The sequence below is a fragment of the Cyclobacterium sp. genome (assembly GCF_014762705.1).
Classification (GTDB): domain Bacteria; phylum Bacteroidota; class Bacteroidia; order Cytophagales; family Cyclobacteriaceae; genus Cyclobacterium.
Genome location: NZ_JABURL010000102.1, coordinates 1 through 55173, shown reverse-complemented (window position 1 = coordinate 55173; position 55173 = coordinate 1). Strand labels below are relative to the sequence as shown.

The window sequence follows — 55173 nt, the reverse complement described above, 5'->3', positions numbered from 1 at the left end:
TGCCTTCTAACTGGTTGCTCAACGTGTTTGCCAACCCCATTATCCTGTGGGCAATCTCGATACGCTGTTTTGCGCCTGAAGTGTGTTTGATTCGCACTACATTGGTCATATTGCGAAGCGAAGCATTCAGCGTATTTTGGCATACGATACGGATAGGTGTGAAAGCTGCCGTGATACTTCCGCTACCGTCATGCGAAGTGGTCAGGAAAATGTATTTTTCCGTCACGTCATCGCCATTTCCCACACGGATATAATCGGGCAGTTTGGCTGTGATAAATATGCGCTCCCCATTGCCCAACGCTCCTGCAGTTTCGTACAGGATACCTTCGCCACCGCCTACGATGGCATCAAAGAAATTAAAGGCTTCACGGTTCTGTACAATATGGTAATCTTTGCCCACTACGCCCAATACGACATTGTTGTCGGTGCGGATATTGGCGAAATAGTTGGGGGCTTCCAGTTCATTACTGCCTATCTCTATGCCATTAGCTGTTTCGATTATGCCCGAACCTTTGGTGAACAGGGGGGATTTTACTACCTCGTAATCTAACCCTGCATATTTGATAGCTTCCTCGCTTGTCGGGTACTGCTCCACGATTTGTCCCAAACCGTGCCACGCTTTCTGCTGTACGCTAAAGAATGAATAACGTCCTGTACGCTCGTTGAAATTCAGATTATGTGCCATGATATTTGAAATTTTGATGTTTGAAAATGAAATGAATACTGTTGTTAAAATGGAAGGTCGTCCTCCGTTCCCTGCACCGTTACCTTGTTGTTTTCGGGTTGCTGGGTAGCCTGTGTGGTTTCCGCTCTCTTACCGCCTCCATGCAATTTAATTTGTGAAGTATGGAAGTTCAGTCCTGCACGGGTTTCACCGTCTTTGCCCGTCCACGCCCTGGCGCTTACCCTGCCTGATAATTCTACCAATGTACCTTTGGTCAGTAGCCTTGCTACGCTTGAGGAAATCCAATAGGCGCAATCGAAATATGCGGTCTGTTCTACTCGCTCACCCTGTTTGTTTCGGTAGCTGTCGTTTACCGCTACCGAAAAGTTTACTACCTGCTTTTCGTTTGACAGGGTACGTACTTCCGCATCCCTTGTCAGTCTTCCGATGATGTTCATAATCGTACTGTTTTTAGAGTTTGACATTTTGTTACGTTCGCTTTTCCTCGTTCCCTGTTTCCTGTTGTGGTCTGCTCCGCTTCGCTTCGCATAAATTTTTCCAAAAGAAAAACCGGAAAAAAGAAAGCAGGTAACCGGAGTGGGCATGGCGCAAAACCAAAAGGAAACGGAATAATTGGAGGGGACCCCCCCGGGGAGGAAACCGTTTATGCCGTAGTCTTTTGGTTGGGCTTGCGCGGTGGCTGCCCACTACATCTTAGCTGCCTTTTTACCGGTTTCGTATTGGAAAATATTATTCTGACAATTTCCTTTTGGGTACTAATGATAGGGCTGTGAAAGCCCGGTGAACAGGGATTGGAAAAACGCAAACGGAAGACTGCGGCGGGGTTACGGTTTTCTATTTCCTGTTTCAGAGGTAGCCAGCAAGCTCTTTTGCAGTAGAGGGAATGTGCAGGGAAGCAAATGTGCTTGGGCTACAAAAAAGCTAAAACGAATGTGGAAATCTATTTAGCCAAATACTTCCTTTAATCGCCAATCACTGCATCATTCCAACGTCCGGGCTCCTTTGCCTATAACTTTCAGGATGAATGGCAATTGGAGGATAGCTTATGGAAGCAATAGCACAAAATATAAAAGTAACACCGGATAAAATCGTCAGTATGTTAAGGCAGCAGCAGATTGAAGTCAGCAAGGAAGAAGCTGCTAAGCTTCTGGCGTTCTTGAAGAAACTGGCAAAGATAACGGTAACAAAATACCTGGAATCGGATGAGCGTTGAAAGAGGAAAGAGAGCTGATCTATACGTCCGCGTAAGTACCGATGAACAGGCAGACAAGGGTTATTCACAGCGTAACCAGGAGGAAATGCTGCGAAAATACTGTGACAATCATTGGATTGAAATACGGAATATTGTCTATGAGGATCATTCTGCTAAATCCTTCAATAGACCTGAATGGAAAAAACTGCTTTCCTACCTTAAAAAACACCGGGGCAAAATCGATCTTGTCCTGTTCACCAAATGGGATCGGTTCAGCAGGAACGCAGGTGACGCTTATCAGATGATAAATGTTCTCCGTGATTTCGGGGTTGAACCACAGGCCATCGAACAACCGTTGGATCTATCCATTCCGGAGAACAAGATGATGCTTGCCTTTTATCTTGCCGCACCCGAGGTAGAAAATGACCGTCGCGCGCTCAACGTATTCTACGGCATGCGAAGGGCGAAGAAGGAAGGTCGTTATATGGGACTCGCTCCCGTAGGTTACAAAAACAAGATAGACCAGGGTGGACATAAGTACATTGCTCCCAAAGAACCGGATGCCACCATACTCTATTGGGCATTCGAAGAGTTGTCAAAGGGTGTATTCAATACCGAACAGGTCTGGAAAAATGCAAGGGAAAAAGGTTTGCAATGTAGTAAAAATGCGTTTTGGCAATTGATTCGAAATCCCGTGTACTGCGGAAAGATATTCCTGCCAAAGTTCAAGGATGAAGAAAGCCGGTTTATCCAGGGACAGCATCAGGCCATCATATCAGAAGAGTTGTTTGATAAGGTACAGGAGATATTGGACGGAAGAGGCAGGAAATATAGACCCAAGATCAATACCCGAAATGATTTTCCATTAAGAGGTTTCCTGATATGCCCGGTCTGCGGTAGCCTTCTCACCGCCAGTAGATCAAAGGGAAGGACAAATCATTACAGTTACTATCACTGCCGTAAGGGATGCCCTTACCGGATAAGGGTTGAAGAACTCCACCAGGTGTTTGAGGGGGAGTTGCGAAAGTTCATCCCCAGAAAAGAGATGTCGGCTATCTACCGAAAAATCATCGCGGAAGCGTACTATGAGCTTACCCAAAATGAGCAGAAAATAAAAAAGCAATTGTTACATCAGCTAAAGGATTACGAGAACAGGGTATCGCATATCCGTAACCTGCTGGCCATGCAGAAAATTGAACCAACCGATTATCTCGAAATCAAGCGGCAATACGACTCGGTCTTAACCGGATTGAAAGAAAAACTGGATAATATTTGCCGAAGCCTGCCCAAAATAGAATCCTTATTGGAAAAAGACATCATGGAATTAATGGCGTTGGACAGCATCTTTGAAGAAAGCAAAACAGAGGACAAAAGATCCCTTATACACACGATATACCCGCAAAAGCTGTTGTTTTACGGCACATTAGCCGAAGAGGTTAAACCCGATGACATCCTAACGCTTGCCTATCACTATAACACGGAAAAAACGAAATAAGGACAGGCTGATTTTTCCCGTTTTAAAACTACCGCAATCCATTTTCTATTCCAGGTCACTCATCTACAGGCAGCCCTAATTTTACTATTTAACAGTCTTTTACTTCGATTTTAATCGTTAAATTAGTAGCCATCGAGAGCCAAATGCAACCAATGAAGGACAAAGAACTTCATTGCACTCCGAAAGACTGGCTCTTCTTGCACTAAATTCGATTAGAGGTATGGGATATTTAGCGGATCTATATATTCGGGTAAGCACCGACGAACAGGCGGACAAAGGGTACTCTCAGCGGAACCAAGAGGAGATGTTGAGGAAATACTGCATCAACAACAAGATAGAAATCCGCAATGTGGTCTATGAGGACCATTCGGCGAAATCTTTCAACCGCCCAAGGTGGAAGGAATTGATACAAAGCTTAAAGAAGCGGAAGAATAGCGTTAATCTGGTACTGTTTACCAAATGGGATCGTTTCAGCCGTAATGCTGGGGATGCCTACCAGATGATTAATGTCCTTCGTCGCTTAGGCGTGGAACCGCAGGCAATTGAACAACCTTTGGATCTGGAGATTCCGGAAAACAAAATGATGCTGGCGTTTTATCTGGCTGCCCCGGAAGTGGAAAACGACCGCAGGGCATTGAACGTATTTTACGGCATGCGCCGGGCAAAGAAAGAAGGACGGTACATGGGACTGGCACCGGTGGCATACGTAAATAAATCGGATGAGTACGGCAAAAAATATATAGCACCTAAAGAACCGGATGCCGAAATCCTGAAATGGGCTTTTAACGAAGTTAACAAGGGAGTCTTTAACACGGAACAAGTCTGGAAGCAAGCGAGGACGAAAGGGCTTAAATGCAGCAAAAATGCTTTTTGGCAGGTGCTGAGGAATCCGCTTTATTGCGGAAAGCTATTCGTGCCGCCGTTTAAAGATGAGGAAGGATATTTTGTTAAGGCGCAGCACAAGCCAATCATCTCTGAGAGTTTGTTTAATGAGGTTCAGGATACATTGGACGGTAGAGGCAGAAATTACCGGACGAAGGTCGAGACAGTAGATGAATTCCCTTTTAGGGGATTTCTGGTATGCCCGGAATGTGAAAAGCTCCTGACGGCCAGCAAATCAAAAGGGAGATATCGTTATTACGCATATTACCACTGCAAGGGAGGCTGTAAACATCGTACAAATGCCGGAAAAGTGAACGATGCCATCCAAGCAGATTTGCTACGGTTTATCCCCGAAATTCAGGACAAGAAATTATATCAGGAGATAGTCACCAAGGATTACCTTGAACAGACAAGGGAAGTACAAACCGAAAAGAAAGAAATCCTCAATCAGATCAAAGACTATGAAAGTCGGCTTTCTCATGTAAGGGAGCTATTGGCCACACGGGAAATCGATGCTTCTGATTACCGGGAAATGAAAACAGAATACGGGGCAAAGATATCAGCTCTGGAATTGCAACTGACCAAGTTCAATCATGATATCGACAATGTGCAAACGCTTATTGAGCAGGGGTTGACAAAAATCAAAGCGATAGGCACATCGGTTAAAAATGGGAACCTTTCAGAGGTCAGAAAAGATATTGGTTCGATTTATCCCGAAAAAATCGTTTTTGACGGAAGCAAAGTTCGAACCAGAAGACGCAATGAATTCGTGAGTTATATTCAGTTGATTAATAGCGAATTAGGTAAAAATAAAAACGGGACAAAAATAGATTTTTCTACTTTGTCCCGTCAAGTCGGGGTGGCAGGATTCGAACCTGCGACCTCCTCGTCCCAAACGAGGCGCGATGACCGGGCTACGCTACACCCCGAACTACTCTTAGTTTGTTCCAAAAGCGATGGCAAAAGTAATTCTTTTTTCATCAAAACAAAAAGCAAAATAAGAAAATATGGCATTATTTTCTTATTTAGCCCAGAGCAAAATATACTCCCTTCTCACATATTGGGAAATAGGTTGCTCTTGAATATCTTAATAGCTATGGACAGCAGTATAATTCCGAATATCCTCCGCAACACATCCAGGCCTGTCTGCCCCAATTTTCGTTCCAGCCAGTTGGTGCTTTTGAGTACCACAAAGATAATGATCAGATTCAGGATGATCCCCACAGCAATATTGGCCTGAGAAAATTCCGCCTTGAGGGTCAATATGGTGGTCAGGGTACCAGCCCCGGCAATCAGCGGGAAGGCGATGGGCACTATGGAAGTACTGGTGGAGCCTGCCTCCGGATCTGGTTTGAAAATCTCTATGCCCAGAATCATTTCAGCCCCAAGGGCAAAAATGATCAGGGCCCCTGCAATGGCAAAATCCTCAACGCCAATTCCGAATAAGCTAAGTATAGATTTACCCAACAATAAAAATAAAACCATCAAAACTCCCGCTACAATAGTGGCCTTTCCACTTTGTATGTGACCCACCTTTTTCCGGAGATTGATCACAATGGGCACAGAACCCAAAATATCAATTACGGAAAAAAGAATCAGGGTAACAGAAAGAATTTCTCTGAAATCAAACATTAGGGTTTATCTTCAGTAGCTTTCCAAAAAACGGATCAAATTAGCAAACTCCTCATCAGTGATGGCCGGAAAATTGGCAATTCTAAAACTGGTAGGCTTTAGGGGACCATAACCACTCCCCATCTGCATGCCTTTGCTTTCAGCTGCCAATTTAATGCTTTTGATAAACGGTTCTTCACCTCCTACGCCCAAAACAGTTCGGCTTCTTGCTGCGGGATTGGTTACCAAAAAAGCCAGTTTGGCTGATTGATCCACCAGTTTTTCCAGGGCCTGCATCCTTTTTTCAGTCTTTTCCTGTATCTCCTGAATAAGTGCCATGTCCTGCAATACCCTGTTCAACAGGTAAATGCCCAGCACATTGGGGGTATAATGGGTTTGGTAATTGGCCGCATTTTCCAACATGAAATTCAGGCTGTTGTACCGACCATATTCGCCCTTATTTTTTGCCTTGGCAATGGCTTTGGGAGAGAGTACCAAAAGACCCAGCCCGGCTGGCAGGCCAAAGCATTTCTGTACGGAGGCATACCAGATATCGGCCAGTTTGAAATCAAGATAAATGCCTCCCATGGAGGAAGTGGTATCCACCGCCAGCATCTTATCGGGAAATTTACCAGCCAGGTCTGCGATGATTTTATTGCTTACCTGGGTAGCATTGGAGGTTTCGTTTTGGGTAATAGCAATAAGATCAAAAGCATCGGAAACTGCCAGGTCTGCTACTTCCAACACAGTATTTTTATCCAACTTCAGGGAGGTGGTTTCGGGAATGATATTTTGGGCGAAATCAAACCATTTTTTGCCAAAAGATCCTGAAAAGATATGGAATGAAGCCTGCTCTACCAGGGACTGGGATATGATTTCCCAGTTTTCGGTGGCACTCGAAGTAAACAACAGCCTGTAATCTGCGGGTATTTCCAGCCTTTGTTTCAACAAATTTTCAGTATCCCTGTACAAATCCATAAATACCGCACTGCGGTGGTTGGCACTGAGTATTCCCTGATTATAAGCGTCCTGAAAATATTCAGGTAATTTGTCAAAAACTTTAGATGGTCCCGGAGCAAATGTGAGCATAGCCATTATTGATTTTCTTTCTTTATAAAATATTGCAATCCCAATTCATAGCCCAGCAATCCCAGGCCGGCAATCATCCCCACACATTCTTTTGAGATAATGCTTTTGTGCCTGAATTCTTCTCTCTTATAGATATTGGAAATATGAACTTCCAATACGGGTGTCTGTATACCTGCAATGGCATCGGACAGGGCCACAGAGGTGTGGGTGTAGGCGCCTGCGTTTATTAAAATACCATCGTGATCAAAACCTACCTCATGAAGCCGGTTGACCAGCTCACCCTCCACATTACTCTGGTAATAAGAAAGTTTCAGATCAGGATATTTGCCGGTCAATTTTTCAAAATAATCTTCAAAAGAACTACTTCCATAAATTTCCGGCTCCCGCTTACCTAAAAGGTTGAGGTTGGGGCCGTTGATAATAGCGATTTTCAATTTTCTGTTGATTTTCTTGTCTGTAATTGGAAAGGCAAATGTAAGCAATCGTCAAATAACTAGTGGAGATAATCCATTGTTTTTAAGAAAATGAGGGCAAAATATCCGGGAAGGATTAATTTTACGGTATGACTTGGGAAAAGGAGATCAGAGCCTTTGGCTATTACCTGAAAATCGAGCGTTCGCTTCAAGACAATTCCATTTTGGCCTATCGGCAGGATGTGGAAAAGGTCGCGGCCTATCTGGAAAAAAACTTTCCCGACATTGCCCCTGAACAGGTGCAGCTCTATCACCTGAGGCAATTTGTGAATGCTTTGGCGGGGTTAAATATATCTGAATTTTCCCAGGCAAGAATCATCTCCGGTATCAAGGCTTTTTTCAAATACCTGATGTACGAGGATAAAATCCTGGACAACCCGGCCCTGCTTCTGGAGGCTCCAAAACTAACCCGGACCCTACCAGACACCCTGAGCTATATTGAAATCGAAAAACTGCTGGAAGCCATCCCCATGGGAGAGCCGGAAGGGCATCGCAACAGGGCCATGTTAGAGATGCTTTACAGCAGCGGGCTACGCGTTTCCGAACTGATTCATTTAAAAACCAGCCATTACTACCAGGATATCGGATTTTTGCGGGTAACAGGAAAAGGCAATAAGGAAAGGTTGGTTCCTGTAGGCAAGTCTGCTGCCAAATACCTGCGCCTTTACCTGGAGGAGGTCCGGGTGCATCAAAATATTGCCAAAGGCCATGAAGAGTATATTTTTTTAAACCGCAGAGGAAAAAAACTCTCCAGAGTTATGGTGTTTCTTATCATCAAAAAACTGGTAAAAGAGGCTGGGATACAGAAGAATGTAAGTCCACACACCTTCAGACATAGCTTTGCTACCCACCTGGTGGAGGGTGGTGCGGATCTCAGGGCGGTGCAGGAAATGTTGGGGCACGAAAGCATTACCACCACGGAAATCTATACCCACCTGGACCGGGATTACCTGCGGCAGGTTTTGAACGAATTTCTTCCAGGAAATAAAAATTAAGGTTTTAAAATAAAAGGAAAAGATAGTCAATTGATTTTAGGCATGTTTTTTGAAAACGGAAATTCAACATCAGAATCAGTCATAAAAAATGCCAAATCAGCATGAAAAATAAAGTCTTTTATTTCTTTGGATTACTCATCTGGTTACTAACCCTTCCCATGCCGGCAGATGCCCAGGAAAAACTCAATAAACTGGTACAGGAAAGAAAAATCCTTCACCAGGAATGGCAGGAATCTGAGAACCAGAAATCCGGGATTTTTGGTAATCGAACAAAAAAAGACATGATGGCCACCAATGAATGGATGGGACGCATCATTCACAAGGACAATCAGATCATGCAGGAGCTGGAAATGCTCAAAGACATTCAGACAACTACCATAGGCAACGAAAAAGAGGATTATAAATTCATTGCCCACAAAGCCGAAGCCGATATCGTCAAACTCAAAAGGGCCCTTCGCGAAAAGGATGCAGACATACAGGAGGAAAAAGAAAAAATACGAACCTACGAGTGGACTACCTTGATTTTTTTTCTAAGCAGTATGGTGCTTGGCTTTATGTATTACAGAAAAAAGCAAAAAGCATATTGAATTCCATCATTTTTGTTTTATAATCCGGGGGGTTTTGATAATTTCATTTTTTCAAACCCAACAAAGATATGAGCAAACTGATCATTAATAGTTTTGAAGACTTTCAACAATACATTGGTAAGGAGCTGGGGGTATCGGATTTTCACAAGGTGAATCAAGAACAGATCAACCTGTTTGCTGATGCCACTTTGGACCACCAATGGATCCATACCGATCCCGAAAAGGCCAAAGCGGAAGGTGCGTTTGGGGGCACCATTGCCCACGGATACCTTACCCTCTCCCTGGTACCTTTTTTATGGAACCAGATCGTACAGGTCAATAACCTCAAAATGATGGTCAATTATGGTATAGAGAACCTGAGATTTGCCAATCCTGTAAAAGTCAATGACGAGATCAGGATGAAAGCAAGCCTGGCCAATATCAGTGACCTCAGGGGTACCATCAAAACGGAAATGCAGGTGAAAATCGAGATCAAGGGAGAAAGAAAACCGGCACTTTCCGCTCACCTGATTTTTCTGTACCATTTCCTGTAAACTAAAATTTCCCGGACATTGCGATAAAAGTTTAAATAAAAACAGCACCTATGAGGTGCTGTCTTTATAATTATTAAAAACCTAATCTAAACTTATTCCAGTCTATTTCTTTCTTCAGTACTACCACTTCTTTGGGAAACTTTAAATTGTTCTCCCTGAGCAAATTTCCAGCGTAGGGTAAACCTCACACTTTGCATGCTGTTGTACTGTTGCACATCGGTGTTGATGCGGTGAAAATCAATATTACCCTTAAATCTCATGGTCCTGAAAATATCTGTCCCATTTACGGTAAGGCTTATCTTGTCATCAAGAAATGTTTTGGTTACCCCGGCATCCATCCAGCTCATGGCATCGATTTTTAATTGTCCGTCACGAAAAGGACTCCTGTAAATCCCTATCAACTCCACCTTGAATCCTTTTGGCAAGTTAATGTTGTGCTGGGTCCTGGCCATAAAGGAAAATTGTCTTTCATCCAGAAGCTCATCCCCTAATTGGGATTGAAAGGTATTGCCATTAAACTGCAACATATTGCTGCTGCTGTACCAATCTGCAAACTCAACCGGGAGGATGGCTCTCAGACTTAGGTTCTGCGTGCGGTCCAGGTTTTGCATCTGAATGCTGGTTTTTCTGGTATCATCGTCCTGCACCATGATCTGCCCAAATGCATTCTCTGTCTGAGAAAAAGACAGGGAAACCTGGTAAGCACTTTTGATGATATGATTCATTTCAAAATTATTGGCATATTGCGGCCTCAGTTGGGGATTTCCCTCCTCAGTGGTCAAAGGGTCAATGTAAAAAACGTAGGGGTTCAATTGCCTGTAATGGGGTCTGGTAATTCTGCGGTTAATATTGTAAACAATTTGATAATTGTCATTTACCTGGTGTTGCAGGTACATGCTGGGAAAAAGATTCAGGTACTCCTGGGTGTTTACCTGTGAAGAGGTAACGGAATTACCCTCTATTTCAGCATACTCTGCTCTTAATCCTGCCTGAAAATTCAATTTCTCGCTAATAGGCGCCTTGTAAGAGGTGTATGCTGCCAATACCTGTTCCTTGTAAATAAAATGGTTACTGTTGGGATCCCGGGTAAATTCCCCCTCTTCCACACTTTTGAAAATATCCAGCTGGTTATCAGAATTTACCCAACTTCCTTTAAGACCGGCCTCCAACTCCTTTCCTTCCCCCAGAGGCTTGGTAAAATCGGCCTTGGCAGTATAAATGGTATACAGCATTTCATTCCCTGTCCGGATCCGGTCTGAGGTCCCGGCCTCCGTATTTTCATTCACCCAGTAACTGTTGTTCAGCATACTCAGGCTGCTGGCATCCATTTGGGTATAGTCCAGGTCGGCTGTAATCTTGGTCCCAAGGGTATCCAGCTTGCCAATATAATGCAGGTTACCAAAGACCCTGAAATTGTCAGAATCTGAATCATTGAGTGCATTCAGGAAGTTCCTGTCTGTATTTTCCGGATTCGAAATATTGGTAAGGGAATTGCCATCTTCGGTACCCTTTTGACCGGATGCCTGCAGGTTGATTCCCACACTGTGTTGGTCATTGATACGGTAATCTGTCCCTCCTGAGAAAAACAAGTTGCTTCTTAATAGTTTCAATCTTGCCGTCTGATCAAACACTGACAGACCGTTTTCCAGCTGAAATCTCCTGAGGATATTCAGATCAATGAACCTCCCCCATTCATTATAATTCAGACTGGCATTGGAAGTCCACCTGTTCTTTTTGACATTCAAGGTAGCCCCTGCTGAGGGAGTATGCATGCCGTTGTACTGGCTTCCAATTTGTACATTTCCATTGGTGCCGTTTACATTGTTTTTCTTAAGTACCAGGTTGATCACACCAGCCGCTCCTTCGGCATCGTATTTTGCCGGGGGATTGTTGATCACCTCAATACTCAGAATATTGTCCGCTGGCATGGCCCGAAGAAAATTGGCCAGGTCTGTCGCACTCATATAGGTTTGCCGCTCATCTATCAACACAATAACACCTGTCCGGCCATTCAGGCTAATGTTACCATCGGCGTCTACAAACACTCCCGGAGACCGACCTACCACATCCAAAACCGTGTTTCCTTCAGCCATTACCGTACTTGCCACGTTGACGATGGTTTTGTCTGCCTGAATCAATACATTTGGCCTGGCGGCATTTACCGTCACTTCATCCAGTGCAGACATTTCCGCTGTTAATTGAATTTCAGCAAAGTCCTTTTTTAAACCGGATTTCAATAAGAACGGCTTACTTTTGTAAGGCGCAAAACCCAGGGTAGAAATACTAAGGAGTACCTCTTTTTCAGCATTTGTCTGCAAGTTAAAATGACCCATCTCATCGGAAATAGCAGCTGTAACCAAATCCTCTGACCCGGTCTCCAATAAAACAACATTGGAAAAAGGAAGTGGGTCTCCCCTTTCGTCAAGTACCGTTCCGGAAACGGTAGCCATCATCTCCTGGGCTGCCAGGTGGCTCAGTCCCAGTAAAAAGAAAAAAGAGGTGGCAAAAATAAGCTTTCTAAAGTTCATGGTCATTAACATTCATACGTTCTATGCCATGACATGGGAAAAAGGTGCCAAAATCAAAAAAATAACGTATCTATTTGTATTTCAATATTTTATGAATTTTTAAAAAAATCTGACTGTCTCAATACCGAACACTTTTATTGTTCGCTATCCGAACAAAAAAACCCTCCGGAAATTCCGGAGGGTTAGGTAAAGATGTTAAAGTAGCCTTAAATTATTTGGCTGCGGCATATCTTTTAGCCACTTCATCCCAATTCACCACATTCCAGAAAGCTGAAATGTAATCCGGCCTCCTGTTTTGATAATTCAGGTAATAAGCGTGTTCCCAAACATCTAATCCAAGGATTGGTGTACCTTTGGTTTCTGCGATATCCATCAGGGGGTTGTCCTGATTGGGGGTGGAACTTACCTGCAGTGCTCCATTACTCACGCTTAACCATGCCCAGCCTGAACCGAACCTGGTTGCGGCTGCATTGGAAAATTCCTCTTTAAACTTGTCAAAAGAGCCAAATTTTTTGTCGATGGCTGCTGCCAGTTCACCTGAAGGGGCTCCGCCTCCTTTTGGAGAGAGTACGGTCCAGAAAAGCGAATGGTTGAAATGTCCTCCGCCATTGTTTCTAACTGCTCCTGATGCAGAGGATATATTTTTCATGATTTCCTCAATGCTTTTAGAAGCCAGATCAGATCCTTTGACGGCATCATTAAGCTTGGTTACATAGGCATTGTGGTGCTTGCCATGATGGATTTCCATGGTCTTGGCATCAATATGTGGTTCCAATGCATTTTTTTCGTAAGGTAAACTTGGAAGTTCAAAAGCCATTATCTTAATTTTTTAAAGTTAAACATTAATTTTAGTTGATGGTATTGGGTTCATTCTAAAAACCTACCAATACAAACCAATGAACTTCAAAAATGGTTCTTTTATTCCTTTGAATCTCTAATTTCTGAGATTTTTGAAAAATGCCTGCAACAAATTCTTTGATTTATCCTCGAGAAGTCCCCTCGATGTTTTGGTTTTGGGATGAAGCAGGTTTGAACCCAAACGGGTAAACCCCTTTTTAGGGTCTTCTGCCCCAAAGTGCAATTCTCCCAATTGAGCCCAATAGGCTGCACCTGCGCACATGACACAAGGCTCCAGCGTGACATATAACCTGCATTCAGTAAGGTACTTGGATCCAAGGGTATTTGCGGCGGCGGTTATGGCCAGAATTTCCGCATGGGCGGTCACATCGGTGAGCTTTTCGGTTTGGTTATACGCTTTGGCAATGATCCGGTTCTTTACTACCATTACTGCCCCCACGGGAATTTCTCCCTCTTCGTAGGCAATTTGGGCCTGCTTCAAGGCCTCCTGCATCCAATATTCATGAGAAAAAATCTCCGGTTCAACCATTAAAAAATCATGTCAAAAATTTCTTTCCTTACCCCTTCATTGATAATAAGTGCTAAAATAAGGGAAACAATTAGCCCAATCCCTGCCTTAACCAAATCATTTTTTGCCAAGCGGTAAGCCCTGACCAAACGGGCCTTCCTTTTCTTTAGTTTTTTGGATTTGGCAAGCGCAATCGACAATTCCCTGCCTCCCAAAAGACCAATAAACACCCAGGTGGTACTCATGGGCATATTGCTGTAAGCCTTAAAATAAAAGAGAATAATGGCATAGACAAGATCCACAATAGTAGCTGCCCTGACATCAGTGACCCGTGTCTTCTCATTGACAATGCCCTGGATTTTATCCCCTTTCATGTAAAACAGCACCCCAAGACCCAGAAAAACAAATCCTGTATAGGCCGAAAACTCCCAAACATTGAGTTGTCTGGGAAGAAAAACTGCGATATTGGCAGCATCTTGCATGATCCACACGGCCCACAGGCAGCCGGAAGTGATCCATTGCAGGAAATACCAATAATTCTTGGGCTTGCCTTTGAGGTAATTGGTTACAAACTTTTCCAACACATACCAAACAATAATGGCCATGATAAAGGCCAGGAAATACCCGATAAAACTTTTTTGCATGACCCCCAAAATGGTGCCTGCCTTATAGGTAAATACATTCAGCAAAAGAAAAGTTGTGGAGACAGGCATCCTCAACCTGGTCATTACCAGCAATACGATAGGAGCGGCAATCTGAAGAAATACAAAACTTTGAGGCGCCTGGTCCAGACCATCGACCTGCAGTCGCTCGTAACTCACATCCCCATTATAAGTAAACCAACTGTAAGTAACAGTGCCGACAAAAATCAATCCCATAAACAACCAAAGGAAATACCATTTCCGGTTTTGATTGGAAGCAATGAAGGTACCTATGGTCTGTATGCTGTCATTGGCTATGGCAGAATAAGCGGCCAGCATAAAACCAAACCACATGGCTGCATAGGTATATGGGGTAATGATACCTGCCACCGAAACCAAAATACAGATGATCAGTAAAAAAGATTTTTCCTTTTTGGTGAAGTCAAAAAGTGAATAAGCTGCTTTTGATAAAGCATCCTGGTTTATGTTTTGATCTTTTAGTTTGGCCATATGTTGGTTTTGGCTAGCATTAAGGATGCAAATTAAACAAGAATTTCTAAGGAAGGTGTTACCAAATTGTTAAGTCCATCTCAATAGGTGCAAGAAAAGCATTCCCAATTCGTTTGCGAAAATGTCAACCCAGGCCAAAAATATAAAGATTTTATTTCTTACCCACTCAAACGGGCATTTTTTAAGCGATTCTACCTGAGCAACTTCTGTAATATTAATTTTAACATAAGTTTTACCTGAAAAGCGTGTAATTCTCTTTTCTCTATACGTATTTTGCAGCTTCAATTGGCCTCATCTATTTGCATTTTTAAATGACCATTACTCCCAAAGGCAATACTTATAAAAAAAATGTGATCCTTGCGGGCACGGTAGTCCTGGGTTTGCTGTTTTTTATGTTTTCCATTGACTTTTTGACTTATGCCCTGGCAAGGCTTAACAATGATGTGGCCAACACCCTGTTTATGGCTACCTTCAACCCTTTTGTGGGCCTGTTTATTGGTCTGTTGACGACAGCCCTGATCCAGTCGAGTTCTACGGTTTCTGCCATGGTAGTGGTATTGGTTGCTTCCGGCAACCTGAGCCTGGCACAGGCTGTCCCCTTGATCATGGGGGCAAATATTGGTACTACCCTTACCAGTACCCTGGTGGCTTTCGGATATATCATGAAAAAAAAATCCTTTCGAAAAGCACTCTCCGCCGGAGTTCTACATGATATATTCAATATCATTTCCGTAATTATACTTTTGCCCCTCGAAATCTATTTCGGCATCTTGAGTAAAATGGCTGCCTGGATCACCCATGGCATTGTCGGAGAAAGCCGGCTTTTGGATGGAGACGTGGCCTATCAGGGGTTTTTCCTCAGGCCACTAAGCATTTACCTTTCAGAAATATTACATTGGCCTTTGCTTTCCCTATTGACGGGAGTTTTGATCCTGGCAGGATCCATCCAAATGCTTTCCTCCCTGGCCTATAAATCACTGATTACGCCAAAATTCAAAAAGATTCGAAAACATATTTTCAATTTCCCTTTCCGCTCCTTTGCTTATGGCATGTTTATTACTGCTGCCGTACAGTCCAGTACCATTACCACTTCCCTTATGGTCACCGCTGTGGCAACCGGAAAAGTGGCATTGAGAAAGGTTTTTCCATTTATAATGGGTGCCAATTTAGGGACTACCATTACGGCTGTGATCGCCGCATTTTATAAAACAGAAGCAGCGATCAGCGTGGCCATTGTTCATGTCTTGTTCAATCTGATAGGCACCTTAATATTCCTACCCTTTCCCGGGCTCAGAGACATCCCTGTGAGGCTGGCAAGGAATTTTGGGAAAACAACGGCCAATACCCGGATAGTGGGCTTTGCCTATATACTGCTCACTTTTTTTGTCATCCCTTTCTTTTTGATCTATTTTAATCAAACAGAAACTAAACCAGATCCGGTAAATAAATCCCGACAACCTGTCATAAAAGAAATCACCCAATTTGAGACTGATCCGACAGGTACGCCTCCATTATCTGCGGACCACTACTGGTCCCAATCCGGTCAGCTCCGGCTTTTATCATTTCGAGTGCCTGCTCCAAGGTCTTGATACCACCACTCGCCTTAATGCCTACCTGACTGGGAAGACATTCCCGCATCAGTCTTACAGTGGCCGTCTTTGCCCCCTCAGGAGCAAAACCGGTAGAAGTTTTGACAAAGTCCACTCCTGCATCTCTGCAAATGTCGCATGCGTCTCGCAACTCCGCCTCATCCAGGTAGGCTGTTTCCACGATTACCTTCAGAAACTTCTCTTCATCGTGGCAGCAGTTGGCCAATTGAGCCAGTTCTATTTTAGGCCAGGTCATTCCGGACTTAAAAGCCGTAAGCGACCAGACCAAATCCAACTCATCCGCACCATCCCGAATGGCTTGCTGTGCCTCAAATACCTTGGTCTGTGTCATGCCATATCCAAATGGAAAACCTACAACTGTTACCACCTGAATATCTTCCGTTGCCAATTCCCGCTTGACTTTTTTTACCCAGAAAGGAGGTACACATACTCCCCTGAACTGGTATTTTCTGGCCTGGGCTATCAACCGGGTTATCGTTCGCTCATCCACCGACGGATGAAGGGCCGTGTGCTCAATATATCGATGTAAATTTTTCATTAATCACTCAAATTATAGATATTCGTATCTTTATGGAATATTTTATCCTCAGCCTGGGCTGGTTGTTTTTCTACATTAGCCATACTTTCCTGGCAAGTCTCAATATAAAAAGAAAAGTTAAAGCCTGGATGGGAATGGTATACAAATGGTACAGGTTCTGTTATAGCCTGTTTTCCACAATGGTTTTTTTTGCGCTTCTCCTTCTTGCCGGATCCATTGACCCCATTTGGCTATTGGTTTCCTCACCTTTAACAACCTACCTGGGCTTTATGCTGGCTACCTTTGGAACCATCATCGCCGTGAAAAGCATGAAGCATATTAAAACAAGCAGGTTTCTGGGATTAGAACCACATGATGACCTGAAAGCAAATGAACCACTGATTACTGAGGGTTGGTACAGTTACATGCGCCATCCCCTATATGCAGGTTTAATTCTTGTGTTTCTAGGTTATCTGCTGTACGTACCCAATCTGGCATCCCTCGTCCATTTACTGGCACTTTTGCTCTACCTGCCTTTTGGAATTTACTTTGAAGAAAAAAAACTTCTGGAACAATACGGTGAAGCCTATACCCGCTACCAAAACAAGGTGCCTCCACTTATCCCCCGATTTAAAAAATGAATGAACTTATACTATATTCCGTACTGCTATTGTTGGTATTGACTCACCTGGTATTGGCCAGCCTGTTGTACAGGAAAATCAATAAGAATACCCGGCTCAGCTTTCATGAAAAAAATGACTGGAGGCTTAAAGCCCTGATATTTCCTGCTTACTATTGGTTTCAATATAAAAAACACAAAGCCCGCCATTTATAGCGGGCTTTGATATGAAAACGGGGCTATTTTTAAATGGCCCAGGCTTTGTCTCCTTTTTTGTATTCCATACAAGGGTCATACCTACCAGGTGTCTCTATAAAACGCAAGGCCTGGGTAGCACCTATTTCTGAGGTAAAGTAACCCAGTAATGTCAAATCCTTGATCATCAGGATATATTTTGCCTCTTCGCTATTTTCAGCATTCTGATTCATTGCAGCCTTGTTGAGCTGGTTGAGAAAGGCTGTCCTCTCTTCTACCGAAGCTTCCATAAAGTCCTTTCCTGCTTCTGATTTAAAACTGCTTTTCAGGCTATTGAGCCCATTGATAAAGCTTTTTTGCTGCTCTTCCGTGTAAGTGTCTTTGACCATCATGGCCATGAAACCACCTATTCCCGCAGCCTTGGCCCCCGGAGTATCTGTGGTAGGGATAATGGCTTCTCCGATTTCATCCATATAGGCCAGTTCCTCCTCAGAGAAATCCAATCCCTCTATTTGCTTTTCGGGAGCACATCCGGTAAGGATCACATTGGCTCCTACCATGGTTCCACCCATCATGAGTACTACACTCTTCAAGGCCTCTCTTCTATTCATTACAGTCATCTTGTTTCTTTTTTTGGGTTTTACAAATTGCCTTTCTTCAATTCTTCCACTGCAAAGTTTGCTGCTCTGGCGGTCATGGCCATGTAAGTCAGGGAAGGATTCTGAGCTGCAGCTGATACCATGGCAGCCCCATCTGTAACGAATACATTTTTCGCATCCCAAACCTGGTTGTTGCCATTCAAGACAGAGGATTTGGGATCTCTTCCCATCCTTGCTGTACCCATTTCGTGTATGCCTTGTCCGAAAGTGTAGCCTCTGTCATAGGTAGATACATCTTTCACTCCGGCGGCTTCCAGCATTTCTGCGGCATCATTCATCATGTCTACCCGCATTTTCTTTTCGTTGTCACGGATTTCTGCATCCATTTCCAACACATACATGCCCCATTTGTCCTTCTCGGTTTTGCTGAGCTTTATGGTGTTGTCATGATAGGGAAGAATCTCGCCAAAGGCGGTCATACCCAGGGTCCAGGCTCCTGGTTCGGTCAACTCTGCTTTCAACGGTGCGCCAAAATCCAGTTCTGCAACCGTCCTGCTCCAGCCTTGTCTGCTGGCTCCTCCCTGGTAACCGAAGCCACGGACATAATCCCTGCTTTCACTACCTACATTCCGGTAGCGGGGTACATAAAAGCCTCCCGGCCTTCTGCCGAAATAATATTTATCCTCATAGCCCTCTACGGTGCCATTGGCTCCCAGACGAAAATGGTGATCCATCACATTGTGTCCCAACTCCCCGGAACTGCTGCCCAGCCCTTCTGGCCAGATATCTGTCGCAGACCGCATCAATACAGCCGTAGAATTAAAGGCTGAAGCACAAAGAAACACGATTTTGGCATCAAATTCATACGTTTCATTGGTCTCCCCATCGAGAACTTCTACTCCCGTAGCCTTTTTGTTGTCTTTGTCATACAATACCCTGGTAACAATGGACCATGGCCGGAGTGTGAGATTACCTGTGGCTTCCGCTGCCGGTAGGGTTGAGGACTGGGTGCTAAAGTAGCCTCCAAAGGGACAACCCAGCGAACATTTGTTCCTATACTGACAGCCCGGTCTTCCCGGAAGAGGCTGGGTGATATTGGCCACCCGGGCGTTGGTCATTACCCTGGATCCACCAAAGTGGTTCTTCAATCGCTCTGCCACATCCTTCTCTACACAGTTTAAAGGAATCGCCGGCATAAACTCTCCATCAGGTAAAATGTCCAGACCATCCTTGTTGCCGGAAATACCCGCAAATTTTTCTACATAACTGTACCAGGGTGCCAGGTCTTTGTATCTGATTGGCCAATCGACTGCAATTCCTTGTTTTGCATTGGCCTCAAAGTCTATATCTGCCCAACGGTAAGATTGCCGTCCCCAAAGCAGGGAACGCCCCCCAACCTGGTAGCCCCGGAACCAGGTAAATGGTTTTTTCTCGATGTATGGAGAATCGTCCTCGTGCGCCCACCAGTCCAGATTGAGTTCATTAAGCACATAATCCCTTCTCAGATTGGGATGATTTTCCAACATTTCAACGGTTCTCCTACCCCTGTGTGGTATTTCCCAGGGTGCTTTGGTTGCATTTTTATAATCCTGTACGTGTTTGACATCAGGTCCCCTCTCCAAAAGAAGGACTTTCATACCCTTCTCTGTCAGTTCTTTTGCTGCCCATCCGCCGCTGATTCCGGAACCAACGACAATAGCGTCATAACTTTGATTAGCCATATATATGAATTGTTTATTTTAGGTATTGCAATACTATTGATATTTTTAAAGAATTCGTATGATTTTATCCTTTTACTCTTTTCACTACAGCCTATTTATAAATACTCTAAATTACTTTTTCCCTTAACTATTATGTAGGTAACTCACTGGATTGCTGAATGTTTTTCTTATCCCGCCGCAGCGCATTGGCTTTCTTGAAGTCATTGTCCTTGAAAAAAACCACAAACAAAATGGTGACAAAGAACGCAATCCCAGAAGGGATCAACCAGATATTTTTCCATTGATGAACCCCGTCAGAAAAATACATATCGGACACAAATCCCGCTATCCAAAAGCCTATCAGCATGCCTATACCGTAAGTGGCCAGGGTGATCAGTCCCTGCGCTGCACTTTTATATTTGGGTCCTGCCTTGGAATCGGTATAAATCTGACCCGAAACAAAGAAGAAATCATAACAGATACCATGCAGGGCAATACCAATGATCAGCAAGTAAGTTCCTTCCCCTGCATCACCAAAAGCAAAAAACACATAGCGGACCACCCAGGCCAACATGCCCACCACCAAAGTGGTTTTTAAACCAAATTTCCTGAAAAAGAAGGGCATCAATAAAAGAAACAAAACTTCCGATACCTGTCCAATAGTCATTTTACCTGTAGGATTGGATAGGCCAACTTCTGACAAAAAGGGATTGGCATTCTGGTAATAAAAGGCCAGGGGAATACAAATCAAAACCGAGGATATAAAGAAAATAGCAAAATCCTTATCCTTTAATAGCTTCAGGGCATCCAAGCCCAGCAGTTCTGAAACAGACTGCTTTTCATTATTTTTTGCGGCAGGGGGCGTTGCCGGTAAGGTAAAAGCAAATAACCCCAGAACCAGTGAAGAAATGGAAGACATCAGGAAGGTATTTCGCAAAAGGCCCTCACCAATGGCCGCCGGACTGTCCCAAACAAAGAAAAAGCTGATCATCAAACCGGAAGCAATCCAACCAATGGTGCCCCAAACCCTGATACTGCTGAATTCCCTGGAAGGGTCTTTCATCTGGCTGAATGAAACGGAATTGGCCAAAGCCAGGGTTGGCATATAAATCAACATGTACAGAAAGACATAGGGGTAGAATGCAGCAAAACTGTCTGAAATAAACATCAGGTACATCAACACTGCTCCCAGCAAATGTAAAATACCGAGAATTTTTTCTGCATTGAAGTACCTGTCCGCTATCAGGCCGATGACAAAAGGAGCTATGATGGCCCCAAATGACTGGGTAGAAAAGGCAGCTGCCAGTTGTGCCCCACTAGCCTCCAGATTATTCCCCAGAAAAGTCCCCAAAGTAACATACCAGGATCCCCACACAAAAAACTCCAGAAACATCATCAGGGAAAGCTTAAATCGGTTGTTTGTCGTCATGTTTATTCAGGATTATGGTTTTTGCAGGGGGCAATCAGCCTTCAAACTATTGTGGGATTTATTTAAATTTAAGCCAATTTAATGTAAATTTATCATTTCGGAAAGTGAGAGAGGTATTCTCAGTCTGGCATTCGGGTGTTTTGCTCAAGCTGGAAATCATTGCATTTCTTTCACCCGAAAATAAATATAGAAGTTTAAATCGAACTAAAAAAACCAGTAAACCAAAGATCAGAATAATGAGCAAAAGAAAACTTAAAATGGGTATGATTGGTGGTGGACCCGGCTCTTTTATAGGGGCAGTCCATAGAATTTCCGCTGCCATGGATGGTATTATTGAACTGGCTGCAGGAGCTTTTAGCAGCAGTCCTGAAAAATCTGCCGAGACGGGCAAGGAACTCCTTTTGCCTGCCGAAAGGGTATATGGGTCCTATGATGAAATGTTTGCCAAAGAAAAGCAATTGCCTGAGGAAGAAAGAATCGATTTTGTCGCCATCGTTACTCCCAATCACGTACATTTTGATCCCACCAGAAAAGCCCTTGAGAATGGTTTCCATGTGGTATTGGATAAGCCCATGACTTTTAATTACGAAGAGGCCAAGGAACTCAATAAAATTATTGAAGATACAGGACTTTTATTTTGTCTGACCCATACCTATACTGGTTATCCTATGGTAAAAGAAGCCCGACACCTGATTGCAAGCGGAGTATTGGGAAAAATCAGGAAGGTCTATGTGGAATATCCTCAGGGCTGGCTTTGGACTACTTTGGAAAAGACGGATTACAAGCAGGCGATCTGGAGGACAGACCCCACAAAAAGTGGCATCGCCAATTGCATGGGAGATATTGGTACGCATGCCTTTAACCTGGCTGAATATGTGAGTGGCCTTAAGCTGACAAAGCTTTGCGCTGATTTAAATATAGTGGTGGAAGGCAGGACCCTGGATGATGATGGAGCGGTATTGCTGAAATTCGATAATGGGGCTTCAGGAGTTTTGATGGCAACTCAGATTGCTACCGGAGCAGAAAACAATATCAAAATCAGGGTGTTTGGAGATAAGGCCGGTCTGGAATGGGAACAGGACAATGCCAATTCCCTGATCGTAAGGCACCCGGAAGCTCCCGACCAGATTTACCGCACGGGAGGAAACATTCCTTACCTTTCTTCCTGGGCGATGGAAAATATCCGTACCCCTGGCGGACATCCGGAAGGTTACCTGGAGGCCTTTGCCAACTTGTACCGCAATTTTGCCAGAACATTGTATGCCAGGAAGAATGGAGAACAGCCTTTAAAGGAATGGGAAGACTTTCCGGGAGCCGAAGATGGACTCCGGGGCATGGCTTTTGTAGAACATGTTGTAAAGAGTGGGAAATCTAACGAAAAATGGACTAAATTTGAACTTTAAAAAACAAAGACCCTTATGAAAACCATTAAAGGACCAGCCTTATTTCTGGCGCAATTTGCAGATGATGTAGCACCTTTCAATAACCTGAAGGACATTTGTACCTGGGCAGCAAGTATTGGCTACAAAGCCGTACAGATCCCTACCTGGGATGCCCGGCTTATTGATCTGCAAAAAGCGGCTGAGGACATGAACTATGTCAAAGAAATCCAGGCTACCGTTAAGGCCGCCGGAGTGGAAATATCTGATTTTTCTACCCACCTCCAGGGGCAATTGGTGGCTGTACATCCAGCCTACAATGAATTGTTTGATGCTTTTGCACCGGCAGAGCTGGCAGGAAACCTCAAGGGAAAGCAGGAATGGGCCGTGCAGCAACTGATGTGGGCAGCCAAAGCTTCCAAAAATTTCGGTATGAACACCCATGCCACCTTTAGCGGTGCATTAATGTGGCATACTGTTTACCCCTGGCCGCAGCGCCCAGCCGGTCTGGTGGACACTGGATTTGAAGAATTGGCCAGAAGATGGCTTCCCATACTTGATGAATTTGATAAATACGGAGTGGATGTGTGTTATGAGTTGCATCCCGGAGAGGACCTGCACGATGGCGTTACCTTTGAGCTGTTTTTAGAAAAAGTTAATCACCACAAAAGGGCCAATATCCTGTATGATCCCAGCCATTTTGTTTTACAATGTCTGGATTACGTTGAATTTATTGACATTTACAAGGACAGGATCAAAATGTTTCATGTCAAGGATGCTGAATTCAACCCTACCGGCAGGCAAGGCGTGTACGGCGGCTATTCCAGCTGGGTGGAAAGGGCCGGAAGGTTCCGTTCTCTTGGAGACGGACAGGTAGATTTCAATGCCATTTTCAGCAAATTGTCTCAGTATGGTTTTGATGGCTGGGCAGTATTGGAATGGGAATGTGCTTTGAAACACCCTGAAAACGGTGCCATAGAAGGAGCCAAATTTATCAGCGATAAAATTATCCGGGTGACAGAGAAAACATTTGACGATTTTGCCTCCACCGGAGCTGATGAAGGATTGAATAAAAAAATATTAGGAATCAATTAATCTATCTATAACAAACAATGAAGTTAAATATCAAGCTAAGCCTGGCCATCCTTGCAAGTGCAATGATGGCTGTATCCTGCGGTGGCTCCGGTGGCGGAAGTTCCGAGTCTGAATCAACATCCAGTACCCCTCCACCTGCTCCCGAACCACCAAAAGAGGTGAACCTGGAAGAAAAGTACAAAGATGACCCCATTTTTATCAGAGGTGTGGAATTGATGCAGCAGAATGACTGCCCAAGTTGCCACATGATTGAAAGAAAAATAGTGGGTCCATCTTATGCCGATGTGGCCGCAAAATATGAGAGCACGGAAGAAAATGTAGAAATGCTTGCCGGCAGGGTCATTGCAGGGAATGTAGGTGAGTGGGGAGAAATCCCTATGCCTGCCCATCCGGCCTTGTCTGAAGATGATGCCAAAGACATGGTAAGGTACGTACTCTTGCTAAAAAAATAAATGATGCAAAAAACAACCCTATCATTAGCGGTTATGTCACTGGCAGTTTGGAGCTGTGGCCCATCTAGCCAGGAGAATACCGCTACTGAGGAAAATATCGAGGAGATTATTGTGACTGAAGAAGAATGGATCAGCCTTTTTGACGGCAACAGCCTTACTGGCTGGACAGGGTACGGCAAGGATCAACCCGGAGAAGCCTGGGAAGCAGCGGATGGTGTCCTATACTTTAATGCCCAAAAGAAAGAAGATGGTGCTAGCGCAGGAGATTTGGTCACCAAAGAAAGTTTTGGTGATTTCCACCTGGAGTTAGAATGGAAAATCTCTGAAAATGGCAATAGTGGCATCATGTTTCATGTACAGGATAATGGTGAATATGGGGCTCCCTATTTCACCGGACCCGAATACCAATTGCTGGACAATGATGGCCATCCTGATGGAAAAATAATCACTCATCGTACCGGTGACCTGTACGACCTGATCGAATCTACTGAGGAAGCTGCCAAACCTGTAGGGGAATGGAACAAATCAGAAATCAAAGTAGAAGATGGGCAACTGCAGTTTTTCCTGAATGGCGTAAAAACAGTGGAAACCACGCTATGGGATGATCAATGGAAAGCCATGGTGGCGGAAAGCAAGTTTGCCCAATGGGAAGATTTTGCTACCTTCAAGGAGGGTAAAATCGCCTTGCAGGACCATAATGACGATGTCTGGTTCAGGAATATCCGCATCAAAAGATTGTAATTTTAAATTTTTATAAGCATAAAAAAGCCGCTGTTTACAGCGGCTTTTTTTATATTCTGATAGCCAGAACAGCCTTGAGAATCTAGCGCATTTTTTCACATATGTGTAGAATAAAAACCTGAGTTTGATTCTAGATGAAGTACATTTTGCCAGTTTACATGCAAAAGCGAATCGCCATCTCCTTCGGATTTCTGTAAATAAGTTCCTCTGCTCCGGCGGAGTCAAGGGGATTTTTCGAACATCTTTAATTTCTATCAATTGGAATTTTTAGAAAGTTACCTGATAACCCCGCCCTGAAAAATCAGTGCAGGCTCCCCCATGGTACCTTAATAACCCCAATCGACATGACTGAGCAGGATCCTGTTCAAGGCTTGTTTAATTGTTTCCAATTGGGTAAATATTGGTCCATAAGCGATTTTAAGTTATGGTGCCTTTCCTGCAAATGGACCATTTCAGGGTGTACCTTTGTAGGCTATCCCTATAAAAACCGGTCCAAAAAACAGGGTGAAGAAATTAATTATTCTACATTGGAAAGTTTGTCGCCCTGGGTACTGAAAATGGCATCTTCCACCGAATCCTGAAAATTGATCAGGTTGAGTTGAACAGCTGCTTTTCCTTGTTTGCTGCTCAGGTTTACCTGCAGGGGAAGCCCTTTTACGCCAAATTGCCCAAATTGCTCCAGCTCATCCTGGGACTTTCCGGCACCTACCGTTTGGTAACTTAAGATTTGCATCATGCTGAGGGGTATATCTTTGGTGATCCACATCTCAGCTTTGTAATCGCTGCTTTCGGCAAGCACCTTTTCGCAGGAATAGCCTTCAATGGTCCTGGTTTCGCCCGTATAGGTGGGCTGGGCACTTGTTTTGGCTTCAACCTGGCCCTTGGCATGCTTTATCCCGGGCCAATACTTGTCATTCATCGGCAGCACATAACCCCCTTTCTGGCCTTTCATTTCGAATAAGGCCGTTATGCTGGCATCTGAAGGATGGAATACCATTCTCATATCGGGCTGACTCCCTTTGGCATGGATAATTATAGCGGTTTTTTCGCAGCCAAAATAAAAAGACATGGTATCTGCCCGTGTATTGCCGTTGGGGAAATTCTGACTGGCGACAAGGTCAAAACTTCCAACAAATGGTTCCAGGGCCGGAATTTGGGTATTGGGGACTGGGTTTTCGGTGGTCTTTTCGCTTTTGAGAAAGGAAAACTTGCCCGCTGCCTCTATTGATAATGTTGGACCCAGGGTAGTATGGCCAAATGAATGTAGGGATGTCGGAGCTATGGAAAAAAGGCAAAGAAGTGCTATATGGTATAGTCCGCTAGTCATGTTTAACAGGGAGAATGAGCATCATACCTGATGGAAGTATTTTGAATCAGGAAAACAGTTTACTAAAAATAAGCAGATTGGCTTACAAAAACAAATGGCTAGCCGATGACAATTACAACATATAAAGAGCTGATTTACAGAAAATTCACAATTGATTGTAAAAACGCAGGAAAAATGTTTTCTATTAGTGAACTTTTTGCCATCTTTAGGTGTGTTTAATATAATTACCCGCAAAACCTTATTGGCGTACGCTGAAAAGTATCCAGAAGCCAAATCTGCGCTCTTTGAGTGGTATCATGAAATCTTAAGATCCGATTTCAACAATTTTAATGAATTGAAAGCGGCTTATGGAAATGCGAGTTTGGTGGGTGATGACCGGGTTGTTTTCAATATCATGGGAAACCATTTCCGCCTGGTAGTTAGATTTGTTTTTGATTTCAGGGCGGTCCAAATCAAATGGTTTGGAACCCATAAGGAATACGATAATATTAATGTTAATACAGTGGACTATAAAAAAAGATGATATGGAGCTCCATGTAATTAAATCCGATCAGCAATACGAGCAGTACCTTGATTGGGTAGATGGGCTATTTGATAAGGGAATAAAACCTGATTCCCCTCAGGGCAAAAAGGTAGAAGTCTGCCTGCTATTGATCAAGGATTATGAGGACAGAAATTTTCCAATCCCTCTTCCTGACCCTATTGAGACCATTAAATTAAAAATGGAAGAATTGGGCCTAAAGAATAAAGACCTTATTGGCAAAGTGGGGAGCAAAAGTTATGTTTCCATGATTCTAAGCGGTAAAAAGCCTTTGACCCTGAACCTGGCCAGAATATTCCACAAAGAATTGAATATTCCTGCCGATATACTACTTTCCTAAGGGACATTTTCTTGACGGCTTGTCCTCCGAATCCTCCCACAAGCCAGCCCTGCTTCGGGATAAACTTCTCACCCGGGCAAAGCTTTAAACGAAAAAAACCTTGCTCCGAGGAACAAGGTTTTCAATTATGGTGATCCCGCTGGAGTTCCCCGACTTGGTCTCCTTAGGTCGACCGTCGGGGTAAACTTCTCACCCCATGAAATCTCTAAATAAAAAAAGATTGCATATTACTATACAACCTTTTCTAACTTGGTGATCCCGCTGGGGTTCGAACCCAGGACCCTAACATTAAAAGTGTTATGCTCTACCAGCTGAGCTACGGAATCAGAAAACAAATTTTAACAGGAAAACCTGTTGATTATTTCCAAAGAAAACTTGGTTTTGCGCCTCGCTTTCCCGTAATTGGACTGCAAATTTAACGGACTAGATTGATAATGCCAAATCTTAGATGGATCTTTATTGCTTTTTTGTTGCCTTTTTCCCTGCTTTCGCTTTATCAGGCTGATTGTCAGGCTCAGGCCTCCATGCCCCTTCAACGTGCAGACAGTTTGTTTTCGCAAAAGAAATACCAGGAAGCGCTGGAAATCTATGAAAACATCCTCCATGAGGAGGGTACCTATTCTCCGGCCATGCTGCTAAAAATGGGTTTTATTGCTGAAGGAATCGGGGATTTTGGACAGGCATCCCTCTATTTGTCCAAATACTATGAGCACAATCCCAATCCTGCCGTCATTGAAAAAATCAAATCTCTGACCAATCAGACCAGGTTGGAAGGGTATGAGGTGTCTGATCAAGCCAGGTTTTTGAGTGTTTTGGTGGACTATAAAACGGAAATTACGGGTGTCTTCGCCTTTTTACTCTTGCTATCACTGATCCTGATATTAGTGATGCGGGAAAAAAGATCTGTTTTTTACATTCCTGCCCTGATTTTTCTTGTTTTGGCCTTTATCAGCAATAATTTTATCCAAAAGCCGGAAATGGCCATTATTACAGGCAATACTGTTCTGATCATGGATCAACCATCTGCTGCCGGTAAACTGGTCAAACGGGTACAGGCAGGTCACCGCATTACCATTGGTTCCAGTCAGGACATGTGGTACCAAATCGAATGGGCTAATCGCAAAGCCTTTATCAGGAAAACTGATGTATCAAAAATTTAAAGGATCCAAATATTTGAAATGTCCGTTCATCTTGATTTTATGCTTGGAGGATTCAATTTCTTTCAAGATAGGAATGATTTTTTGAAAGTGTTGCATTAGGAAATCCAGGCGCTCTTCTTCATGGTTAATCGACAGCAGTGCATATTCCTCTGTTAATTTTAAGCCCACTTTATGGGCATAGGCAAAGGAATTCAAATCTGCCATCTCTCCCAGATTCAGCGGCTGCTCCATGAGATCATAAAGATTTTCTAATGCCCTGGAGAAGGCTTCCTTTTTTTCGATGGATGCTTTGGTTTTATCCAAAGGAATAATTTCCACCTTGCCTCCGGCATATAGTTTTCCTTCGAGGGGATTGTTAAAATCAAGAATTTTAAAAGTTTTCAGCCCTTTGGTTTTTATATCCATCCTTCCGTCTTCATACCTTTTGGTTACTTCCCGCACCATCATTTCCGTTCCCAGAGGCATCAGTTTGTCTATAAAGGTGCATATGCCAAAGCTTTCGTTATTCACCAGACATTCGCTGATGAGTTGCTTGTACCGAGGCTCAAATATGTGGAGATTGAGCTCTTCTCCAGGAAATGCGACTAATTTGAGGGGAAAAAGGGCCAATTCTTGCGTCATTATCAATCTGGTTTTTTGCTGCCAATCATGTGATGGTTCCATTCTTAACTCCGGATTTACATGATGGTTTTCGAATAGAACCGATTTGGTACAGGTTTGTCCGTAAAGACTAAAAAATAATAATTGATTGACAACTGGATAATTGAATGAACCTGATGGAGCAAAATCTGCCCTATTTCCCCGGTTAGTCTTTCAAAGCACTGTATGTTAGAAAAATGGAAAACGATTGAAGCATCAATTAATTTTCATCTTCGAGTTCTTCTTCCGCATCTACCATGGAAAGAATTTCTCCCGGAGACATATACAAGGTTCTGATTTTGGTTTTATAGCCCTCAGGCAATTTTTCATGATTCAACACAAAATTCTTGGTGGCAATGATTTTCTCTCCCAGTCCAGAGGCCACCGCATAACTGTCAGCAGCAATCTCAGCTTCACTGACAAAGCTTTTGGAAAGATAGTATTTGACACCAAATCCCAAAAGGTTGAAAGCACTTCTTTCCAGGTAGTCCTGTATGTGCCCAAGTTCATGACCAATCCATCCCAATAGAACTTCTTTGGGAAGGCTTTCGATTGGTACAGCCTCGTCTTCCAATGCCAGGTAGCGGCTGATCTTTATCCGGTAGCCACGTTCTTTTTTACTTGAAAATAAAAGGGAGCCGACTTTCGGTTGTGCCTGCATCACAGAGCCATGTATGTTTTTTTTGAACTGAAAGTCTATTTCTGTTTCAAAAAGATCTGGAAAATAGGATAAAGCTTCCAGTGTAATGTCGCGTATTTCAAGGGGGATACTCTTATTGGTGGAAAAACGCTCCAAATCGTCATTGGAAGTAGCTAGAACAGTGGGCTTGGCCATAGGCTCTTTTTTGTTGAATACCTCTATAGAATTGTAAATCAACAAAAAATTTATAGATAAAAACGCATTGAATATTAAATAAGTCATGTTTTGTGCTTCTTTTATCTTCTTAAAATACATAACCCAAGGCTCTAATCCAAAAAAAGTCAATGATAATATTTTGATTTTGCTTACATGATGCTGCCTTGTGCGTTTGCCGCCCTTCAAAGTACTTGTTTGCTGCCTCCGGTTTTTCTAAAAAGAAAAATCAACGTTGTTCTAAATCAGCTACCTTTCTGACTGGACTGGTAGAAAAAACAAAATGGCTTCGCCTTGTGCCGGTTAAAAGTTTAAATTCATCTGTTTATATTTTTTTCTAAAAGTCATGCCTTTCCCCTTCCGAAGGTTCCGGTATGCGGGAGAATATCGCACCTGTCTGCCGGTCTTTAGCCAGGTGTTTGAAAACATCCCATGCTGTGACTTTCTTGTCATACCGGTCTGCATCAGGCAGGCCTGGCTATTTGTGGCAATACATCTATCTGAGTATTTCCGGGATTGTTTTTAAGCCAGCAAGCAGTTGGTACCCCTGTAATTTCCTGAAAAAATACACCCCGCTTAACAGCATCAATACAGCACAAAAACCCATCATCCAAACCAACCCCTGGGAATAAAAACTCAGCCAACTCATGGCTTCCCAATCTCCGAATTGCTTGAATACCAAAATGCCGCAAGATCCCAGATAGCCGAAACTATCCACCAGGTACATTAAAAATCCAACATTTCCGGAATATTTAAAGGCTGCCAATAACCTGTCAAATAGCAGACAGTTAAAGGGAATATAGGCCATATAGATGCCGGTACCGGTAGCCACCATCCAGTAAAATGGATCCAACCAGCCCGAAAGCATGGAAAGGGTACTCAATACGGCCAAAATAAATCCTGAAATGATGATCAAATGGTAAAGAAACAAGGCTTTTAAATTGTTTTTAACCAGTACCAGCAAGCCCATCATCAGCAATAGCAGCAATGTGACAGGCACCTCGGTCTGTGTAAGCAGTTCCGGCGGAATTTCCACTTTCAGGTCCTTCCAGATCTCCACCACAAAATTGTCCCTGATATCCCGGAAAGCGGTTAGGATCATGTAGACCAATACCAACAAAATGATGCCTACCTTGAATTGACTGAAATAAGCCTTCCTTTCATTGCTGTTCATGGACCTTCTTTGGGTTTTCAAATCAATATCCCCATTGCTGGGGGCAGGAGTATGGTCCAGCAAAAAAACAGTCAAAACCAATAGGGGGACAAAAATAGCCCCTGTTAAAAAGGGCATCCAAAAGGGTCCTATTGACCAATACTCCAACAGGTACCTGCCAATAGATTTTACAAAGCCTGAAGAAAACACAAAACTGATGGCCAAAATACTTCCCATCATTTCAGTAAATTTTCTGCCTTCCAAATAATGAAATACCAGGCCCCAAATCAGTCCAAGCGGGAAGCCATTGATTAAAAAACAGCCTATATTGAAGGGGGCCGGCAGCAGGGCAAAACCCAGTAGACCCATCCAGGAGACCCCTATCAAGACAAGGATCAACCTGGCCCTGTGACTGGCATTCAGCTCTGAGATCATTTTGATACCATAAAACTTGCTGGCCATATAGCCAATGGTTTGCATCAATATCAACCAGACCTTAAGGTCAAGTCCCAACCATTCTTCTCCGGAAAATGTGGCAGCAGCAAAGGGTTTCCTAAAAGCATACATGCAGCTGTAGGTCAAAAAAGCCATTGATGCTGCAAACACACTCATTAAAAAGGGGTGGATCGCAGCCAGCTTCCTTTCCAGCAAAGGGATACGTTGCATGAGACTTAATCCTGTTGTGTAGCCATTTCTCGCTCCACCAGGGGCAGGATTTCGCTGAGGGCATGTACAACATGCGTAGGACCATGTGCCCTCAATTGTTCTTCGGTATATGCTCCGGTCGTCACTGCAATGCTCATCAGACAACCGGAATTTAATCCTTCATGGATATCCACTTCAGTATCTCCTATTTTGATCACTTCAAGTGGGTTTCCAATACCAAGGGCAGCCATCATTTTCAAAATCATGTCCGGATGAGGCCGCCCTTTTTTAACCTCATCGCTACATACCGTAATGTCAATCAGGGGATGCCCTTTCCAACCAATTCTGCTCAGGATGGTATCAGTGATATCCCGGCTAAAACCAGTATCCAGACCCACTTTGATCCCCATTTGTTGCAAAGACTCAAAAACTTCCAGGGCATCGGCCATTGGGGCTATGTCAGGGCTATGCTTGTAGAATTGTATCATTTCCGCCACAAAACTATCATGAATCTTGTCAATCAGTGCTTCTGTAACCTGCTCACCGGGTGAAATATGGTTTTGAAGCATTTCCCGGATGGCCAGCGGCTTGGGATAACCCATTTTTTCGTTTGCCTCTTCCAGGCTTACTTTTCTGTAGCCATGATTAAAAAAAGCTTTTTGAAAAGCCTGTGCTACATTGCTATGATCTTTAATGGTGGTTCCGGCCATGTCAAATACGGCCAGCTTGATGGGGTTTTTCATAAATGGAAAGCGTGGTAGCGCTATATTTTTGCTTGTCAAAATACCTAAAATATACCGGATATTAAAACGCTTACTTATCAAGCTTGTGTTAATTTTTAATTAAGCGGTATAGGCATTCATGCAGAATATGATTATTTTCAAAAAAAAATATTTCGATGATGACAAAATCGTCCTCCCAGCCAAAGATTGATGCGGTCTTTTCCTTGTATGAATCGTATGGCCATGCCGATTATATCGGTGAACCGGTATCTCAAATCGAACACATGTGCCAGGCAGCCCAGCTTGCAGAGCAGGAGGGGTATGGTGCTGAAGTGATTCTGGCAGCATTTTTCCATGACCTGGGCCATTTATTTGCCCAGGAAAAGGAATTGGAAGAAATGGATGGTTTTGGTGTAATGGACCACGAAAAGCTGGGAGCGGAATATTTGAGAGAACTGGGATTTCCTGAGTTGATTGCGCTTTTGGTGGAAAGCCATGTAGCGGCCAAGCGCTACCTAACCTATAAAAACCCCGAATACTTTAGAAAATTATCCGAAGCCAGCAAGGAAACCCTGAAGTTTCAGGGTGGTGTCATGACGGCAGCCGAAGCCCTGGCTTTTGAGGCAGATAAAAACCATCAGCTGATATTAAAAATGAGGGAGTGGGATGAAAAAGCCAAACTTACCGGCATACCACTTCCGGATCTGGAAAAATACAGGAAAATGGCAAAGGACCTTCTTGAAGGCCATGCCAATTCCTGAAAATGATAAGGGCTGAGAAAAGGTGGTAACCTGCTTAATCTTCTTTAGTCACCAAATCTTTCACACATTTTACCCAGGTATCCCGGGAGTTTAGACTGGGTACAAGGTCCCATTGCTCTCCCCCCAACTCCATAAACTGCTCTTTATATTCCTCACCAACTTCCACGGTGGTTTCCAAACAATCTGCTACAAAGGCCGGCGAAAAAACCAATACCTTTTTTACGCCCTTACCGGCCATTTCCTTTATCAGATCCTCTGTGTAAGGCTTGATCCAGGGATCCTTTCCCAAACGGGACTGAAAACAAGTGACTACTTTTTCTGGAGGAAGGTTTAATTTAGCGGAAATCAACCTGGTGGTATAAAAACACTGCGCCCGGTAGCAGAACTGGTTCTTTTTTGTGTAATTGCCACAGCAGTCGCCCAACTGGCAATAACCAGCTACTGAGCCTTTCCTGATCTGTCTTTCTGGCAATCCGTGATAGGAGAAAAGAAAGCGGTCGTATTCACCCTGGGCCATCATTTCCCTACCCAACTCGGCCCATGCTTCCAGAAACAGGGGATGTTCCACAAAATTGCTGATAAAGCGAATATTGGGAATGATCTGCCATTCCCGGGCCAGTTCCATAACCCTGTCTATTACCGATCCATTGGTAGCTGAGGCGTATTGGGGAAAAAGAGGCAAGACGATAATCTCTTTGACATTGGCCTTGTTCAATGCCTTTAATCCATCCGCTATGGAGGGTGACTGATAGCGCATGGCCATTTCCACCTGGTATCGGCTGCTGTCCAATAGGGGGATCAATTTTTCCTTTAAATCTACTGTATGAAACAAGAGGGGTGATCCTCTTTCCGTCCACAACTTGCGGTATTCCCCTGCCGACTTGGGTGCCCGGAAGGGGGCAATGATCAGGTTTACCAGCATCCAGCGGGGTATAAGGGGAATATCGATCACCCTGCCATCCATTAAAAATTCCCGGAGGTATTTCCGAACATCTGCGGTGGCAGTGCTGTCCGGCGTACCCAAATTGACCAATAAAATGCCTGTTTTGGCTTTATTTTTATTCATGAGTTGTTGCGAACCATTATTTCTTTTCAGTAAACCGAAATTACAAGCTTATGTTAGAAAATACCAGTAGAAGTTGGCATTTTAGTACAGATCCGCTCCTCCGGATTTTCAATCCTGTGGTCCGGATAAAGGGGATTTGTAATCCCCGTAGAATGGACCTCAGCAGGATTACAAATCCTGCATAATCTGAGGTCCGACATTGCAAATGTCGGACAGCGCGTTCTCGTACCGCTCTGCGGGATTTGTAATCCCGTGGCCAAGATAAAGGGGATTTGTAATCCCCATAACGTGAATTTTCACAATCCAGAACTTTTTTTATGCTTATATTGCTACTGCCAAAGACCAGTAAATAATGAAACTAGACAAAAAAGCTTTTGCCATCCAAAGTTTCGAGGAAGCTGCGGATCATCAAAAACAGTATAAAAACCTTTCGGAGGAAGAAAAAAGGGATGTCTTTCTTCACCTGATGCAAGCTGCCTATGGGTTTGTAGGTAGTGACTGGCCTAAGATGGATAAGGACTATTTTGAGGTAAGAAGTTTGATCAAAGATGGTAGCACTTCTTAATCTGTTTAATAATGATTTTAAAGACTTTATCGAAAGTCTGAACAAGTTTGATGTGGCGTATATCCTAATTGGAGGGTATGCAGTAGTTCTGCACGGTTATCACAGGACGACAGGAGATATGGATATTTGGGTAAAAGCAACAGAAGAAAATTATAGAAAACTTATTAAGGCATTTTCATTTTTTGGATTACCCACCAATGCCATACGTCTTGATCAATTTTTGAATAGTGACAGGTATGAAGTTTTTTCATTTGGAAGACCCCCTATGGCTATTGACATTGTGACTGCCATTCAAGGAGTTGAATTTGATGATGCCTATCCGAGTGTGAAAATTGTTAAAATTCAAAATATTGAAGTGAAACTCATAAACATTTCGGATTTGATAAAAACCAAAAAGGCTAGCGGTAGGTATAAGGATTTAGATGATCTTGAAAATTTAGATTTTAATGAAAGATAAAGCACTCAGCCAATACCTGATTTTATGTTTCCTGATTTTCTTAAGTGCAAAAGCAATGGCACAGGATTATCCCAGCATCCTCATTGCTTATTACTCCGGTTCAGGCAATACCCAAGCCATGGCTGAAGCTGTGGCGGAGGGAGTGGAACAAGTCGATAATGTCAGTTACACCATCAAACCCGTTGAGGAGGTGATCGAGGAGGAGGTCTTGAATGCCTCCGCCATCATTTTGGGTTCCCCTGTGTACAATGCCAATATGGCCCCTCAGGTGCAGGAATTTATCAATAGCTGGCCATTTGAAGGCAGGCCCTTAAAAAATAAGATCGGTGCCGTATTTGTCACGGGTGGCGGCTTTTCCCTTGGGGAAGAATCGGTGATGTTTGGCATGATCCGTGCGATGCTGGTTCACGGGATGCTGATCATAGGTGGAGCCGAAACAGAGGCAGCATTTGGAGCTTCGGCAATTACCGGGGAGGGTGATTATACGGGAAAAGAGGTGGATATCTTGTTTTTAAAAAAAGCTGAAGGACTGGGAAGAAGAGTGGCGGAGTTGGTATTGAAATTGGAAAGGTAGTCCCGAATGGATTTAGCTCTGCGGGATTAACAATCCCCATAAAGTTCAGGTCAGCAGGATTACAAATCCTGATCATCTGTCGTCCGACATTGCAAATGTCGAACATCACGTTCCCATGCTGCTCCGCGGGATTTGTAATCCCCGGTAACTGAATTAAACCCCCTTCAAGGCAGGTTAACGATCAACTTCATGCGAAATGATCCTTCTGTAACCCTTAATTCGGTATCGCCACGGCCTGTACTTGGAGTAATGGGACCAAAAAGGGTAGCTTCAAATGTACCTTCTATCAAATCAGTTCCGATGTGGGTCAATGTCAGGCTGCCATTGTCAGGAACGCTTATGGTCGGATAATTTTGCTGCAGCAGGGCAGCATTGTACATGTTTCCCTGTAAATCTGACCGGGTAAAAATCAGACTGGGCAAAAAAGAGCTTTCGTAAGCCCTGACCCCTTCCTGCAGCTGATAGGTCCTTTCTTCAAACACTTCCTCACTCCATAGGGCAATGCTGAAAAAGTTACTGGTGCCGGTACTTCCCTCCCCCAGGGCCTGGATCAGGGAGCTGAAAATACCCCCATTGGCATCATAGCTGAAAATCACAGCATGGTACTCCATCAACCTATACTCCACCCATTCCCCATTGATCTTAAATTTCATGAAATAGTCAGCCGCAGGTGCTGGATCCTCCGTTTTACTGCAAGATGTCAAGAGCTGAATGGAGGCCAGAAAGAAGACCAAGCCTATTTTTTTTAAAAACCTGTTCATCGTTTTTTATGAAAAATAGGGAGGATTTTTAAGCGAAGAAAGTAATAATGATTGACTAGTGGTTTCTATTGATTATTCGTTCGTGATTTATTAATAACTGCTATAAAAACGTTATTCCAACAATTATCTTTTTTAAAGCAGCAAGCGGAATGATGATAGGTTCTTTTTAGAAAACAGGGGATTTTTTACGCAAAAATGAAAATCACCTGTAACTCCAAACTTTTCCAAAGTTTAGAACTTTGGAAAAGTTAAGCCTGGATTTCCAAATCGATCGCAACCAAAATCCCTCCGCCACGGCGGAGGACTAGGGGGATTTTTTCGGTAACCTCCTAAAATATCAATTCGTTAATTGTTACTTGTCTTGAGATCTTTAACGATACCAGGCTTTACTGTCACAGCGAAAAATAACTTTTTAAAAAACGCAGCTATCGGGATGAGGATATGGGTTTTTATTATGCTGATTTTCACGTATTTAAAAAACTCGTCATCGATAGGCTTTGAATGTGGAAGCGGATGCGGTGGAAGCCATATAAAACGGGACTTTATCACCCTAGCTCCATAAAAGGTTTCACAGTGACGAAATAGCCGGTTTTAAAGACGTTATTAAACTGAAATCACGTTACAAAATAATTTCCCCTTTCAGTTGGTTATTGCTTTTGTCTGCATCTTTCGTATGGATAATCAACTTGTATTTGAGTTTCTTACCGGGTTGATTGGCCGTAATTTTTTCTCCTGAGGTATAAATCAATGATTTTCCTGCCTCCAGGGCAGAGGTATTGATCTCAAAACTCTGCATCTTTCCATTGACTTTAAAAAAAACCCGGTAGCTACCGGCAGGAGCAGTCTCTTCACCAGCATTTTTGACCGTAAACTTGAACTCCCTAAACCCTTCTTTTTCCACATCCAGATACACCTCATCCGCAATCAGGTCAAAGGATGGTTCTTCCTGGCCGTAAGCAGCAAACAGGGGTAAAATCAAAAAAATTAACGTGCGTAAAAACATACCCTTAGCAATTATTTGGTTGGCATAAAGATAAAAAAAGCCCGGAAGCTATAACAACCGGGCTTGATTTTTTTAGGAAAATAAATGATTTATTGTCCGGGAGGTGTAGCACTTGGCATGGAAGGGTCTGGTTGTCCACCAGTAGGTGCTTCGAGTCCCAACTTACTCAATACCAAATCTGTAAAAGGATCATTGTCCTTGGTATAAAGCAGCACGGGTGCCTGTCCTGCAGATTCTGAGAAAACATGGGTGTAGTTGTTTTCAGCTGCTACCGAATTGATGGCATTGTATACCTTGGTTTGCACGGGTTCAAGCAATTCCTGTAATTTCCGCTGATAGGAAGACTGTGCATCTTGTTGGAATTTTTGAATTTCCTGCTCCATGTTCTGCAGTTCTTGCTGCTTGGTTGCACGTGCTTCCTCGGTCATTGTTTGCGCTGCTTGCTGATAGGTTTGTACCTGCTGCTGAAAACTCTGAGTTTTGGTCTGGATTTGCTGACCCAACTGGTTGCTATAATCTTGGATATCAGCATCTATTTGCTCCATCTCCGGCATTAGGCTCATGATGTATTCTACATTGGTGTAACCGATCTTGATATCCTGTGCCTGGGCGACAAATCCAAAGCACAAGATGGCTATCGCTGATAAGATGATTCTTGCTTTCATAATTGTTAAACTTTGTTAATTTTGATTGTTTTCTTCTAAACCTAATTCTTCTATGATAAAATCCGAGTAATCATGTCTTGGATCTGTATAAATTATAGACGTGGGACTTGATGCCTTGTCGAATAAAATAGCCAACCCATTTCTTTTAGAAACCCGATCAATCGCATCGTATATGGTCGATTGCAGGGGTTGAAGCAATTCGGATTGTTTTTGATAAAGCTGACCATTTTCTCCAAATATCCTGTTATTGAAGGCCCTGGCCTCTTTTTGCTTCTCTCTGATCAGTTCCAGTCTTTCCTGGTACATTTCATCAGTGAGCAATACCTGTTCTCCCTGAAGGTCACTATACATCTGCTGAATCTCTTCTTCCAAATTTTGTGCCTCTTTTCTCCATTCCAGACTAAGCGCTTCCATTTCATCCTGTATCTTCTTGTAATCCGGATGTTTGTTCAGTATATACTCGGTATCTACATAGCCCATCTTCTGTCCCATAAGGGCCATTGGGAAAAGGGAAAGCAAAAGTAACAATTTCAGTGACTTTTCCATAATTATCTGAACTGTTGCCCGATGGTAAAGTGGAACATGCCTCCACTCGGTCCCGGATTCGGGTTTTGCAGGGTTGGGATCTCATCAAACCCATAACCCCAATCTATACCCAATAGACCAAAAGCGGGCATGAATATTCTGGCACCAAAGCCTGCTGATTTTTTCAGGTCATACGGATTGTAGTCTGCATAGTTGCCCCAGTTATTACCGGCCTCAGCAAAGCCCAGCAGGAAGATGGTGGCGGAAGGGTTTGGAGAGACCAAAAACCGCAACTCCATCACGTGCTTGTTGTACACCACACCGCCGTAGGGTATGGGTGCATTGGCCTGCCCTCTGAATTCCCTGCCCGGTGTAATGGACTGGTTTTCGTAACCCCTCAGACCAATGATTTCCTGGCCCAGGGCAAAGTTGTTCATGTTCATGCCATCCCCTCCCAGCACAAAGCGCTCCAGAGGAATGATGCCGATACGATCTCCATAAGAACCGACGAATCCAAGGTGTGTTCGGGCACTCAAGACCAGTTTGTTTGATCCGAATACAGGTGTGTACAATGAGGCATCAAACATCCACTTGTGGTATTCCAGCCATTGGTATTTTTCCTCATCCGGAGATTCCTGGTTAATTCCGGGATTCATGGAGGTGTATGGAGGTGTCATTGAGGCACTCAGCGTGATGTTGGAGCCAAACCTGGGATAAATGGGATTATCTATGTTGTTTCTGGCAATGGTGGTGTTCAGCGCAACACTTCTGGCAGTACCTGTATTGTAGCTCAGACCGAAGAAATTTCCATATTCGTCAAAATCGTACACCTGAAACTGCAGGCTATTACTGACCTGAAAGTAATCGTCTGGCCATGTCACCCTTTTGGCCAAACCTATGGTAGCCCCGGTAATTTTGAAAGAGCCCAATTCCTGACCGAAATTATTGCGGTTGAAGAAATCAATTTGCCGCTGTACGGAATGGTTGAAGCTAAAGCTCAGGGCATTCGGCTTTTTGCCTCCAAACCAGGGTTCGGTAAATGACATGCTGTAATTCTGGAAGCTACGGCCATTGGCCTGCACCCTTAGGGATACTTTTTGCCCATCACCGACAGGAAGGGGTCTCCACTTGGAGAAATCCTTGATATTCTTGATAGAGAAGTTATTGAAAGTCAATCCTACGGTTCCTACAAAACCAAACAAACCACCCCATCCTCCGGAAAGTTCAATCTGGTCATTGGGCCTTTCTTCCAGCTTAAAGGTGATGTCCACGGTGGCATCCTCAAAGTTTGGCCGCATGTCGGGTTCTATGTTTTCAGGGTTGAAGTAGCCGATTTGGGAAAGCTCACGGATAGTTCTTACCAGGGCACTTCTGTCAAATTTCTGGCCCGGAAGAATCCTGATTTCGCGCATGACCACATGGTCACTGGTCCGCTCATTTCCTTCTATGGAAACAGAATTTACGGTCACCTGCGGTCCTTCGAAGATCCGCAACTCAACGTCAATGGAATCAGCCTTTACGTTTACTTCGACATCGTCAATGGTGAAAAACAAGTATCCGTTATCCTGGTAAAGCGAACTGACATCATCCCCTCGTTGAGGATCGTAGTTCAGTCTTTTATCCATCTTTTCCTTGTTGTAGATGTCGCCTTTATAGATGCCCAGCTTTGCCTGTAATTCGGCGTCAGAGTGGATGTAATTTCCAGAAAAGGTAATGTTTCGATAGTAATATTGCTGCCCTTCCTCAATGTCTATGTCAATATTGATACGACTGTCATCGAATCGATAGATGCTATCCGAGAGGATCTCCGCATCCCGGTATCCCCGGCTGTTATAAAAATCAATGACTGAGTTTTTATCGTCCCGGTAGTCGCTACGGACAAACTTGGAACCATTAAAGAAATTAAGTTTAAAATTTTTGTTGATGTATTCCCTGACCTGGTCATCTGTCACAGGATTCCTTTTGGTGATGACATCTCCCAGGTTTTTGCCACTGAGGTTGAGGAAACGGGATATCAGGTCCTTAAAAATATATACCCTGGCGTGTTCATTCGTCCCCTTCATTTTTTTCTTGATCCGCGGAGCTGTGATATTTTCATTTCCGGATATACGGATTTCATTGATACGGACCTTGCTTTTTTTCTCCACATCGAAACGTAACTTCACACTATTGGGCAGGGTGGTATCCCTTTCCTGGATGACTTTTACTTCTGCATTGAGAAAGCCCTTATCTACAAAATACTCCCGGATATTTCTTTGGGCATTGTTCAGCACATCATCTCTCACGACCCTTCCACGGATATTGACTTTATCCTTCAGTTCGCCTACCTGGGTTTTGTTGATCCCTGAAAATTCCACCCGGCTAAAGCGGGGCCGTTCTGTCAGGTCCAGCAGCAAGTAGATGTCATCGCCTTCTATTTTGGTCACCAGGATTTTCACATCTCCTATGATCCCCTGCGCCCAAAGTTTTTTCAAAGCCCCGGAAATGGCATCACCCGGAACCGTAATTTCATCGTCCAACCGCAGTCCTGCCAGGGAAATAATGGCCGTTTCATCCAAAGTGCTCAACCCAACCGCCTCAATACCGGCAATCCGGTACGTTTTGGGATTGGAATAATCCAGATCTATAATATCTACCGGCTCCTGTCGGGTATACCGGCTTTGCCCCAATCTGATCTGGGCCTCTGCCACTCCGGTTAACAGCAGCAAATAGATAATCAATAAATGTTTTTTCATTTCGAACGATAATTTTTAATCCATTGTCCTCAGGACTTTTGGATTGAACCAACCCGGATAACCCGGATTTTAATGGTGCCTGACCTTAAAATGAAGGCTTTATTTGAGCACCTGTTTTCCCGAATCTTCTCTCCCTTTTTTGGAAAGCCAATATGGCTTCATGAAGGTGTTTTTTCCGAAAATCCGGCCACAATACTTCTGTAAAATACAACTCTGTATAGGCCAACTGCCACAACATAAAATTACTGATCCTGATTTCACCGCTGGTGCGGATCAGCAATTCCGGATCCGGAATTCCTGCGGTGTTCAAACAGGAAGCAATCATTTCCTGGTTGACATCGGCTTCAGCAATTTCACCACTGACTACTTTATTGACAATTTTCCTGACTGCCTGACTGATTTCCCATCGCCCACTGTAGCTTAATGCAAGCACTACTGTCATGCCGGTATTGGCTTTGGTCTCTTCCTTGCCCATTCTCAGGTGTTCTCTACAAGCCGGGGGAAGGCTATCCGTATCTCCTATAGTGGACAGGCGGATATTGTTTTTCATCATGGTGGGCACTTCATCGGTGATGGCCTGTACCAGAATTTCCATAAGCGCATCCACTTCTTCCTTTGGTCTGGACCAGTTTTCGGTAGAAAAGGCATACAGGGTGATGTATTTTACTCCCAGCTCCGCTGATCCTTCTATGGCATCCCTCACTGCAGCAATCGCATTGCGGTGCCCAAAGATCCGCATGGCACCTTTTTTCTGGGCCCAGCGTCCGTTGCCATCCATGATCACTGCAATATGTTTGGGAATTTTTCCCTTATCAATCGCTTCCTTCATTCAAATGTATTCTACTGATTGGAATTGAATTACAAAAATGACACTTCTTTTTCAAAAATTCTATCCTGAGGTCAATTATTGTACGGATAGCATTTAACCTGGTGGAAGGAATAGCTGAGCGTAACACCTAAAAAATAGTACCAATCCCTGTCGGAATGGTTGCCAAAGTTGATGGCTGCGGGGTCCAGTACCTGATCTCCTGTACCAGGATCGGTCCTGAACCGGGGGAAATAACTGGCATCGGAACTGATCTTGTCCAGATGATCGGAGAAGGTAGCCTTAGCTCCACCCTCTACGGATAAAAACAACCGGTCTTTCAATTTGTATTTGATACCCAATCCAAAGGGGATGAGGGCTGTGCCAACAGAGTAACTTCCTGGTTGAGGATCAGCCGAGTAGGATTGACCATTGCCGAAGAACATCCCATAACCCAAACCAAAAAACCCAAAAGGTGAAAACCTGGTATTGGATTGATGGCTCAGGTAATCCAGAAAGTGAAATTCCATGGTAGCTCCCAATTCAATCATCGTACCGTTGAAATGTGCACCTCTGGCCAGGGCTACCGGGTCTATCGGCCGGATACTGTCTGCAGCATTGAGTCTTGCTACGGAAATGCCAGCCCTTAAGCTCCAGGCATTGTCAAAATTTCGTCTGCCAAATAACGTTCCCTGAATTCCCAGTTGGGTCGGATCTATGGTCCGGATGATATCTCCGGTATAGCTGCCTGCTCCCAATCCGAGGCCTACCTCATATTGCTGACCATTAGAAGTGCTGACTACACCTAAAATGGCCAGTATTACGGAAAGACATCTTGTATAAAACCTGGTTTTGTTCAAGTCGCTGCAATTTATAAACTACCCAACGAATAAAAAACCCATCGCAGTATATGCCGGGTTAAATATTGTTAAAACTAATTTCTCATGTCATATCCCCAGTTCAATTTCTGCCTCAGGGTGTCAAAGAAGCTGTAATTGTGGAACTTAACCAGTCTGGCCACAAATTTTTCCTTTTTCACTTTTAAGGTTACCCTGGCATCAATGGGGGTGGATCGGGAATCTAAAGATACCAGAAATTTTTCGCTTCTCCCCTCAATTTTAAAGGAGATTTCGCTATCGTCTGAAACCACAATAGGCCTGACATTCAGGTTATGCGGACTAACTGGTGTGATCACGAAATTTTTGGCCAATGGGGATATCAAGGGGCCTCCACAGCTTAAGGAATAACCCGTGGAACCGGTAGGGGTAGAAACAATCAGACCATCGGCCCAATAACTGTTCAGGTAATCCCCATCAATATAGGTATGTACCGTAATCATAGAGGAGGTGTCCCGCTTGTGTATGGTAAATTCATTGAGGCCAAAATTCATCCCCCCAAAAAGAGGAATATTGGATTCCAGACAAACCAGGCTTCTGTCTTCCAGAGAATACCTGCCGCCCAGCAAGTCTGTTATGGCCAAATCGATTTCTTCTTTTGCAATGGTTGCCAGAAACCCCATCCTCCCGGTGTTGATGCCGAGTATGGGTGTCTGATGGGCGCCAATGAGGGAAATGGTATCCAATAGGGTCCCATCCCCTCCTATAGAAAGCACAAAATCCAATGAGGAAATAGGTTCATTAGCGTTTAGCAAAGGAGGCAAAGCATTTTTTTTTGCTCCTTTACCCATGCTTTGGTGGAGACTTTTGGTTATTACCACCCTGATCCCCTGCCTTTCTAAAGTTTGTATTAACTGCTGAATGTATGTTTGAAACTCCGGTAGGATATTTATGCCGTGAAGTAAAACGTTCATGTGGGTTTAGATATCTAAAAATCGCAATAAGTTGCCCAAACGGTCCTGCTCACTGGTGATTCCCCCTTCTTCTTCATAATGGTCGATGATTTTGTAACCAAAGCGCTCCAGGGTGGCTTTAATGTGCCGCAATTCCATCTGATCTATTTTAAGGGTGACCTTAATCTTACTGTCATCCAGGGGATCGGTGGAAATAAAACTGCTCAGTACTTTGGCATTTTCCGATTCCACTACCCTGGCAATATCATAAAGGCTGTAATCGGTCATAAACATGGACAAAACCAGCACGCCTCCGGGAGACTGAATGGAAATGGTATCTGTAAATGCCGTAATGGCATCTTCCTCGGAAACCACACCCAGGTATTTTTGGTCCTTATCCAGAACAGCCACCATACTCACCTGGTTTTCGGAGGCTATTCTCAGCACCTCATAAATGTGCTTCTCCATCTGAACCACGCAAGAGCTGGCAAGCAATTCTACCTCAGCTATGCTCAGGTCAGGATTATTGATCTCGTAGATGATTTCATCAGTGATAAAACCTTTGAAATTCCCTTTTTCCACCACAGGCAAAATATTAGTCCTGATCTCCTCCATCCAGGAAAGCGCCAGTCTCACCCTGTCCGTAAATTTCAGGGGTGGAATCAGATTATTGATAAAGTCATTTGCCCGCATATAGCTAAAGGTATTAAAAGGATTCGTAAAATAAAACGGCTTCTCGTCTTCCTTTGTTCAATTAGCATAAAATCGTCCTGATATTTGTGGAAAAGGCAGCAAATTTTTCCTAAATCTACCCTATTCCCCTATTCTGTAAGCAATTTGCTGCTATTTTCCTGCGCAAACAGCTCCACCCAGTTCCGGATAATTATTTCTCCGTATTGGGTGAGATGGGCCTCGGGATGGAATTGTAGTCCGATTACAGGTAGGCTTTTGTGACAAATGGCCATGACTTCACCCTGGTCTGTTTCCAAAACCACTTCCAGTTCAGGTGGAAGAGCAGTCAGTTCAAGGGAATGGTAACGGGTAACCTGAAACCTGTCCGGTACCTGCTGTAAAAAGGGTTGCGGTGATGTCTGATTAACCCAGGATACCTTGCCGTGCATGGGACGGATACTTCTTTGCAAACCGGCACCGAAAAGGGTACCAATGGCCTGATGCCCCAGGCAAACCCCCAATACCGGAACCTTATCAACATAGTATTCCAATATTTGCATCAGGTTGCCTGCCTCTTCGGGCCTACCTGGTCCGGGGGAAAGTACTAGCGCAGTAAATTCCAAATCAGACAAGGCAGGAAGCGGTACATCATTGCGAACCACCATGACTGCCTCCCCGGACCTTTTGAAATAATCTGCCAGGATATGGGAAAAAGAATCAAAATTGTCAATTAGAAGGATCACTACCTGCGTCGTTTACGAGTTCCTTAACGGTAGCTATGGCGGCGTCAATCACAGGGGTATAATCATCCAGAAGAGAAACCAAAGTAGGCGCTACCGGCACTACCAGTGGATACACTACTGCCCCCTCTTGCATTTCTTCCGGTACATCAAACTCAAATGAATGCGCTACCCAAATTAGTAAACTGATCATGATGGCCCATTTTGCAATGCCCAAAATACTTCCGGCAAAACTATCAAAGGTACCCAAAATGGTAAGGTTAAGGGCTTTTTTTACCAAATAGGCCAGAATCCGAATGGTGATGGTGACGGCTAAAAATATCAATATAAATGCCACAAATGGAAGCATAAAGGTCAGGCTTTCTACTCTATCTGCTAAAATTTCGGCTCCCCAATGCATAAAGCGAAACGCCAGAATAATGCCAATAAAGAAGGCCAGAATAGACAACAACCCTATAAACAGCCCCTGCTTGTAGCCGCTGAACGCCCCTACAGCGAGCATGCCCAATATGATGATGTCTATGGTACTCAAAACCGCCCTGTTTTTAGTTTAGCATTTCCTTTACTTTTTGGGAAATGACTTTTCCATCTGCCTTTCCTGCCAGTTTTTTGGTAGCTGCTCCCATGACCTTGCCCATATCCTTCGGCCCATCTGCCCCCGTTTCAGCGATAATGGCTTTCAATTCGGCCTCCAGTTCCGCTTCGCTCAACTGTTTGGGCAGGAATTCCTGAATGACCTGCAACTCGGAATTTTCCAGAGCGGCCAGGTCCTTGCGGTCCTGTTTCTCAAAAATCTCTATGGAGTCCTTGCGTTGCTTGGCGGCTTTGGTCAACAGCTGGATTTCCTCCGCCTCAGCCAAACCTTTCTCTCCGCTTCCCTTGGTTTCTTCCAGCATAATCAACGACTTAATGGCACGTAGCGCGCGCAATCTGTCCTTATCCTTAGCCAGCATGGCCTGTTTGATCTCTTTTTCTATGGTGATTTTTAAACTCATGGCTTTGAAATTTAGCTTTTTGGTACCTTTGCCTCTCTGATTTCAATTTAAAATTAAAAACGCCTTAACTTTAACGGTATTACCAATGTTGCAGCAATATATTTAATTTAGTGCAAAATTAGCTGATATTTGGAACATGACGAAATTAAGTGTTAACATAAATAAAATTGCGACCCTCAGGAATGCCCGTGGTGCCAATAACCCGGATGTGGTCAAAGTTGCCCTGGATGCCGAGCGCTTTGGAGCCCAGGGCATCACGGTTCACCCCAGACCGGATGAAAGGCACATTCGGTACGCTGATGTGATGGAACTGAAAGACAAGGTACAAACAGAGTTTAATATAGAAGGCTATCCCGATCAGCGGTATATGGAGATTATCCGGCTTGCGTGCCCGGCCCAGGCCACCCTGGTTCCTGATCCGCCTGAGGCCCTGACTTCCAATACCGGCTGGGACACCTTAAAGCACCAGGATATGCTCAGGGATATTATAGCAGAATTGCACGAATATGGGGTAAGAACATCCATTTTCATCAATCCCGAACCAAAATTCTTTGAAGCGGCGAAAGCCACCGGCACCGATCGGGTGGAGCTGTACACGGAACCCTATGCCAGCCTGTATCATCAGGATAAGGAAATGGCGGTGGCCCCTTATGTGGAAGTGGCTCATTTGGCCCGGGAGCTTAACCTTGGCATTAATGCCGGGCATGATCTGGACCTGCATAATTTGAAATTTCTGGCAGAAAAAATACCCTTTATGGATGAGGTATCCATCGGCCACGCCCTGGTTTGTGATGCCTTGTATTATGGCCTGGAAAACACCATCCAAATGTACCGGAGACAACTGGAAACTGAAAACTAAACACCAATGCAACTTAAGTTTAAAAAAAGCGGGCAAGGCAAGCCACTGATCATCCTTCACGGGCTGTTTGGCTCTGCGGATAATTGGATGGGAATTGCCAAAAGCCTGGAAGAAAACTATACCCTGTATCTCGTTGACCAGCGCAATCATGGTGATTCTCCGCATTCCGATGAATGGAACTACCAGGCAATGGCGGAGGATCTCAGGGAATTGCTGGATGCAGAAGGATTGGATCGCGTGTACCTGCTGGGCCATTCGATGGGAGGAAAAGCAGCCATGAAAATGGCCCTGATGTATCCGGAAAGGGTTGAAAAAATGGTCGTGGCAGATATCGCTCCCAGGCCTTACCCCGTTCATCACCAAACCATCCTGGAAGCCCTGAATGCAGTACATCCCGGAAAATTGGCTTCCAGAAAGGAAGCAGAAGATATATTGGCCAAATACATCAGCGAAAAGGGTATCCGGCAGTTTTTATTGAAAAACCTGACCAGAACGGAGGGGGCTTTTGCCTGGAAGATCAACCTGCCGGTGATCACGCAACAAATAGAAAATGTAGGTGAAGCCATCGATTCGGACAAGCCTTTTGAAAATCCCGTCTTGTTTATGGGAGGGGCCAATTCGGATTATATCAAAAGCAGTGACAAGGATGCTATAGAAAAACTTTTCCCTGACAACCGCATCATTCACATCAAAAATGCCGGGCACTGGTTGCATGCAGAGCAGCCAGATGCGGTAGTGGCTACTTTGAAAGCCTTTCTTGACGCTTAGGAAATCTCGCCATTGAAAAAAAGCAGTAAGCTTGGAAACGGGCCTCCGTATCCGTTCAGACTGCTGAAGGTGCGTAAGCTATTTTCTATAAGGTAAACTATTTAAAACCGCACCCTCGCTGTGACGACAGGACCCGTCATTGCGAGACCTAACATTTTTTAAAACGCAAAATTCGGGAAGATCAAGTGCTTTTTGTAATATATGGGAATCCTCCAGGCGAATATTTTTTAAATTCCTTTTCATTTGGTTACATTTAAAATATTCGCAAAAAAAGAACCATGAACGGGATTATTAAAAGCAGGGAACAGCTTAAAAAATGGAACATACGCAGCAGTACGCTAACCCTGGCCATCTACATCCTTTATGGGGTATTTTATCGCTTGGATCTGCCTTTATGGTATGAGTACTCCCTGATTGCCATTACCCTTTTTAACCTGGTGCTGGTAAGTATACTTCTTTACATCAGTTTGGTAAACAGGCAGCTGGTGGATCATTTAAAAACGGCTGTATTTTTAGGGATTTTTAGATTGGTAATCAACTTGGTATTGTTGATGCTGATTGTGAATAATAGCTTTTAACCTGAGTTCTCTCAGTGACGACCAAACCCGTCATCGGTAGCCCAAGTACTTCTGGTCCCTGAGCCTGCCGAAGGGAGCAATCTGAACCGGAGCGTAAAAACATGTCCATCGAAAAAAGACAGTAAAATCAGAAATGCGTCTGTTCCACCTTTTTTGCCAGATCCCAAAGCGGGAAAAAGTGCATATTTTTTTCTGGATGCGTGATTTTCAGGATCAGCAGAAGATCATTTTTTTTCTGAAGTATTCATTCGGGCAAATACTGTTTTTTGACCAATTATCCCCCGAATTTTCTCCACAAATAGAGCAATAAGGTCAACAACAAACTAAGCAGAATGCTGGTCCCAAGGGGAAAGTAGAAGGTGAAATTTTCTTTTTTGAATACCATATCTCCTGGAATGCCTTTAAAACCAGGAAATTTGGGCAGCCACCAGAGCAGCAATCCGGCTAGCAGTAACAGCAGTCCGACAAAAATAAGTACTTTTGCTAGCGAAGGCATTCCATTTTCCATAAACAAAAATAATGAAAGCTAAGGGAATATTATACCTGATACCAAATGTATTGGTGCTTGAAACCGGCCTTGATATGATGGCCCCTGTGGTCAAAAACGTAATTGCGGCCACCTCTTATTACCTGGTGGAGGATTTCCGGACTGTCAGAAGATACATCAGCAGCCTGAAACTGGGGCTGAATCTGGAAGAGATTCACATGGAAAAGCTGGACAAAAAAACGCCTGACCCTCAGGTAAGGAAACTCCTTGATCCTGTGTTGAAAGGACAGGATGCCGGGATTATTTCAGAAGCGGGTTGCCCGGGCATTGCCGATCCCGGGGCCAGGGCCGTGGCCTGGGCCCATCAGCTGGGCATCAGGGTGGTGCCCCTGCCCGGTCCCTCGTCTATGTTTCTGGCCCTGATGGGTTCCGGGTTCAATGGGCAGGCCTTTACCTTTCACGGGTACCTTCCCATTGACCGAAAAGCCAGGATACCCGTCATAAAGGAATTGGAAAAGACAGCCTTGCAGCAGGGAGTCACTCAGCTATTTATGGAAACTCCTTTCCGAAACAACCGCCTGCTGGAAGATTTGCTGGAGCAGCTGGATGCAAAGACCCTGCTTTGCATTGCCAGTGAACTTACCGGGGAGGGGGAGATGGTGCGTACCAGGAAGGTGGCGGACTGGCGCAAAGAAAAACCGGACCTACACAAGATTCCTGCGGTTTTTTTGATAGGGGGGAGTTAAATCAAAACAATAGGCAATGAACTCTGGCAGGAGCTACCATTTTTTCACATGCTGCGATCCGGGAAAAAAACAATGGCGGCCCGTAAATAAATATCGTTTTTTTGACGTGTAAGGATTGGCCATTGCAAATGGCCTTTTTGTTAGTATTTTCTGTTTACAATTTCGAAAATATAGGGACGAAGTTACAAACTTCGCCCAGCGCAGTAGATTGACCAACCTGCCTGGGTCCGATGAGTCCCGTAACGGGAAAGTAGGGTACCGAAAACAAAAAATCCGATTACAAGTTTCGTTTTAACATCCCTACAGTTTTAAAATTGCAGGGATAAAAATCATTTATTACCATTATTTATGGGAACTGATCAAACTATTTCCTTTACCTGGCTAAACCGTCTTTTAATGTCAGTGAATTAAAGGCTTTTGAACCAAATCCTGATACCGCTCAAAAATTTCACAACTGGTAAAGCTGCTCACAATTATCCTACCTTATTTTAAATCATACTCGAACAGCACATCCTCCTTAAAAAAAGAAATCCCATACAATTTTTTGAATTCCTTTTTTACCTTCCTCACCTGGCTGGCAGGAAAAAAGTGAGAGGATAAAAATTGAGGTAATGGTGTGGAGTTTTATCATGTAACAAGAATAAGCTGTAAGGGCTTTAAAATCAAATTTATGTGACGAAATCGACACGATTAAAATCATCATTAAACACACAGGGCAATGATGATTTTAATCGTCAAAGATTCCATGTGGCAACTTAAAGACAATTATAAACACATGAAATAGGCATTATTGGTGACTGAATCAGGGTCTTCCCCATAATTTCTTGCGATGAAGACCAAATCTTGACCGGAATTTTTACCGAAAAATAATGAGTTGGGGGTTATGGATGCCTGTTGACCAGACGAATGGTGTCGGAAAGCGGGCTCACGGCAGGAACCCATTTTTTGGAGCGAATTCCTTCATCGGCCTGGTTTTTAGGAAGTACTTCGCCTTCTTCCGTTATATAGACCGGCTCATTGGTATAGAACCATTTGATGCCTCTCTCAGTATGTTCAACGATCACCCCGCGTACCGCCTTGTCCATCCCCATTTCCTGTTGATCGATGGTAAACTTCGCTGCGGGCTCATCCCGCCCACTTTTCAAGGCATCGATGTCGTGGATGTAATGGTGCACCTGGTCTGTCAGGTATAGCCTTTTGTCCCTTTGGTCAACGGAAAAATAAAAAGCATCGCTTAGCAATTGGTTGGGTCCCTCTCCCTTTTTTCCAAACGGCCTGATAGACTTGTCTCTCAAATCAATTAGTTTGTAGGTATATTCCCGGTCCGGAAATTCATTGACCAGGATCAGGCCGTCAAAAAAAGTCATGTTGAACAGGTAGCTCAGTGGCTTTTCTCCTTCGGTTAATGCAACCGTTTCGCCAATCAACGCTACCAGCTCAGTTTTTGAAAAGTACCCCCTGAAGTTTGCACCAAGTGGAGGTTCTGAGCATGCAGTAAACAGGACGATGCCGACAATCAGGGAGGGCAACCCTGCCCGCGCCTTATGAGCGGCCCAATTCAGGAGTTGGCTTATGGTATTCACGCAGCGTATGATTTAGCGTAAGCGGCAGATAAGTAGCCTGATAGAATCTTCCTCAATATATAACTAAATCATTATAAATCAAACGAAATGGTTGGAAAGGGGCATTTTTAGCCGGAGGTTTTTGGTTCGTTTGCGGAAAACGAGTTGCTGCTATTGGGTGAAGTAGCTCACTTCAGCCTGCTGTCATCGCTGATGTAAAAAAAAAGCCGCTCAAAAGCCATTTGTAATTACTAAACGTGCACGTTTCAGGGAGGGGTATTAAACGATCGGTGCAAGGGATCCGGCATTATAATTGCCCCGCCGGCGTTATAAATAGGATAAAAGGGATATAGTTAAACCCCAGCCCAGGTCAATTCAGGGCTATGGAAAATAACTGCAACATCCCCGGCGTTTCCAATAAAAATTCAGTTTCCCGGCTTGATTCCTTATCCGAAATCCTTAATTTGTGAAATGTAAACCTGGAGGTGGACGTAGTCCGTATACATGCAACTCCTCTAATAAAACATGGCATTATAGTGGGGCTTCATGTAAAATCGCGAACGCACAAACAGGCACATTTGGTTTTGCTGATACACAAAGCCAACACTTAAAATCCAAAAGAGCCTGTTATTCGCCAAAACACTGACACAAAGAATTGGCTGAATTCTATCCAATTTGAGTGTTGAAGAATTAGTGTTCCAATTTGGGAAAAGCCTATGATTAGGGGTAAATTTGACAAATGTTCTACAGACGAAAAATAATACTAGGATTGATTGAACTGCTGGGTGGGGAAGTAGAAAAACTGCGTTTACAAAAACTGCTATTTCTTTACTCTGAGAAAAAGCCGCAAGCTGAATACGACTTTATACCTTACAAATATGGATGTTATTCATATTCGGCAAAAGCAGATGTTAATACTATGGTCAGAAAGGGCTATTTATCTGAGACGGAAAATAAGTACTCGAAAGAAGACAGATCAAACTACTGTCAGAAATTAAGACCAGCGGATGCAAGGCTATTGCAAGAAGTGGTTTCGGATTATGGACCAATGAGCAGTTATGCGCTGATCAAACACACCTATTTGAATTTTCCGTTTTATGCGATATACAGCACTATTGCTAATGATATATTGCCAGGACGCTTATATGATCCTGTTGAAAAAGCCATACCTAAAGTCAAAGAAACAACCTTGTTCACGATAGGCTATGAAGGCATTTCACTAGAAAAATACTTGCAAAAGCTAGTTAAAAACAATGTGAAGCTGTTGGTTGATGTCCGAAAAAATCCGCTCAGTATGAAATTTGGATTCAGTAAAACGCTGCTGAAAAAATATTGTAACAGCTTAAGCATTGAATATTTTCATATTCCTGAAGTAGGAATTAATTCAGATAAACGGCAGCAACTCGAATCACAAGCTGATTATGACAGGCTATTTGCCGAATACCGCAAGACTACGTTGTCAGAAACAAAAAATGCCCAGCAAGAAATTCTAAAGTTATTAGTGCAGTACAAGCGCATCGCGCTTACTTGTTTTGAAGCAAAGCCGTGTCAATGTCACCGTTCGCATTTAGCAGAATTCATTTCCAAATCTCCTGACTTCAAATATTCTTTAAGACATCTGTAAAAATGGCGGTAACTCGAGTTCTAATCACTGTAAAGACCTATCCAACCATTTCTTCAAAATATGATGAATTGGTTTGCACGGCAGGTTTTAAAGAAGACGGAACTTGGATAAGAATTTACCCAATACCCTTTCGACAACGGGCTTACACCGAGCAATACAAAAAATACGATTGGATTGAATTAGACTTGGTCAAAAACACAAGTGATTTTCGGCCTGAAAGCCATAGACCTGCTACTTTAGAAACAGAGATTAACCTTGTTGGGCATGTAGATACGGCTCAAAATTGGGAAGAGCGAAAGGGCTTATGTCTAGATAAGATTTACTACAACTTATCTGAACTCATCGCAGAAGCTAAAGACAAAAAAATTGGGACTTCTTTAGCAGTATTTAAACCTTCTCAGATTTTGGACTTCTATGCTGAGCCCGTAGATCGTGATTGGAGCTCCAAGCAAAAAGCTATTCTTGCTCAACAGAATCTCTTTGAAACGAGATTTGAAGTAGTTAGGAAGTTACCGTATAAGTTCAAGTTCCGCTTTCTAGACAACGAAGGGAAAGAGAGCAACATGATGATCGAAGATTGGGAAACGGGACAGCTTTTTTGGCGTCAACTTGCCAAATACGAAGGAAATGAGCAGAAAGCGATAGACGATGTGCGTAAGAAATATTTCGATGACTTTGCCATGACCAAAGACCTGTATTTCTTTTTAGGGACAACACAGAAAAACCATTACGTTTCGCACAATCCATTTATGATAATTGGGACTTTTCATCCAAAAATTGAGTCTCAAATGAAAATGTTCTAATGCCAATGTTAAATAGCCACACATATTGTCAAGCAGTTCAAAGCAATCCCACAATCCAAAGCTTGTCAAAGAGTGTGTCTATCCCAACGCTCGGACGAAAAAGAAAAAAAACACGAAAGCCCAACAATTGCTATAAAATATGCCCTTCGGGACACGTTTCATCGCGGGACCGCAATGCGCAATTGAATGAATATTCCAAGTATTTACCGGAAACCTTAGCTAATGATTAACTTACAATATTTGAAAAAAATACTGGTTTTATGGAGAACCAATTTAATTATTTTTACAATCCTATTAGACTAAAGATTCTCCAATTAACGGGAGTAGTTTTGCGGCTACTGGGTTTTATTTTTGTGGGAGCCTTTTTAAGTCAGTTGCTTTTGTCCGTATTTACTGGAACAAACCTTACTGATTCTGAAAGAATGATATTTGAAATGGAAGGCGAAACAGGTACAAGGTTTTTCTTATTACAAATGCAAGCACTCAATGCAATATTTGTATATTTTGTCTTGCCAATACTTTACGTATTTTTTTTCCAGAAGAATTTAAAGCCGATATTTGTGATTAGGAAAAAACGATTAGGAAGCTTTATTTTAATATCACTTTTCATTTTTTTAACTGCATTGCCATTCATATCTCAATTAATTGAATTTAATCAACAAATTCAACTACCTGAAAAATTATCTGCCCTACAAGAAGTTATTTTGAGAATGGAAGAACGTGCTCAAAAAGTTACGGACTTAATAGTGCTTTATGATTTCTGGTATGAGATAATTCCTATTTTATTTGTAATAGCTGTTTTAGCAGGTGTTGGAGAAGAATTACTGTTTCGGGGAGTCATACAGAACGAAATTTATGGAATTTTTAAAAATCCCCATGTTGCCATTTGGATATCAGCAGTTTTATTTAGTTTTATTCATTTTCAGTTTCAAGGATTTCTTCCAAGAGTGGTTTTGGGAGGGCTGTTAGGTTATTTGTATTACTGGTCAGGTAGCTTGCTAGTACCAATATTTATACATTTCGTAAACAATGTGCTCACCTTCGCTTTAATAAATTATGTGGTACGTCAGGATGAAACCATTTTAAACACAAGTACTTCACTAGGAATTACTGTAATATCAATTATAATATGCATAGTTCTAATTATTGCTTGCTACCGACTTTCTTTAAAGGTAAAAATGATGAGTTATGAGAAAATAGATTATTAAAAAAATAAACACTATGATCTTTTTCTATAGATAAACATGATGAAGAATACTAAACTACAAAAAGGCGCAATCGTGTAGACGGCCCCGCCAGATTCCTCTGACGGGGAGCGCCTCACACACCA

General features: G+C 43.4%; 59 protein-coding genes, 2 tRNA genes and 1 pseudogene (1 of these 62 only partly in view). 27 read left to right on the top strand and 35 right to left on the bottom strand.

Annotation, left to right across the window (positions count from 1 at the left end; translation table 11 throughout):
- Together HUJ21_RS20220 and HUJ21_RS20215 are read right to left on the bottom strand one after the other, a co-directional pair.
- Positions 1 to 685 carry the 5' portion of a DUF932 domain-containing protein gene (locus tag HUJ21_RS20220; RefSeq protein ID WP_291372362.1) on the bottom strand. Its footprint begins 389 nt before the window's first position, so only the first 685 of its 1074 coding nucleotides appear in the window; it begins with the start codon at positions 683 to 685; its stop codon lies off the left edge, out of view.
- A gap of 44 nt (positions 686 to 729) precedes the next feature.
- Positions 730 to 1122 carry a single-stranded DNA-binding protein gene (locus tag HUJ21_RS20215; RefSeq protein ID WP_015266927.1) on the bottom strand — a complete coding sequence of 131 codons (393 nt, stop codon included), beginning with the start codon at positions 1120 to 1122 and terminating at the stop codon, positions 730 to 732.
- Positions 1123 to 1730: 608 nt separating this feature from the next.
- On the opposite strand from HUJ21_RS20215, the gene HUJ21_RS20210 reads away from it, so the two are divergent.
- The 3 genes and pseudogenes from HUJ21_RS20210 to HUJ21_RS20200 all read left to right on the top strand — a co-directional run.
- A complete protein-coding gene (locus HUJ21_RS20210; RefSeq protein ID WP_291372360.1) occupies positions 1731 to 1898 on the top strand; it encodes a hypothetical protein in 168 nt (55 codons plus the stop codon).
- Positions 1888 to 3372 carry a recombinase family protein gene (locus HUJ21_RS20205; RefSeq protein ID WP_015266925.1) on the top strand — a complete coding sequence of 495 codons (1485 nt, stop codon included), beginning with the start codon at positions 1888 to 1890 and terminating at the stop codon, positions 3370 to 3372. Before HUJ21_RS20210 ends, HUJ21_RS20205 begins: the two co-directional genes overlap by 11 nt.
- Positions 3373 to 3592: 220 nt before the next feature.
- A pseudogene (locus HUJ21_RS20200) lies at positions 3593 to 4579 on the top strand (recombinase family protein); the annotation flags it as partial.
- Positions 4580 to 5108: 529 nt separating this feature from the next.
- On the opposite strand, the gene HUJ21_RS20195 reads toward HUJ21_RS20200, so the two are convergent.
- The 4 genes from HUJ21_RS20195 to aroQ form a co-directional block, all read right to left on the bottom strand.
- Positions 5109 to 5183, bottom strand: a tRNA-Pro gene (locus HUJ21_RS20195).
- 124 nt (positions 5184 to 5307) lie between these two features.
- Positions 5308 to 5886 (bottom strand): MarC family protein, encoded by a 579-nt coding sequence (locus tag HUJ21_RS20190; RefSeq protein ID WP_291372359.1) that lies wholly within the window; start codon positions 5884 to 5886, stop codon positions 5308 to 5310.
- Between the two features lie 12 nt (positions 5887 to 5898).
- A complete protein-coding gene (locus HUJ21_RS20185) occupies positions 5899 to 6954 on the bottom strand; it encodes an aminotransferase class V-fold PLP-dependent enzyme (RefSeq protein WP_291372357.1) in 1056 nt (351 codons plus the stop codon).
- 5 nt (positions 6955 to 6959) lie between these two features.
- Positions 6960 to 7388: a type II 3-dehydroquinate dehydratase gene (gene aroQ, locus HUJ21_RS20180; protein ID WP_291372356.1), complete on the bottom strand. Its 429-nt coding sequence runs from the start codon at positions 7386 to 7388 to the stop codon at positions 6960 to 6962.
- 128 nt (positions 7389 to 7516) lie between these two features.
- Between aroQ and xerD the strand changes: the two genes are divergently transcribed.
- The 3 genes from xerD to HUJ21_RS20165 all read left to right on the top strand — a co-directional run bounded on the left by xerD (position 7517) and on the right by HUJ21_RS20165 (position 9542).
- Positions 7517 to 8422, top strand: coding sequence for a site-specific tyrosine recombinase XerD (gene xerD, locus HUJ21_RS20175; protein ID WP_291372355.1), 906 nt, complete (start codon positions 7517 to 7519; stop codon positions 8420 to 8422).
- A gap of 101 nt (positions 8423 to 8523) precedes the next feature.
- Positions 8524 to 9009: a Clp protease ClpB gene (locus HUJ21_RS20170; protein WP_291372354.1), complete on the top strand. Its 486-nt coding sequence runs from the start codon at positions 8524 to 8526 to the stop codon at positions 9007 to 9009.
- Positions 9010 to 9077: 68 nt separating this feature from the next.
- The gene (locus tag HUJ21_RS20165; protein ID WP_166150826.1) at positions 9078 to 9542 is read left to right on the top strand and encodes a MaoC family dehydratase; all 465 of its coding nucleotides are present in this window, start codon (positions 9078 to 9080) and stop codon (positions 9540 to 9542) included.
- A gap of 92 nt (positions 9543 to 9634) precedes the next feature.
- Here HUJ21_RS20165 and HUJ21_RS20160 read toward each other — a convergent pair whose 3' ends face one another.
- The 4 genes from HUJ21_RS20160 to HUJ21_RS20145 all read right to left on the bottom strand — a co-directional run bounded on the left by HUJ21_RS20160 (position 9635) and on the right by HUJ21_RS20145 (position 14587).
- Positions 9635 to 12070: an outer membrane beta-barrel family protein gene (locus HUJ21_RS20160; RefSeq protein WP_366483765.1), complete on the bottom strand. Its 2436-nt coding sequence runs from the start codon at positions 12068 to 12070 to the stop codon at positions 9635 to 9637.
- Between the two features lie 211 nt (positions 12071 to 12281).
- Positions 12282 to 12887, bottom strand: coding sequence for a superoxide dismutase (locus HUJ21_RS20155; protein WP_291372351.1), 606 nt, complete (start codon positions 12885 to 12887; stop codon positions 12282 to 12284).
- A 117-nt stretch (positions 12888 to 13004) separates the two neighbouring features.
- Positions 13005 to 13457, bottom strand: coding sequence for a nucleoside deaminase (locus tag HUJ21_RS20150; protein WP_291372350.1), 453 nt, complete (start codon positions 13455 to 13457; stop codon positions 13005 to 13007).
- Complete coding sequence (locus tag HUJ21_RS20145) at positions 13457 to 14587, bottom strand: hypothetical protein (protein WP_291372349.1); 1131 nt, start codon at positions 14585 to 14587, stop codon at positions 13457 to 13459. The genes HUJ21_RS20150 and HUJ21_RS20145 overlap by 1 nt, the downstream gene beginning before the upstream one ends.
- Before the next feature lie 311 nt (positions 14588 to 14898).
- On the opposite strand from HUJ21_RS20145, the gene HUJ21_RS20140 reads away from it, so the two are divergent.
- Positions 14899 to 16176: a Na/Pi symporter gene (locus HUJ21_RS20140; protein WP_291372347.1), complete on the top strand. Its 1278-nt coding sequence runs from the start codon at positions 14899 to 14901 to the stop codon at positions 16174 to 16176.
- Here HUJ21_RS20140 and deoC read toward each other — a convergent pair.
- Entirely contained in the window at positions 16061 to 16735 is a 675-nt protein-coding gene (gene deoC / locus HUJ21_RS20135) for a deoxyribose-phosphate aldolase (protein WP_291372345.1), read from the bottom strand. The genes HUJ21_RS20140 and deoC overlap by 116 nt on opposite strands.
- 32 nt (positions 16736 to 16767) lie before the next feature.
- Here deoC and HUJ21_RS20130 point away from each other — a divergent pair, with 32 nt between their 5' ends.
- Positions 16768 to 17355 (top strand): isoprenylcysteine carboxylmethyltransferase family protein, encoded by a 588-nt coding sequence (locus tag HUJ21_RS20130; RefSeq protein WP_291372343.1) that lies wholly within the window; start codon positions 16768 to 16770, stop codon positions 17353 to 17355.
- Entirely contained in the window at positions 17352 to 17549 is a 198-nt protein-coding gene (locus HUJ21_RS20125; protein ID WP_291372342.1) for a hypothetical protein, read from the top strand. The genes HUJ21_RS20130 and HUJ21_RS20125 overlap by 4 nt, the downstream gene beginning before the upstream one ends.
- A gap of 29 nt (positions 17550 to 17578) precedes the next feature.
- Here the strand turns inward: HUJ21_RS20125 and HUJ21_RS20120 are convergent, their stop codons facing one another.
- The 3 genes from HUJ21_RS20120 to HUJ21_RS20110 all read right to left on the bottom strand — a co-directional run bounded on the left by HUJ21_RS20120 (position 17579) and on the right by HUJ21_RS20110 (position 21256).
- Positions 17579 to 18139 (bottom strand): gluconate 2-dehydrogenase subunit 3 family protein, encoded by a 561-nt coding sequence (locus HUJ21_RS20120; protein WP_291372341.1) that lies wholly within the window; start codon positions 18137 to 18139, stop codon positions 17579 to 17581.
- 29 nt (positions 18140 to 18168) lie between these two features.
- Positions 18169 to 19848: a GMC family oxidoreductase gene (locus tag HUJ21_RS20115; RefSeq protein ID WP_291372340.1), complete on the bottom strand. Its 1680-nt coding sequence runs from the start codon at positions 19846 to 19848 to the stop codon at positions 18169 to 18171.
- Between the two features lie 130 nt (positions 19849 to 19978).
- The gene (locus HUJ21_RS20110; protein WP_291372339.1) at positions 19979 to 21256 is read right to left on the bottom strand and encodes a nucleoside permease; all 1278 of its coding nucleotides are present in this window, start codon (positions 21254 to 21256) and stop codon (positions 19979 to 19981) included.
- 236 nt (positions 21257 to 21492) lie between these two features.
- Between HUJ21_RS20110 and HUJ21_RS20105 the strand changes: the two genes are divergently transcribed.
- Genes HUJ21_RS20105 through HUJ21_RS20090 form a run of 4 tightly spaced genes read left to right on the top strand, consistent with a single transcriptional unit; the run spans position 21493 to position 24923 of the window.
- Positions 21493 to 22659, top strand: coding sequence for a Gfo/Idh/MocA family oxidoreductase (locus tag HUJ21_RS20105; protein ID WP_291372337.1), 1167 nt, complete (start codon positions 21493 to 21495; stop codon positions 22657 to 22659).
- Positions 22660 to 22674: 15 nt separating this feature from the next.
- The gene (locus tag HUJ21_RS20100; protein ID WP_291372335.1) at positions 22675 to 23730 is read left to right on the top strand and encodes a sugar phosphate isomerase/epimerase; all 1056 of its coding nucleotides are present in this window, start codon (positions 22675 to 22677) and stop codon (positions 23728 to 23730) included.
- 17 nt (positions 23731 to 23747) lie between these two features.
- Positions 23748 to 24182 (top strand): c-type cytochrome, encoded by a 435-nt coding sequence (locus HUJ21_RS20095; protein WP_291372333.1) that lies wholly within the window; start codon positions 23748 to 23750, stop codon positions 24180 to 24182.
- The gene (locus tag HUJ21_RS20090) at positions 24183 to 24923 is read left to right on the top strand and encodes a DUF1080 domain-containing protein (protein WP_366483763.1); all 741 of its coding nucleotides are present in this window, start codon (positions 24183 to 24185) and stop codon (positions 24921 to 24923) included.
- Positions 24924 to 25440: 517 nt separating this feature from the next.
- On the opposite strand, the gene HUJ21_RS20085 is transcribed toward HUJ21_RS20090, so the two are convergent.
- Positions 25441 to 26250, bottom strand: a complete 810-nt coding sequence (locus HUJ21_RS20085; protein ID WP_291372331.1) for a DUF4412 domain-containing protein — start codon at positions 26248 to 26250, stop codon at positions 25441 to 25443.
- A gap of 211 nt (positions 26251 to 26461) precedes the next feature.
- On the opposite strand from HUJ21_RS20085, the gene HUJ21_RS20080 reads away from it, so the two are divergent.
- Together HUJ21_RS20080 and HUJ21_RS20075 are read left to right on the top strand one after the other, a co-directional pair.
- On the top strand, positions 26462 to 26773 hold the full coding sequence (locus tag HUJ21_RS20080; RefSeq protein WP_291372329.1) for a type II toxin-antitoxin system HigB family toxin: 312 nt from the start codon (positions 26462 to 26464) through the stop codon (positions 26771 to 26773).
- 1 nt (position 26774) lies between these two features.
- Positions 26775 to 27131 (top strand): transcriptional regulator, encoded by a 357-nt coding sequence (locus tag HUJ21_RS20075; protein WP_291372328.1) that lies wholly within the window; start codon positions 26775 to 26777, stop codon positions 27129 to 27131.
- 250 nt (positions 27132 to 27381) lie between these two features.
- Here the strand turns inward: HUJ21_RS20075 and HUJ21_RS20070 are convergent.
- Positions 27382 to 27457: transfer RNA gene (locus HUJ21_RS20070), tRNA-Lys, on the bottom strand.
- Between the two features lie 108 nt (positions 27458 to 27565).
- On the opposite strand from HUJ21_RS20070, the gene HUJ21_RS20065 reads away from it, so the two are divergent.
- Positions 27566 to 28291, top strand: coding sequence for a hypothetical protein (locus HUJ21_RS20065; RefSeq protein ID WP_291372327.1), 726 nt, complete (start codon positions 27566 to 27568; stop codon positions 28289 to 28291).
- Here the strand turns inward: HUJ21_RS20065 and HUJ21_RS20060 are convergent.
- The 4 genes from HUJ21_RS20060 to HUJ21_RS20045 form a co-directional block, all read right to left on the bottom strand.
- On the bottom strand, positions 28280 to 28912 hold the full coding sequence (locus HUJ21_RS20060) for an LON peptidase substrate-binding domain-containing protein (RefSeq protein ID WP_291372325.1): 633 nt from the start codon (positions 28910 to 28912) through the stop codon (positions 28280 to 28282). The two genes, HUJ21_RS20065 and HUJ21_RS20060, sit on opposite strands and share 12 nt — an antisense overlap.
- Positions 28913 to 29150: 238 nt before the next feature.
- A complete protein-coding gene (locus HUJ21_RS20055; RefSeq protein WP_291372324.1) occupies positions 29151 to 29852 on the bottom strand; it encodes a hypothetical protein in 702 nt (233 codons plus the stop codon).
- Positions 29853 to 30279: 427 nt separating this feature from the next.
- Positions 30280 to 31602, bottom strand: a complete 1323-nt coding sequence (locus tag HUJ21_RS20050; RefSeq protein WP_291372323.1) for a DUF5690 family protein — start codon at positions 31600 to 31602, stop codon at positions 30280 to 30282.
- Positions 31603 to 31607: 5 nt separating this feature from the next.
- On the bottom strand, positions 31608 to 32324 hold the full coding sequence (locus HUJ21_RS20045; protein ID WP_291372322.1) for an HAD hydrolase-like protein: 717 nt from the start codon (positions 32322 to 32324) through the stop codon (positions 31608 to 31610).
- A gap of 158 nt (positions 32325 to 32482) precedes the next feature.
- Here HUJ21_RS20045 and HUJ21_RS20040 point away from each other — a divergent pair, with 158 nt between their 5' ends.
- Positions 32483 to 33064, top strand: a complete 582-nt coding sequence (locus tag HUJ21_RS20040) for an HD domain-containing protein (protein WP_291372395.1) — start codon at positions 32483 to 32485, stop codon at positions 33062 to 33064.
- A 34-nt stretch (positions 33065 to 33098) separates the two neighbouring features.
- Here the strand turns inward: HUJ21_RS20040 and hemH are convergent, their stop codons facing one another.
- On the bottom strand, positions 33099 to 34130 hold the full coding sequence (gene hemH / locus HUJ21_RS20035) for a ferrochelatase (protein WP_291372320.1): 1032 nt from the start codon (positions 34128 to 34130) through the stop codon (positions 33099 to 33101).
- Positions 34131 to 34482: 352 nt separating this feature from the next.
- Between hemH and HUJ21_RS20030 the strand changes: the two genes are divergently transcribed.
- From HUJ21_RS20030 to HUJ21_RS20020, 3 genes are read left to right on the top strand one after another with little or no spacing between them, the layout of a single operon-like run.
- On the top strand, positions 34483 to 34695 hold the full coding sequence (locus tag HUJ21_RS20030) for a hypothetical protein (RefSeq protein ID WP_291372319.1): 213 nt from the start codon (positions 34483 to 34485) through the stop codon (positions 34693 to 34695).
- Positions 34679 to 35152: a DUF6036 family nucleotidyltransferase gene (locus tag HUJ21_RS20025; protein ID WP_291372317.1), complete on the top strand. Its 474-nt coding sequence runs from the start codon at positions 34679 to 34681 to the stop codon at positions 35150 to 35152. Before HUJ21_RS20030 ends, HUJ21_RS20025 begins: the two co-directional genes overlap by 17 nt.
- The gene (locus tag HUJ21_RS20020; RefSeq protein ID WP_291372316.1) at positions 35142 to 35726 is read left to right on the top strand and encodes a flavodoxin family protein; all 585 of its coding nucleotides are present in this window, start codon (positions 35142 to 35144) and stop codon (positions 35724 to 35726) included. Before HUJ21_RS20025 ends, HUJ21_RS20020 begins: the two co-directional genes overlap by 11 nt.
- Before the next feature lie 164 nt (positions 35727 to 35890).
- Here HUJ21_RS20020 and HUJ21_RS20015 read toward each other — a convergent pair whose 3' ends face one another.
- The 12 genes from HUJ21_RS20015 to HUJ21_RS19960 form a co-directional block, all read right to left on the bottom strand.
- Positions 35891 to 36487: a hypothetical protein gene (locus HUJ21_RS20015; protein WP_291372314.1), complete on the bottom strand. Its 597-nt coding sequence runs from the start codon at positions 36485 to 36487 to the stop codon at positions 35891 to 35893.
- A gap of 619 nt (positions 36488 to 37106) precedes the next feature.
- Complete coding sequence (locus HUJ21_RS20010; protein ID WP_291372312.1) at positions 37107 to 37490, bottom strand: hypothetical protein; 384 nt, start codon at positions 37488 to 37490, stop codon at positions 37107 to 37109.
- A gap of 89 nt (positions 37491 to 37579) precedes the next feature.
- Positions 37580 to 38155, bottom strand: a complete 576-nt coding sequence (locus tag HUJ21_RS20005) for an OmpH family outer membrane protein (RefSeq protein WP_291372310.1) — start codon at positions 38153 to 38155, stop codon at positions 37580 to 37582.
- 15 nt (positions 38156 to 38170) lie between these two features.
- Positions 38171 to 38701 (bottom strand): OmpH family outer membrane protein, encoded by a 531-nt coding sequence (locus HUJ21_RS20000; RefSeq protein ID WP_291372309.1) that lies wholly within the window; start codon positions 38699 to 38701, stop codon positions 38171 to 38173.
- 2 nt (positions 38702 to 38703) lie between these two features.
- Positions 38704 to 41415, bottom strand: a complete 2712-nt coding sequence (locus HUJ21_RS19995) for a POTRA domain-containing protein (RefSeq protein WP_291372308.1) — start codon at positions 41413 to 41415, stop codon at positions 38704 to 38706.
- Positions 41416 to 41500: 85 nt separating this feature from the next.
- Positions 41501 to 42244: an isoprenyl transferase gene (locus HUJ21_RS19990; RefSeq protein WP_291372306.1), complete on the bottom strand. Its 744-nt coding sequence runs from the start codon at positions 42242 to 42244 to the stop codon at positions 41501 to 41503.
- A 71-nt stretch (positions 42245 to 42315) separates the two neighbouring features.
- Positions 42316 to 43080 carry a DUF6089 family protein gene (locus tag HUJ21_RS19985; protein WP_291372305.1) on the bottom strand — a complete coding sequence of 255 codons (765 nt, stop codon included), beginning with the start codon at positions 43078 to 43080 and terminating at the stop codon, positions 42316 to 42318.
- Positions 43081 to 43154: 74 nt separating this feature from the next.
- Positions 43155 to 44030 (bottom strand): NAD kinase, encoded by an 876-nt coding sequence (locus HUJ21_RS19980; protein ID WP_291372303.1) that lies wholly within the window; start codon positions 44028 to 44030, stop codon positions 43155 to 43157.
- 6 nt (positions 44031 to 44036) lie between these two features.
- Positions 44037 to 44702, bottom strand: coding sequence for a CBS domain-containing protein (locus tag HUJ21_RS19975; protein WP_291372302.1), 666 nt, complete (start codon positions 44700 to 44702; stop codon positions 44037 to 44039).
- Between the two features lie 128 nt (positions 44703 to 44830).
- Positions 44831 to 45424 carry an aminodeoxychorismate/anthranilate synthase component II gene (locus HUJ21_RS19970; RefSeq protein WP_291372301.1) on the bottom strand — a complete coding sequence of 198 codons (594 nt, stop codon included), beginning with the start codon at positions 45422 to 45424 and terminating at the stop codon, positions 44831 to 44833.
- Complete coding sequence (locus tag HUJ21_RS19965) at positions 45408 to 45953, bottom strand: CvpA family protein (protein WP_291372300.1); 546 nt, start codon at positions 45951 to 45953, stop codon at positions 45408 to 45410. Before HUJ21_RS19965 ends, HUJ21_RS19970 begins: the two co-directional genes overlap by 17 nt.
- Positions 45954 to 45966: 13 nt before the next feature.
- Entirely contained in the window at positions 45967 to 46416 is a 450-nt protein-coding gene (locus HUJ21_RS19960; protein ID WP_291372299.1) for a GatB/YqeY domain-containing protein, read from the bottom strand.
- Positions 46417 to 46552: 136 nt separating this feature from the next.
- On the opposite strand from HUJ21_RS19960, the gene HUJ21_RS19955 reads away from it, so the two are divergent.
- The 3 genes from HUJ21_RS19955 to HUJ21_RS19945 all read left to right on the top strand — a co-directional run bounded on the left by HUJ21_RS19955 (position 46553) and on the right by HUJ21_RS19945 (position 48621).
- A complete protein-coding gene (locus HUJ21_RS19955) occupies positions 46553 to 47275 on the top strand; it encodes a pyridoxine 5'-phosphate synthase (protein WP_291372298.1) in 723 nt (240 codons plus the stop codon).
- Between the two features lie 6 nt (positions 47276 to 47281).
- On the top strand, positions 47282 to 48043 hold the full coding sequence (locus HUJ21_RS19950; protein WP_291372296.1) for an alpha/beta fold hydrolase: 762 nt from the start codon (positions 47282 to 47284) through the stop codon (positions 48041 to 48043).
- Between the two features lie 278 nt (positions 48044 to 48321).
- Complete coding sequence (locus HUJ21_RS19945; protein ID WP_291372295.1) at positions 48322 to 48621, top strand: hypothetical protein; 300 nt, start codon at positions 48322 to 48324, stop codon at positions 48619 to 48621.
- A gap of 274 nt (positions 48622 to 48895) precedes the next feature.
- On the opposite strand, the gene HUJ21_RS19940 is transcribed toward HUJ21_RS19945, so the two are convergent.
- Positions 48896 to 49117: a DUF2905 family protein gene (locus tag HUJ21_RS19940; RefSeq protein ID WP_291372294.1), complete on the bottom strand. Its 222-nt coding sequence runs from the start codon at positions 49115 to 49117 to the stop codon at positions 48896 to 48898.
- Between the two features lie 23 nt (positions 49118 to 49140).
- On the opposite strand from HUJ21_RS19940, the gene HUJ21_RS19935 reads away from it, so the two are divergent.
- Entirely contained in the window at positions 49141 to 49854 is a 714-nt protein-coding gene (locus tag HUJ21_RS19935; RefSeq protein ID WP_291372293.1) for an SAM-dependent methyltransferase, read from the top strand.
- 881 nt (positions 49855 to 50735) lie between these two features.
- Here HUJ21_RS19935 and HUJ21_RS19930 read toward each other — a convergent pair.
- On the bottom strand, positions 50736 to 51437 hold the full coding sequence (locus tag HUJ21_RS19930) for a hypothetical protein (protein WP_291372292.1): 702 nt from the start codon (positions 51435 to 51437) through the stop codon (positions 50736 to 50738).
- 748 nt (positions 51438 to 52185) lie between these two features.
- Between HUJ21_RS19930 and HUJ21_RS19925 the strand changes: the two genes are divergently transcribed.
- The 3 genes from HUJ21_RS19925 (at position 52186) to HUJ21_RS19915 (ending at position 55051) form a co-directional block, all read left to right on the top strand.
- Positions 52186 to 53040: a DUF488 domain-containing protein gene (locus HUJ21_RS19925; protein ID WP_291372290.1), complete on the top strand. Its 855-nt coding sequence runs from the start codon at positions 52186 to 52188 to the stop codon at positions 53038 to 53040.
- Between the two features lie 2 nt (positions 53041 to 53042).
- Positions 53043 to 53843 (top strand): hypothetical protein, encoded by an 801-nt coding sequence (locus tag HUJ21_RS19920; RefSeq protein ID WP_291372288.1) that lies wholly within the window; start codon positions 53043 to 53045, stop codon positions 53841 to 53843.
- 260 nt (positions 53844 to 54103) lie between these two features.
- Positions 54104 to 55051, top strand: a complete 948-nt coding sequence (locus HUJ21_RS19915; RefSeq protein WP_291372286.1) for a type II CAAX endopeptidase family protein — start codon at positions 54104 to 54106, stop codon at positions 55049 to 55051.
- Positions 55052 to 55173 lie beyond the last annotated feature (122 nt).

What these genes read in the sequence shown, in the direction of transcription:
- HUJ21_RS20140 (WP_291372347.1), top strand. Translation starts at nt 14,899, where the DNA reads ATGACCATTACTCCCAAAGGCAATACTTATAAAAAAAATGTGATCCTT.
- HUJ21_RS20055 (WP_291372324.1), bottom strand. Translation starts at nt 29,852, where the DNA reads ATGACTTATTTAATATTCAATGCGTTTTTATCTATAAATTTTTTGTTG.
- HUJ21_RS20060 (WP_291372325.1), bottom strand. Translation starts at nt 28,912, where the DNA reads ATGACGCAAGAATTGGCCCTTTTTCCCCTCAAATTAGTCGCATTTCCT.
- HUJ21_RS19980 (WP_291372303.1), bottom strand. Translation starts at nt 44,030, where the DNA reads ATGAACGTTTTACTTCACGGCATAAATATCCTACCGGAGTTTCAAACA.
- HUJ21_RS20170 (WP_291372354.1), top strand. Translation starts at nt 8,524, where the DNA reads ATGAAAAATAAAGTCTTTTATTTCTTTGGATTACTCATCTGGTTACTA.
- HUJ21_RS20090 (WP_366483763.1), top strand. Translation starts at nt 24,183, where the DNA reads ATGATGCAAAAAACAACCCTATCATTAGCGGTTATGTCACTGGCAGTT.
- HUJ21_RS20160 (WP_366483765.1), bottom strand. Translation starts at nt 12,070, where the DNA reads ATGAACTTTAGAAAGCTTATTTTTGCCACCTCTTTTTTCTTTTTACTG.
- HUJ21_RS20205 (WP_015266925.1), top strand. Translation starts at nt 1,888, where the DNA reads ATGAGCGTTGAAAGAGGAAAGAGAGCTGATCTATACGTCCGCGTAAGT.
- HUJ21_RS20130 (WP_291372343.1), top strand. Translation starts at nt 16,768, where the DNA reads ATGGAATATTTTATCCTCAGCCTGGGCTGGTTGTTTTTCTACATTAGC.
- HUJ21_RS20210 (WP_291372360.1), top strand. Translation starts at nt 1,731, where the DNA reads ATGGAAGCAATAGCACAAAATATAAAAGTAACACCGGATAAAATCGTC.
- HUJ21_RS20085 (WP_291372331.1), bottom strand. Translation starts at nt 26,250, where the DNA reads ATGACTAGCGGACTATACCATATAGCACTTCTTTGCCTTTTTTCCATA.
- HUJ21_RS20105 (WP_291372337.1), top strand. Translation starts at nt 21,493, where the DNA reads ATGAGCAAAAGAAAACTTAAAATGGGTATGATTGGTGGTGGACCCGGC.
- HUJ21_RS19955 (WP_291372298.1), top strand. Translation starts at nt 46,553, where the DNA reads ATGACGAAATTAAGTGTTAACATAAATAAAATTGCGACCCTCAGGAAT.
- HUJ21_RS19915 (WP_291372286.1), top strand. Translation starts at nt 54,104, where the DNA reads ATGGAGAACCAATTTAATTATTTTTACAATCCTATTAGACTAAAGATT.
- HUJ21_RS20095 (WP_291372333.1), top strand. Translation starts at nt 23,748, where the DNA reads ATGAAGTTAAATATCAAGCTAAGCCTGGCCATCCTTGCAAGTGCAATG.
- HUJ21_RS19945 (WP_291372295.1), top strand. Translation starts at nt 48,322, where the DNA reads ATGAACGGGATTATTAAAAGCAGGGAACAGCTTAAAAAATGGAACATA.
- xerD (WP_291372355.1), top strand. Translation starts at nt 7,517, where the DNA reads ATGACTTGGGAAAAGGAGATCAGAGCCTTTGGCTATTACCTGAAAATC.
- HUJ21_RS20045 (WP_291372322.1), bottom strand. Translation starts at nt 32,324, where the DNA reads ATGAAAAACCCCATCAAGCTGGCCGTATTTGACATGGCCGGAACCACC.
- HUJ21_RS19975 (WP_291372302.1), bottom strand. Translation starts at nt 44,702, where the DNA reads ATGCGGGCAAATGACTTTATCAATAATCTGATTCCACCCCTGAAATTT.
- HUJ21_RS20065 (WP_291372327.1), top strand. Translation starts at nt 27,566, where the DNA reads ATGCCAAATCTTAGATGGATCTTTATTGCTTTTTTGTTGCCTTTTTCC.
- HUJ21_RS20050 (WP_291372323.1), bottom strand. Translation starts at nt 31,602, where the DNA reads ATGCAACGTATCCCTTTGCTGGAAAGGAAGCTGGCTGCGATCCACCCC.
- HUJ21_RS20125 (WP_291372342.1), top strand. Translation starts at nt 17,352, where the DNA reads ATGAATGAACTTATACTATATTCCGTACTGCTATTGTTGGTATTGACT.
- HUJ21_RS20020 (WP_291372316.1), top strand. Translation starts at nt 35,142, where the DNA reads ATGAAAGATAAAGCACTCAGCCAATACCTGATTTTATGTTTCCTGATT.
- HUJ21_RS19940 (WP_291372294.1), bottom strand. Translation starts at nt 49,117, where the DNA reads ATGCCTTCGCTAGCAAAAGTACTTATTTTTGTCGGACTGCTGTTACTG.
- HUJ21_RS19950 (WP_291372296.1), top strand. Translation starts at nt 47,282, where the DNA reads ATGCAACTTAAGTTTAAAAAAAGCGGGCAAGGCAAGCCACTGATCATC.
- HUJ21_RS20150 (WP_291372350.1), bottom strand. Translation starts at nt 13,457, where the DNA reads ATGGTTGAACCGGAGATTTTTTCTCATGAATATTGGATGCAGGAGGCC.
- HUJ21_RS20120 (WP_291372341.1), bottom strand. Translation starts at nt 18,139, where the DNA reads ATGAATAGAAGAGAGGCCTTGAAGAGTGTAGTACTCATGATGGGTGGA.
- HUJ21_RS20025 (WP_291372317.1), top strand. Translation starts at nt 34,679, where the DNA reads ATGGTAGCACTTCTTAATCTGTTTAATAATGATTTTAAAGACTTTATC.
- HUJ21_RS19920 (WP_291372288.1), top strand. Translation starts at nt 53,043, where the DNA reads ATGGCGGTAACTCGAGTTCTAATCACTGTAAAGACCTATCCAACCATT.
- HUJ21_RS20155 (WP_291372351.1), bottom strand. Translation starts at nt 12,887, where the DNA reads ATGGCTTTTGAACTTCCAAGTTTACCTTACGAAAAAAATGCATTGGAA.
- HUJ21_RS19990 (WP_291372306.1), bottom strand. Translation starts at nt 42,244, where the DNA reads ATGAAGGAAGCGATTGATAAGGGAAAAATTCCCAAACATATTGCAGTG.
- HUJ21_RS20215 (WP_015266927.1), bottom strand. Translation starts at nt 1,122, where the DNA reads ATGAACATCATCGGAAGACTGACAAGGGATGCGGAAGTACGTACCCTG.
- HUJ21_RS20005 (WP_291372310.1), bottom strand. Translation starts at nt 38,155, where the DNA reads ATGAAAGCAAGAATCATCTTATCAGCGATAGCCATCTTGTGCTTTGGA.
- HUJ21_RS20100 (WP_291372335.1), top strand. Translation starts at nt 22,675, where the DNA reads ATGAAAACCATTAAAGGACCAGCCTTATTTCTGGCGCAATTTGCAGAT.
- HUJ21_RS19960 (WP_291372299.1), bottom strand. Translation starts at nt 46,416, where the DNA reads ATGAGTTTAAAAATCACCATAGAAAAAGAGATCAAACAGGCCATGCTG.
- HUJ21_RS20145 (WP_291372349.1), bottom strand. Translation starts at nt 14,587, where the DNA reads ATGGCCAAACTAAAAGATCAAAACATAAACCAGGATGCTTTATCAAAA.
- HUJ21_RS19995 (WP_291372308.1), bottom strand. Translation starts at nt 41,415, where the DNA reads ATGAAAAAACATTTATTGATTATCTATTTGCTGCTGTTAACCGGAGTG.
- HUJ21_RS20115 (WP_291372340.1), bottom strand. Translation starts at nt 19,848, where the DNA reads ATGGCTAATCAAAGTTATGACGCTATTGTCGTTGGTTCCGGAATCAGC.
- HUJ21_RS20075 (WP_291372328.1), top strand. Translation starts at nt 26,775, where the DNA reads ATGGAGCTCCATGTAATTAAATCCGATCAGCAATACGAGCAGTACCTT.
- hemH (WP_291372320.1), bottom strand. Translation starts at nt 34,130, where the DNA reads ATGAATAAAAATAAAGCCAAAACAGGCATTTTATTGGTCAATTTGGGT.
- HUJ21_RS20000 (WP_291372309.1), bottom strand. Translation starts at nt 38,701, where the DNA reads ATGGAAAAGTCACTGAAATTGTTACTTTTGCTTTCCCTTTTCCCAATG.
- HUJ21_RS20010 (WP_291372312.1), bottom strand. Translation starts at nt 37,490, where the DNA reads ATGTTTTTACGCACGTTAATTTTTTTGATTTTACCCCTGTTTGCTGCT.
- HUJ21_RS20185 (WP_291372357.1), bottom strand. Translation starts at nt 6,954, where the DNA reads ATGCTCACATTTGCTCCGGGACCATCTAAAGTTTTTGACAAATTACCT.
- HUJ21_RS19935 (WP_291372293.1), top strand. Translation starts at nt 49,141, where the DNA reads ATGAAAGCTAAGGGAATATTATACCTGATACCAAATGTATTGGTGCTT.
- HUJ21_RS20190 (WP_291372359.1), bottom strand. Translation starts at nt 5,886, where the DNA reads ATGTTTGATTTCAGAGAAATTCTTTCTGTTACCCTGATTCTTTTTTCC.
- HUJ21_RS20030 (WP_291372319.1), top strand. Translation starts at nt 34,483, where the DNA reads ATGAAACTAGACAAAAAAGCTTTTGCCATCCAAAGTTTCGAGGAAGCT.
- HUJ21_RS20015 (WP_291372314.1), bottom strand. Translation starts at nt 36,487, where the DNA reads ATGAACAGGTTTTTAAAAAAAATAGGCTTGGTCTTCTTTCTGGCCTCC.
- HUJ21_RS20040 (WP_291372395.1), top strand. Translation starts at nt 32,483, where the DNA reads ATGACAAAATCGTCCTCCCAGCCAAAGATTGATGCGGTCTTTTCCTTG.
- HUJ21_RS20110 (WP_291372339.1), bottom strand. Translation starts at nt 21,256, where the DNA reads ATGACGACAAACAACCGATTTAAGCTTTCCCTGATGATGTTTCTGGAG.
- deoC (WP_291372345.1), bottom strand. Translation starts at nt 16,735, where the DNA reads ATGAAAAATTTACATCGATATATTGAGCACACGGCCCTTCATCCGTCG.
- HUJ21_RS20165 (WP_166150826.1), top strand. Translation starts at nt 9,078, where the DNA reads ATGAGCAAACTGATCATTAATAGTTTTGAAGACTTTCAACAATACATT.